Raw genomic sequence first — 57,671 nt, 5'->3', positions numbered from 1 at the left:
CGTTCAACTAACTTTTTAGATTGCTCGCCGCCATGGGAGTTAATCTCTAACAGCTTATCGCGGCCTTGCTCCATCGCTTGCTTAAGTGCTTGGTAACGGCTTTGGGTACCGTTAAGCAGCGCTGTCATTAGCTCTGGGTTGTCATCGTTGAGTACGTTCATTAGCTCATCAGCAAATTCATTGAACAATACATGGCCACTTGGGCAGGTAAGTTCAAATGAGTTTAAGCCTTGATGATACCAATGCATCAGTCTTTCTTGGGCGGTGTCTTCAAGGTATGGCAAATGAATTTGAATATCATTTTGCTGACCAATACGATCTAATCGACCAATACGTTGCTCAAGTAAGTCAGGGTTGAGCGGTAAATCAAATAGCACTAATTGACTCGCAAATTGGAAGTTACGCCCTTCAGAGCCAATTTCAGAACAAATTAACGCCTGAGCGCCGCCTTCTTCTTGGGCAAAGTACGCGCCGGCTTTGTCACGTTCAATAATCGACATCCCTTCATGGAAAACGGTTGCCTGAATACCTTCACGGGTGCGCAGTGCTTCTTCAAGGCTTAATGCCGTTTCTGCTTGGCTAGCAATAATCAGCACTTTTTTACTGCGATTATCTTTTAAGAATTCAATTAACCAATCGACTCGCGGATCAAACTTCCACCAACTGGCACTATCGGTTTCAAAGGCTTGATACAGTTTTTCAGGGCTTAGAGATTGCTTAGCTTGATCTTGAGCTGATTTTTTCGATCCCATCATGGCATTAACGCGCTCAGCCGTGACGTATTCTTGCGGCATAGCCAGTGGATGCGGATTAAAAATACGGGTCGGGAAGCCACTGACAGAGGCGCGGCTGTTACGGTATAAAATGCGGCCAGTACCGTGACGGTCGAGTAAATCTTGTAATAACTCAGCGCGGGCAGCTTGCTGGGCGTCAGCATCGACATCATCTGCTTGGATAAGCTTAATGCTTGCGCTGATGTCTTTCTCGCTGAGTAATTCGGTTAAGCTGACAACAGCACTGTCAGCTAACTTGTCGTTGGCAGCTAATGCTTCGGCGGCCTCGGCAACGCTTTGATAGCTTTTTTCTTCTTCAAGAAACGCGTTGTAGTCGTAGAAGCGATCTGGATCCAGTAATCGTAAACGAGCAAAGTGACTTTCATGGCCTAATTGATCTGGCGTTGCCGTGAGCAATAACACTCCAGGCACTTCTTCACTTAAGGCTTCTACGATTTGATAAGCGCGACTTGGGGCGGTTTCGCTCCACTCAAGGTGATGGGCTTCATCCACTACCATTAAGTCCCAATCGGCATCGACAGCTTGTTCTAAACGGCGCTTTTTACGTAATAGTTCTAATGAACAAATGACTAATTGTTCAGTGTAAAAAGGGTTGTCGTTATCGGCATAGGCTTCAACGCAGCGATCTTCATCGAAAATAGAAAAACGTAAGTTAAAGCGGCGCAGCATTTCAACTAACCACTGATGGCGCAAAGTGTCAGGCACAATCACTAAGATACGTTCAGCACGGCCAGTCAATAATTGTTGATGGATAATAAGGCCAGCTTCAATGGTTTTACCCAAACCTACTTCATCGGCTAAAAGTACTCTAGGGGCATAGCGACGACCGACTTCATGGGCAATCCACTGTTGATGTGGAATTAAACCAACACGTGGGCCTTGTTGCCCAAGCAAATCTGAGGTGGCAAGTTTATGGCGTAGCATTTGGCTTTGGTAACGAATACCAAAGCGCTCTAGACGATCAATTTGACCGGCAAATAATCTGTCTTGTGGTTTATTAAAACGAATGTTGTGGTTTAGTAAGGTTTCACGCAGACGTACCGTTTCGTTGGTCTCACTGTGGATACCAACATAGGTGACTAAACCATCTTTTTCTTCGACTTCACTGATGGTTAGGCTCCAGCCTTCATGGCTTTCTACGGAGTCACCGGGATTAAAAATTACACGAGTTAATGGCGCTTCACTGCGGGAGAACAAACGGTTCTCATCGGCGGCAGGAAACAATACTGTCACCATACGGCCTTCAACAGCAACCACAGTTCCTAAACCAAGTTCTGACTCGGTATCACTAATCCAGCGTTGACCTAAAGAAAACGGCATTTTTTACTCTCATTCGGGACGGATAAACACAAAGGGCGCGTATGTTATACCAAACGCTACTCAATTTAAATTCTAGCAGTGATTTAAATATTCATCTGAAGGAATTTCACTTTTACGCCAGCGAATTTTTGACATCTTAGTGTCATCTTGGTGTCATCTTGGTGTCATCTCAGTGCCAACTTTAACAACTTAAACTCGAACCTTTAATCAATAAAATGATATTGAGACTTGATATAATTACTGGCATAGTAAATTTAAGTTTGGTTGAAAATCAATCATGATGATTCGATTAATCCAGCTTATGAACAGGAGTTTATATTGCTTTAATCCCATAGTTACATTTTGTATTGAGCACTCTGGAGGCGCCATGGAACGAGACGACAGAAAGTTGTTTGTACTGGATACCAATGTGTTACTACATGAACCTTTAGCGATATATTCGTTTAAAGAACATGACGTAATAATTCCCATGACTGTGTTAGAAGAATTAGACAATATAAAGGATAGAAAGCACGATATTAGCCGTGATGCCCGGGTCGCGATTAGGGCATTGGAAGACATACTTGGCGGTAAGACCTCGCCGGAACAAATTCTAAACGGCGTTGCACTCCCAAGCCGCGAAGGACATTTAGACGTATCAGGTAGTTTATCTATTTTCCCCGACCATCAAATCGACTTTATCATTGGCGCTCTGCCAGGCGATAATAACGATAATCGTATTATTAACACCGCACTTCATCTACAAAATCTGCATCAGCCTCGTCAGGTCGTATTAGTCACCAAAGACATTAATATGCGCCTTAAAGCTAAAGGGGCGGGTATTGAGCGAGTTGAAGACTATCGCACCGATCAGTTAATTGATGATATTCGCTTTTTGGCGAAAGGCTTTTATCAGTTTGACGGTGATTTTTGGGACAAGGTGGATAAAGTCTCTACTGATAGAGAAGCTGGCAAAGTCGTCCATCAGGTGGATATCGATGCCGTAGGTAACGAGCCCTTCTACAGTAATCAATACCTTATCGATGAAACCTCTGATTTTTGCGGCAAGGTTGCCAGCAAAACCGCAACACATCTTAATATCATCGATTATGGCCGCGAAAGGCTTAATCATTTGCAAGCTTGGGGTGTTAAACCTAAGAATATTTATCAGGGGATGGCGTTAAATGCTTTGCTAGATCCAGATATTGACTTAGTGATCCTCACCGGCCCCGCCGGTTGTGGTAAAACCTTAATTGCCATGGCGGCTGCGCTTGAGCTGGTGGTTGAGCAAAACCAGTACGAAAAAGTCATTGTAACCCGTAACACCCCTGAAATTGCCGAGTCCATCGGTTTTTTACCTGGCACCGAAGAGGAAAAAATGGCGCCCTGGCTTGCGGCAATTACTGATACCCTTGAGGTGCTGCATAAAAATGATGTTAACCCCACCGGCAGCATGAACTACATCATGGAGAAGGCGAACGTGCAGTTTAAATCGATTAACTTTATGCGTGGCCGCTCGATTCAAAATTCAGTGGTCATTTTAGATGAATGCCAAAACCTGACCGCATCACAAATCAAAACCATGATCACCCGCATGGGCGAGGGCACCAAACTAGTGTGTTGTGGTAACTTGGCGCAAATAGACTCAACCTATTTGACGGCGGTGACATCAGGTTTAACCTATATTGTGGAGCGTTTTAAAGACTTTGACGGCAGTGCCAATATTTACCTTAATGGTGTGGTGCGATCTCGCTTAGCAGAGTTTGCTGAAGAGAACTTATAAGCACTTCTGCTTTAAAGTACCGTTTATGGCTACCTGTTAGGTGGCCATTTTTTATTTTTAAGCAATCTGTTTCAACGAGCTCTTTTAACGCGCCTTTTATGTAAGCGGCCAGTTTACGGGTTATTGCCAAGAATAATGGTCAGATTTTTGCTATGTTTTTAGTGGAATGGAGTGAAAAATAAATTAGTCATGTTTTGTGAACATTTATTCGTGTGATTGCGAATATGTTCCTGATAATATGCATAAATAGACATTGTTAGCGTACCTCCTTTTTTACCTTATTAAATATCTACGCTGCTAAGAAAAGCCAAAGGGTTTTCAATGAAATCGACCGAGCCAGAATTACAATTAAAATCGCTTATTCAAAGAAAGTATAACCGAGCCGTTTTTTATACTTATATTGGTGTAATTGTTATGGCACTTTTATCGGCATGGGTATTGTTTGAGCGTGAAAAAACCCAGCTAATTAAAGAGCGTGAAGAGCAAGTATTGCGTCATGTCTTGCAAATTGATTTACTGCTGGAGTCGAGTATCCGTGCAGTAAAAAGCTTACGTAACGTCGCCGTAGATAACTTACGTTTAGGCGAGTTAGTCCGTAAAGATCGCTTACCTCAATACGAAAAATTCAATGAAGATGGTCAATTTTTTACCTTAGAGCCAAGTTATGCCACTAGTGGTGAGCCCTTTACCAATATGGGGCGCATTACCGGTATGGGTACCCTTGATGGCCGCAGCGACAGGTTTTATCAAGAATTAGAAATGCTATTTGAGCTGTCGTTGTCTTTCCCTGTTGCGAAAGAGGCCGCCCCTAAAGCTTCTTCGATTTATTACATATCCAAACAAAGGATCATGTCGTCATTTCCGTGGACCAATGACGAGTACCGTTTTCGAGAAGAGCTGCTTAATAAAAAACAATTCCAACTTGCTACTCCTGCCATGAATCCGCAGCGCAGTGTTTTTTGGCGTGAAGCTTATGTAGATTTAGCCGATCAAGGTTTGTTAACCACCCTAGGTCTGCCAGTATATCTTGAAGATGAGTTTATTGGTTCAATCAATTTAGACATGACTTTGGCATCGTTAGCTAAGCAAATGCGGATGTATTTTAAAATGCCGGGTACAGTGATTTTGCTGGATCAATATAACAATATATTGTCCCACAGTGATTTTGAAGCCAGCGATATGAACCGGGTTTATCATATCAGTCAGCGCATTCCGTCAGAGCTGCATTCTTTGCCTGAATCTGAAATGTTCGATGCCCATGATGGCATACTGCGCAACGGCTACTATATTCACTCAGTCGCGCTGCAAAACCCGCCATGGCGCTTGCTATATCTGCAAGATGAAGACCTGTTATTCCAAGACGCTTGGGATAAGTTAAAAGTGAGTTTCTTACTGGTGGTTTTCGCCTTGTCAGTGCTGGTGACCATTGTTCACTGGCAAACTCGCCGCTCATTCGTTAACCCTGCCTCACGTTTATTGACCCATTTGGAAGAGTGTTCTCGCGAGCCTAAATCGCCACCTGAAAAAATCACTGAAGGTTGGGAGCCGTGGTTCTTGCTGGTGAGTCGTATTTTTGAAGAGAACAAACAATATACCGGTCATCTAGCCGAGCAAAATAAACGTCTGGATAACTTAGTCGCAAGGCGCACCCAACGTTTGCGCGATACTACTGAGCGCCGAGAACGTGAGTTTGCACTATTACGCTCATTGATTGACTCAATCCCAGAGGCGATTGTTTACAAAGATAAAGAAGGTAAGTATTTAGGCTGTAATAAATCGGCTGAGTACATGCTGGGCTGCAAAGAAAGTGACATGATCGGGCAATTGTCCCTTGATACCAGTTACGATCAAGGCGTGCGTAGCCGCGAAGAAGATCAAAAAGTATTAACCGAACGCTCACTGATGCGTTATCAAGAAAAAGCCGATATTGGTGGTAAAACGGTACTGCTCGATACCTTAAAACTGCCATTTTATAACCGCCGCGGCGAGTTATTAGGGCTTATTTCAGTATGGCGTGATGTCACCCGTGAATATGAATCGGCTGAGCAATTACGATTATCTGAAGAGCGTTACCATTTAGCCATGGATGCAGTAGAAGATGGCTTGTGGGATTGGTATTTAGATTCAGAGCAGCTGATTTGTAACCCCGCATTTTATTCAATGCTAGGTTATAAGCCGAACGAATTTCCAGCGCTTATTTCAGCAACGGATGCACTCATTCACCCAGACGATCGCATGCGAGTCGAAGAGTATCGAAGTGCATATGCGCTAAAGCCCAAAGGAACCTATGAGATTGAATACCGTATGCGCTCTAAATCTGGAAAGTATCATTGGGTGCTGTCTCGGGGCCGAGCAGTGGAGTTTGCTGCCGATGGTCAGTCTAAGCGAATGCTGGGTACGCATAAAGATATTACCCGCCAAAAGAGTAACGAAGTGGCCTTGCTTGAAGCTAAGCAAGATGCTGAGTTAGCCAACATGTATAAGAGTGAATTCTTGGCCAATATGAGCCATGAAATTCGTACACCGATGAATGCCATTATCGGTATGTTGCAATTGGCGCTGCGAACTCAGTTAACCGCTCAGCAAAAAGATTATTTAAATAAAGCGGGATTCTCTGCTCAGTCATTACTGCGCATTATTAATGATATTTTGGATTTCTCTAAAATTGAAGCGGGTAAATTAGAGCTTGAAAGGGTGTCATTCCCACTGGATAAAGTGCTTGATCATGTCATTGATATGAATGCGCAAAAGGCTCAAGAAAAAGGCGTTGAGTTACTACTATATGCCCCGGTTACCGCTGGGCTAATTCTCAGTGGTGACCCTCTGCGTTTAGGGCAAATTTTAGTTAACTTATTATCTAACGCGGTTAAATTTACTCAAAATGGTGAGATTGAACTGGGCTGTGAAGATGTAGGCGAGCGAGATCACCGTATTACCCTTAAGTTTTGGGTACGCGATACCGGTATTGGTATTAGCCAAGAGCAACAAGCGAACTTGTTTGATGCCTTCTCCCAAGCTGATGGTTCTACCACTCGAAAATATGGTGGTACCGGATTAGGCCTGTCTATTAGTAAGCATTTAGTCTCGCTGATGGGCGGCACCATGGCCGTTGAATCAGAGCTCAATCAAGGGAGTACTTTCAGCTTTACCATTAGTTTTGAAATTGCTGAAGAAAATGTGGTTGAGCCATTGGTGGTGCCAAAGCAGTTAAATAACTTAACTACCTTAGTGGTGGATGATAACCCAAGTGCTTTGCAGATATATTCCACCTTGATGCGCGACTTTAGCTTTGGGGTGAAAACCGCGCAAAGTGGTGCACAGGCACTAGATGTTTTAGCCCACAGCCCAATAGATTTATTATTGCTTGATTGGATGATGCCTGAAATGGGCGGCGGCGATGTGATTAATATCATTGATGAAATGGTTGCTGATGGGCGGATTAAAAAGCGTCCGGTGATTATTTTAATGACCGCTTATAGTGCTGAGCCGTTAGAGGCCGAGTTTGATGTCAGTCGTGTGTTTGCTGTTTTGCAAAAGCCTTTTAAAGCATCAGCCTTGTTTGATGAGATTATTGGCGCCTTTGCCGCTGAGCCTCAATTGAATGTAGCGCCTGTGGTTGAAGAGGATTCCGAAGCTGCCAAACAAACCGGATTAGTCTTGCTGGTTGAAGATAACTTTATTAATCAGCAGGTAGCCACCGAGCTACTTAAAAGCGCCGGTTATGAAGTTGAAGTGGCTGATAATGGTCAAATAGCACTAGATATGATCGATACTCGTCCGTTTGATGCCGTATTGATGGATATTCAAATGCCGGTCATGGATGGCTTGACTGCTGCCAGAGAATTACGTAAGCGTTACACTACAGAGCAAATGCCGATTATTGCCATGACGGCCCACGCCATGTCTGGTGACAGAGAGAAAAGTATTCAAGCGGGCATGAATGCCCATATCACCAAGCCGATAGTATTAAATGAATTGTTTGATACCTTAGAGCATTGGATTGACTATAAAAATCAGCAGCAAAAATAACAACAATAATGGCGTCAGTTAAGTCGCCAATAATAACAATTAACCTGAGCACAACAACAAGGGAGAGTGTTGAATGGATCGTAAAAGTATGGCGCTTGCTTCAGTCATGGCATTAACGCCAGTACTCATGGCAACCCCAATTATGACTTACGCTGCGACCTCAGCGGCGCAGAAAGTGATAAAGCAAAGTGACAAAGCCCAAGGGTTTATCAACTTTTATTTCCAAAATAGCTCTGGGGAATTGTTTTTAGAAGCAAACCGACTCAATGAGCCCTTTTTACTGATCAGCAGTTTACCCCATGGCGTTGGTTCTAATGATATAGGCCTAGACCGAGGCCAGCTCGGGCAAACACGCATGGTGCAATTTGAGCGCCACGGTCCTTATATTCTGCTTAAACAGTTAAATACCTTTTATCGGGCATCAAGCGATAACCCAGCGGAACAGCTAGCGGTCAAAGAGGCGTTTGCTGAATCGGTATTATGGCGCGGTAAAGTGGTCGAAGGTAAAACGCCGCTAGTTGCGGTTAATGATCTAATGATTAATGATTTACATGGGGTTTCTCAGCGTTTAGCTGACACTAAGCAAGGCAGTTATACCTTGGATAAATCCCGCTCAGTTATCTTACCCCAAGGAGTTAAGTCATTTGAGCAAAATGCCGATGTCGATGTTTTACTGACTTTCAATAGCGCTAAAGCTGGCGAATTTGTTAAGCAGGTGACTCCAGATGGCAAGTTTGTTTCAGTGCGAATGCGCTACTCTTTTGTGGCCTTGCCAGAAGCGGGTTATCAGCCCCGCGCTTATCAGCCGATGAGTGGTTATTTATCAGATGAGTATTTTGATTACTCTGCGCCTATCGACTCGCCAGTAAGCAAACAATATCTTTTACGTCATCGACTTGAAAAAGTCACCCCAGGTATTGCTCCTAGTGAAGTGGTTAAACCGATTACTTATTATCTTGATCCTGGCGTGCCAGAGCCTATTCGCTCAGCATTACTCGATGGTGGCCGCTGGTGGGAAGAAGCCTTTAATGAAGCAGGCTTTATTAATGGTTTTAAGCTGGAGATATTACCAGAAGATGCCGACCCACAAGATATTCGTTATAACATGATCCAATGGGTGCATCGTGCGACTCGCGGCTGGTCTTATGGCGCGTCAATTAAAGATCCGCGCACCGGTGAGATCATTAAAGGCCATGTCACCCTTGGGAGTTTGCGGGTTAAACAAGACCACCTTATTGCTCGCGGTTTAACCGCAGGTTGGCAAGACCGAGATGCCGCTGCTGAGGCATCAATGGCCTTAGCATTGGCGCGTATACGCCAATTGTCAGCTCACGAGATTGGCCATACCTTGGGGCTAGATCATAACTTTGCCGCCTCAACCAATGACAATGCTTCGGTGATGGATTATCCCCATCCCAACATTACCCTTAAAGGGGATCAAGTTGATATTTCAGCGCCATACGTTGAAGGCATTGGTGAGTGGGACAAGTTTACTATTGCTTACGGCTATGGCGATAAAGCTAATGCTGACGAGCTAGTGAAACAAGCCAGAACAGCAGGATTGCGTTACATTGGTGAAGCAGATTCCCGCTCAGCATCAGCAAGCCATGCCTATGCAAGTTTATGGGATAACGGTAACTCTGCAGCAGCAGAACTAACACGATTAGAGCAAGTGCGCCGCAAGGCAATTGAGCAGTTTAATGCCAATGCCTTACTGCAAGAGCAGCCACTAGGTGAACTTGCCGATGTGTTTGTGCCAATTTACTTACTGACCCGTTTTCAAGTGGATGCCGCAGCGAAGTGGATTGGTGGCAGTGATTATAGCTATCAGCAGCATGGCTCAGCTGAGCGCTGGCATTATTTATCGCCCAAGTTACAAACTGAAGCCTTAAGCTCTTTATTAGCGCTACTATCGGCTGAAAGCTTAGCAGTACCGACTGAAGTCACTGAGTTATTAGTGCCTAAAGCAGGTAATTACCGCAAAACCCGAGAAAGCTTTGATTCTGGCATTGGGGTGTTAACCGACCCCATAGGAATGGCAGAGGTGATGAGCCGCCATGTGGTAAGCCGAATATTAGTTCCAGAAAGATTAAACCGTGTCAATCAAGGCTTTATGGATGATTCAGAGCAGTTATCTGTGGTGAGTCTCATCGATAAGTTATTGGCGAAAACGCTTTTTCAAGATTTACAGCGTGGGCAGTTGTTAGCTGTGCAGATGCGTGTCAATACCGTGGTATTAGATGAGTTACTATCTAGCTACCATAACGACAACACCTCAGCTGAAGTAAAAGCGCAATTGTTAGCGCGCTTAACGTATGCCGAGAAGCAATTAAAGCGCCGTAGCAATCGCGCCAGTAATTATCAAGCTGCCCATTTTGAATGGTTATTGCAAGGTTTAGCCAAAGGGCTTGAGTCAGCGGAGTATCGCTTTATTGCCAAACCTCTAATGATGCCACCGGGTTCGCCAATTTAGTTTTTTGCTATGAACTGCTCGTTATAAGTGCGTGGCTAAAAATGCCCTGTTAAGCCGGTATGCTCGGACTAACAGGGCTTTTTATTGGCAGTAATTTAGCCGATGAGATGACATCTGCAGATAATCACTCTGCTATTTGCTTTGGATTTTTAGGGTAAAAATGATCCGCTTTATGATCAATATGGGAAAACTGACGGGTATTTTTATAAGGCAGTTTCATAAAACCTGAGACCCCATGGCCTTGGATCTTACTGGCATGAAATAAGATTCTATCCAGAGAAGCTCTAAAAGCTGCTTGTTTTCTCGGGTTTAATAAGCGCAAATAACTGTGTATTTTTAGATGGTTAGGTAAGGCTTCAAAAATAATACAGCCGGTATGATGAATTTGGTTTATCCAACCCAGTTCTGTCATGATCTCGGTGGGCAGCTCAAGGTTCTCTTCAGGATCTTTACCATCTTCAAAGTAAGAATGTAGCCGCGAACGGCCTTCTGATGCGGGCACATCACCCACTTCAAAACTTAATTGCGCATCGTTGACCATTTTATATGGCTCAGATGGATTGTTTCGCTCTAAATGTAAGGTGTCTTTAGCGTTAAAAAAGCAGGCTTTAAATACCCCGATACGTCGAATGCCGCGGGCTAAGGTCACCATATTATTGACCGCTTGGATTAACACTTCCTTAGTGTCGGGGTCATAAATAGCAAGGTTAGAGTCGATATAGACGCCGCTTTTACGCCAATGAATGGCAAGGCCTCCCACAATCGGGTATTGGGCTAATTTACCCACTGCGGCAATAAAGCCTTTTTCAGTGTCACCCATGCCCGCAAGAAAATTACGGTAATATTTTTCTAATTGAATATCATCCATCTTCGTAATGGGGTCTTGGGTGTTATGTTCCTTTAAAAATGATTTTCTGGAACTGTAACTCACGGTTTCGACTTGTTTTTGCTTTGGTAAAACCCACAGTGGTATATCTTCAATTAACGGCTGAGCCCCAAGGTGTGGCAAGTGCATACGGTGATTGTGGCGCATGCTCTTTAAAAAATAATCACCGGCTAAATTACGTCTGCTGGGGTCATCGCTAAGCATGCCATCTAAAGTGCGGGCCAGCTCAATGGGTAAACCTAAACTACTGGCGGTGATCACTTTACTGCCAAAGCGGCTAATTTGCCCTGATGCCAGTGCGTATAAGGTGGCTGCCACCCCTTGCTCATCAAATCTTGGACTGGATAACGCCCCATTAAGCTGATCTTCACCGATAAAGTACACATCGCCCATTCTGGCGTTGGTGTGTTGTTGATCGCTCGACATCAAGGACATCACATTGTCTTCAACCGAGTTATTATGCTCATCACGTTGGGCAAACACCGCCGAGCCCCAATCAATGAGTGATAAATGGTCGTTTTCAATGTCATACACTAAATTTGATGGCTTAATATCGCCATGGACTAAGCATTTACCTGTGCGCAGGTAGTACAATAAATTGGCCAATTGCCGTGCAATGCTGATGATCATGGCTATGGGTAACGTCCCCATTCGGTGACAGATTTTATCGAGATCTTCACCCTTGGCTCGCTCCATGACCATAATGCCTTGCTTGCCGACCCGCTCAAATTTGATGGCGTTAGGGACATTAGGGTGCACTAATTGACTGAGCATGAAGGCTTCTTCTTCAAGTCTATCTTGCACGCTTCGTGGCAGGGTAATGCGGGAAAACTTAAACACATGGGATTGGCTAATATCATTGATACCCGCAAACACAAAGCCATAGGCACCTTTGCCGATAAACTCGATATCATGATAACCAAGCTTGCTTAGTTGCTGTTTACATAAACGGATCCAGGCTCGATGCTTACGGGCATCTTCAGCCTTGAGCAGGTAAACTGATTGCTCTTCATTGATATAAAAATGCTGTAACTGCGGTGTTTGCAAAATTAACTTCCTATGTACCAAGGTGCCTGTTGAGTGTATTGGTATTGGCTTATCTCATAAACTCATATTTACACATTGCTGGCAAGCTATTGGATTGATTGAGCCGATTTTTTTTCTGTTTTAGCCTTTATAAAGCAAATTAACCTCACCTAGATCTCAAACCGACCTATCGTAAAAATTAGCTGTTGTAAACTTTGACGTGAGTCAAATTGTTTTGTGCGTTAGGTAGGTAGTATTTAAGTAAGTAAAAATATTCGGTTTAATCAAGGAGTGCTTATGCCTACCATTAACAAAGCGGATTTAATTTCACTATTTCCTTTTCCACGGCAACGTATTTTACAGTCGATGGAAGTTACTCACTGTCCACATGCGGTGTTTTATAATGCCAGTGATGAGCAATGTACTACTTGTCATCAGGGCGAAGAGTGCATTTGGATGAATCATAATGATGAACTGGTGGCCCTTGAGAAAAAATCAGTGGAAGATCTGAAACAACAGTTGTTGATTGCGGTGGACTTTATTGACTCGAATTTGAGCCCACATCATTTATCACGTCGTAATTGTCAATGTGATAACTGCAAGTGGCTTAAAAAAGTTCAGCATGTGCTTCAAGGTAAAGCTGAACAAGAGTAGCAGACATTGCCATTACTGTTGCTTTATAGCTTAGGTTTAGTCAATCAAAGTTGTCGTTTGTCGGGTTCAAACTGTGGTTTACGGGTTTAAGCTTTTTAGTGTTGCATCTCACTTTTAGAGTGATTAGAGTTAGACGCATTATTTACTGACTTGAGTTTATCTACATGGAAGCGAGTTTTTGGCATGAGAAGTGGCAGTTACAACAAATCGGTTTTCATCAGCCGCAAGTGAATCCATTTTTAGTAAAGTATTGGTCTACACTTGCCGTCGATAACAGCGCAGAGGTGTTTGTACCTTTATGTGGCAAGTCATTAGACATGTGTTACCTTGCAGAGCAAGGCCATGATGTTGTTGGCTGTGAGCTAAGCCAAACCGCTGTTGAGGACTTTTTTAGCGACAATAATTTGCCTGTGAGCATGACTTCGCAAGCTGAGCATCAATTTTTTTGTGCTGATCAAGTAACCCTTATTCAAGGTGATATTTTTACCCTACCATTAACGGCGACAAAGTCGATTCAGGCTTTTTACGATCGCGCCGCCTTAATTGCTTGGCCAGAGCAAATGCGCCAGCAATATGCACAACAGCTTGCCAAGTTAATTCCGGCTAAAGTTAAAGGGTTATTGATTACCTTAGATTACCCACAAGCAGAGCTTAATGGCCCGCCATTTGCGGTGAGCCCGCAGTGGATTGAACAATACCTGGCGCCATATTTCGAGATTGAATTACTCGAGTGCGCTGATGTACTAGCGGATAACCCTCGATTTTTAAATAAGAATGTCTCTTGGCTAAATGAAGCTGCATATAAGCTAACCCGCAAAGCCTAAACTTTGGCTGGTTGAAAAAATACAATAAAAAGGCGACCTTGAAGGTCGCCTTAGTTTTTATATTAGCTTTTTATATTCGTTTTTCGATTTAAAAAGAATATTTAGAAATCGTAACGCATACCAACACTGAACACGCTATCATCAGCTAAGTCAGTTTTAGCACCTGCAACTTTATAGTCACCTTCATACATTGCATAGTGGCCAAATACTAAGGTAGATTTAGAAATGCGGTAATCAGCACCAATGGTAAAGTTAGATACATTAATGTCATCTGAAGCTACACCACCTGAATTTTTGTAGTAGTTACCAAAACCGGCTTCATCCATACCGTATTCAGCTTTCAAGTTTACGCCACTAATGTTGTAAACGATATTGACTAAATAAGAGTTACCCTCTTGGATTGAATTGCTTGTGCTTTCAGCATTTTGGAATAAACCGCCAATTTTGACATCACCTACTTTGAATTGACCTACCGCGCGGTATGCGTCAATACCGCCAATTCCTTTGTTGTAAGCGCCTGCTACGTAGTAATTGTGCTTTTTAAAGCCTTTGTCACCAAAAGTAACGTTTACGGCATACTGTGCGTCATCATTACCGTTGTTATCTTCCATTAAATAGGTGGCGTTAATGGCAAAGATGTCAGCCATAACTGGAGAGTAATACCAGAAGCCATCAGCACTACGCACTTGGCCACCTAATAGACGATCCATATCGGCGTTGGTGTTACCAAACGCATCAAATCCACCTTCTGCTGCTTTAAATACAGTGTCGTTACGACCCACTAATATGGTACCACCACTGCCTTTAAGGCCTAAAAACGTGTTACGCGCTTTAAATACATCACCTTTTCCTGAAGTGTTTTCTACTTGGAACTCCATTTGGTAAACTACGTCAACGCCATCAGCAATTTTTTCAGTGCCTTTAACGCCTAAGTTTGAGAAGTTATTTTCAATGTAAGTGCCACTTTCATATATAATTTTGTCATTATCATCCTTTTTAGAATTAGTGCCAGACTGTAGGGTTGAGCCTGTGTCAGTGTTAGTCACCGATAAATCTAAGCGACCGTAAAAATCAGGACCGTCGGCTAGCGCAGCGAACGAAGTGAGGGTTAAAACCGATACAACTGATGCAGATAATAATGTCTTTTTCATCTTTCATACTCCCTTTAGAACATGATGTTCTATCCCCATTTATATGGGATTGTTTTAGTGGTATTTTTCGCAGAACACTCTGCGTAACAAACTTGTTGCAATATTTACAGGTTTATCGTTAAAAAGTTGTGGTCTAGATCAAGTTTTTTGTTTTGAGGTGAAATTGGTGTGTAAAAGATGTGATAAATGCTGTGTATTTGGGTTTTGGTTAACACTTTTATAGCGTTATACCTATTTAGAGAGGTTCACATCTAATTAAAAATGCGCTAGCCCAGTACTTTATGAGATCTACATCAGGTTTAGGGATTGCTTAAGTGGGAGCTTTGAAGTGTTGTTATTGCAGTTTTTTTAGCTATTAGGTCATTAAAATCAACCTCTAATGACTAAAACAAAAAAAACGGCCTAAATAGACCGTTTTTAATCATCATATCGGTAGATAAATTAACGCTTAAAAACGATGATTAAGCCGTTAATAAGTCGCTGTGATGAGTTAGAAATCGTAGCGTAAACCCACAGTCACGATATCGTCATTTAAGCTTTGGCTAGTTTGGTTTAGTACCATGTCGCCATCATACTTAGTGTAGTGACCATATACTAAGGTACTTGGGCTAACGCGGTAATCTGCACCAACACTAAATTGGCTGATTTCAAACTCATTCATGTTTTTAAGGTTGCTATTTTTATCGCTATCAGTACCAACTAAACGGCTAGCGTACTTACCAAGACCTGAATCATCATAACCGTAAGCGGCTTTAAGCTTGAGGTTACCCATTAGGTAAGCTAGGTTTACGTAGTAGCTATCACCTTCAAGATGAGCTAGTTCAGCTTTTTGGCTTTTACTGTTTTGGTATAAACCGCCAACAATAAAGTCACCAAATTTAGCTTGTACTACACCACGGTATGCTTCTACATCGCTGATACCATCTTGGTATGCTGCAGCTGCATAAAAGTTATGTGTTTTAAATGCTTTATCACCAACAGTTGCGCTTAATGCATACATAGAACTGCTAGTTGATTCGTGATTATCATCCATTAAATAAGTCGCATTTAATGTCACTAAATCTGCAATTTTTGGTGAGTAATAGCTAATGCCATCAGCTTCACGGTTTTGACCAACAACTAATAAATCGATATCAGAGTTACTGTTACCAAATAAATCAAATCCACCTTCTGCTGCTTTGAACACAGTGTCGTTACGACCCACTAATGCGGTACCTGCAACTGTTTTAATACCTAAAAAGCTGTTACGAGCAGCAAAAGTGTTACCAGAGTTATCGAAGTTAGAAACGCCAAACTCCATTTGGTATAAGATTTCTACGTTGTCACTGATTTTTTCAGCGCCTTTAACACCCAACCATGAAAAGTTGTTTTCAAGGACAGTGCCATCTTTTTGATTTTGAGTTGCAATACCTTCACTAGAGTTGGTGATTGCAAGATCGGCGCGGCCATAAAAATTTGGGCCATCAGCTAGAGCAGTAAAAGAGGTCATTGCAGTGCAAGATAAAATAGCTGCAGTGATCAGTTTTTTTTTTTTCATCTTAATCTTCCTTTGGTAAGGGCTTGATTTTTATCAGCTATGCTTGCTGATATTGATAGAAAATAACGACTGGGTTATCAACCTTATCGTTATTCATAGTAATTCCTGTTCTGTGGAGGATATTGCCACAAAAAGTTCATACCAAAGCGTGATCTATGTCACTTTAGGTTGGATTTAATTTATATGTATCATTATGATTTACAATGACTTAAATCGTAGTTAACAGTTTTATTGGTGCGGTTAACTGGCTTTCTTTGTTTTTGCTGCATGTTGCGGGTTTAGGTAATAGGTGTTTCAGTGTGTAACTAGGGTTTAACTAAGGTTTAATTGAGGAATACATTCAGATCTGCGTTGATTTCGTATAAAATACCGCCCCCACATTGAGAGTTTAAAGAGCAATACATGTTGTCTGAATCATACTTAAATCGTTTTGGTGGTATAGGTCGACTATACGGTCAAGCGGCATTGGAAAACTTTGCTAATGCACATGTCGTGATCATCGGTATTGGTGGGGTAGGGACTTGGGTCGCCGAATCGCTGGCTCGAAGTGGTATAGGGCAAATAACACTGATTGATTTAGATGACATATGTGTCACTAATACCAATCGTCAATCTCACGCAATTGCATCCACCATCGGCCAGTCCAAAGTTGAAGTAATGGCGCAGCGAATTATTGAAATTAATCCTGAGTGCGTGGTGAATGAAGTCGAAGACTTTATCACTGTCGATAATTTGGCGGAGCATCTGGGTAGTAAAGCCAGTCCGTTAGCGATTGATTATGTGGTTGACTGTATTGATGCCGTCAAACAAAAAGCGGCGTTAATTGCCTGGTGTAAAAGAAATAAGCTGAAAATTGTCACCGTAGGTGGCGCGGGAGGTCAAACCGATCCCACTCAAATTCAGTTAACCGATTTAGCTAAAACTTATCAAGACCCATTATTAGCGAAAGTCAGAAACATTTTGCGTAGAGAATATAACTTTTCAAAAAATGTTGCCCGCAGGTTTGCCGTTGACGCAGTGTTTTCAACGCAACAACTGGTATATCCTCAAAATGATGGTAGCGTCTGCAGTACTAAAAATAGCGCCGATGGCAGTATGAGAATGGATTGTGCGTCAGGCTTTGGCGCAGTGACTATGGTTACTGGCACTTTTGGTTTTATTGCTGCAAGTCGAGTATTAGCCAAATTGGCAGCCAAATAATGTATACAGAATGCCAATATTTTTAAGCTTAACGTTTAGCTTATCAATCTCATTTAACCTATAGCTTAGTTTCGATCTTCATGGCGCATTAAACAGCTTATTTGATGCGCCTAACTGCCGTTGTTTGCTCTTCCCTCTAAATAAGTCATTGCGTTAACTGCTTTTATTCATTTCTCATTTTATTGGCATTGAAATTGCTTTACTAAGTCTAGATTCAAAAATCTGACACTGTGGATAGCATGATGATGAAAATGAAATTAAAGGCTGTAAATTTAGTGAATATCAAACGCGTTTTAGTCAGCACTATGCTGTGGTTAGTGATCGCTTGTGCGGTATTATTAGTTGCACCTCAGCACGTGCTTGAGACGCTTTCTTTGTCGGCTCTGGTGTCAGATTATGGCCATTTTATTGGCTTAGGGCTCATTGTTGGTGCCGCTTTTTTCTTAAGCCAATTATTCACCTTTGTGGTTGACGAGACGATTGGGATTTTAAAAGAAAAACGCGCTGTTGAAACCATAGAAGCCAAAGTTAAGTTACTCGATCCCGCTGAGCGAGCGTTACTGCGAGAGTTCTTTTTACAGGGAGCGACAATTTTGGCGCTACCGCAAAACGAATTGGCAGTTAAAGGTCTAGTGGACAGTAATATTTTAGAGTTAGTGGGTAATGAGCGTCACTATGCGATTCAAGGACCGACTGCTGAGTATAAAATTTCAATGAAAGCGCGTTTGTATTTAAATCGTGAAGTATTGAGATTACCCGCAGGCGAGCCAAGTAAGGAAGAGCTTAATCACCTTATTAAAGCGCGACCACAGTTTGTAAATGGTCTAGTGCAATCTAGAAAGCATGCCGCGTAATCTAAAAATTAGGTTTAATAAACATAAAAATGGGGGCGAAAGCCCCCTAAAGAAACAAATAACAAATAACAAAAATTATAGAAGGAGGGTAGTAACTATTCCTTAGGAGCAGATTTCACAATAAACATCCACATCATGTAAGACATGATCCCCATGGTGCAGAAGATAACAATCATTGACAGCAATCCGATTGCGTTACCAAACATTAAATCTAACCAAAAAGCCATAATCATTATCCTTTCATTGTAAAACTAGCTTTAACATACTATTTTCATTTCTTAACATTTATGATCTTGATCAATAAAGTCAGTGCTTTTTAATGGGGAAGATTTATTAATGTCGATTAGCGCAAATTTACTCTACTTGAATGAGATTTAAGCTATTGAGATTGATTTGATCATTTTGCTTATGAAAGGGCTTGCCATTGTCATTGGCCTAGGTATAATTCCGTCACTCAATTGAGCCAAGCTTGATTGACTACAATATGATGCCAGCGTGATGAAATTGGTATACATGGGGGATTCAAAATCCCCTGTCGAAAGACGTGTCGGTTCGAGTCCGACCGCTGGTACCATCTCCTCTTTGAGGATAAAACCGACGTAAGTCGGTTTTTTTGTGCTTGAAATTTACCAAGCCAGGTTTAATTTCCTAATAGTAATTGTGTTGATTTCGTTCATTTCGTTCATTTCGTTCATTGCGTTCATTGCTTTGTTGTATGAGACACAATTACCCGCTAAAGCGCTAGCTTCGAAAGCTAAATATCATAGTGTTGTAGCCCATAGCTCCATTTTTTTAACGCGGCCTCCAACTCTTTAAGTTTATAAGGTTTGTGTAAAATGTCATTCATGCCTGATTCAACGCACTCAGCGACTTCAGTGGATGTTGTGCCAGCCGTTAGTGCAATTATCGGTTTAGTATAACCCTGTTTACGTAAGTACTTTGTTGTTTGAAATCCATCTAAAATGGGCATACGGCAATCCATTAAAATGATATCAAATTCATTATTTTTTAAGACTTCAAGGGCTAGTTCTCCATTATCAGCGAACTGATAGTTAATGCTAAATTTATCTAGCATCATCCCTAAAATAACTTGATTGGTCTTGATGTCTTCTACGGCTAAAATGCGTAGATGATTGATACTGTGAGTATTCCTGTTTACCTCAATAACACTTTGGTTATTTTCTACGGCAAGTTCAAGGGGAAGCTTAACGGTAAACTCTGTCCCTTTATCAAGGGTACTGACGAAGCTGACCTCACCATTCATCAATTCAATCAACTGCTTACAAATGGATAGCCCTAAACCTGTTCCTTCAAACTTTCTTTGGCTAGAGTTATCGACTTGGGTGAAGGGCTCAAATAAGCTTGCTTGCTTATTTTGGGGGATGCCGCAGCCAGTGTCAGAGATAATAAAAATCAATGACGTGTCTTGCCATGATGTGTGTAGATGAATCGATCCTTGATTGGTAAATTTAACTGAATTGCCGATTAGGTTAATTAGGATTTGTTTAATCCTGTCTGCATCCCCAAGCAGGGTGGTAGGTATTGATTGGTCATTTTCGCAACTGAATGTCAGTCCCTTGGCTTTGATTTTCTCAATAAAAATTTGTTCTATGGTATCAATTAGGGTTTGCGGGCTGAAAGTGGCTAATTTCAACTCAAGCATACCAGCGTTCATTTTGCTGATATCAAGTAAGTCATTAATAATAACTCGAAGCATTTCTCCCGCTTGATGTACGCTCATGAGTAATTTTTTTTGGTAGCTGGTAATAGAGGTGTCCTCCATGAGCTCCGCTGCCCCAAGTAAGCCATTTAAGGGGGTTCTTAATTCATGGTTAATCATTGCCACAAAGTCACGGGTCGACTTTTCAGAGTGTTCCGCTCTTATTTTTTCCTTAATGGTTTTGTTAAGTAATAATTGGCGCTGAAAAGAGGCACTTATCATATCGGCAATTAAACAGTACTGTTTTTCAATCACGCGATGCCAGCTTTCTTGAGGGCTGGTACGGAAAATAAAATGTAATCGGCCCACTTTTTTAGGTCCAAATTGCAGATATACTACTAGCTCGGTTTTATCTTGATTCCATTGGAAGTTATTTTTCGGGGTTGGAAACTCATCAAAGGTGGTTGCTTCACCGGATTGTAAGTGTTCATTTTCTAATATATCCAAGCTGGAAGACAGCCGGATTGCTTTAATACTGGCAGTATCCATCAGATCTTCAAGTAATTGTTGGATCACCTGCTCACTGGGAGGGACTTGTAATAACTGCGAGTTATAATGTGACAGGGTGGATTCTAATTTATTGATGAAGATCAGCAGTTGTTCATCTTGTTCAGCTTGTTTTTTTGCAACAACTAAAGAGTCTTCCACAAGTAATTTTGCGAAATACAGTTCGGTACTTTTTTCTTCCAATAGCGATTCAGCTGCTTTGCGAATTTTAGTTTCTCGTTGAATCTTTTTCTTAAGCAGTTCTATTGTTTTTTCACTATCCATTTATAAAGCCTAAACTTTGGTCAATGTAAAGCGAACCTGAGAACCGTCCGCTTGAATCGGTTTCATTTGGATATCAATTTTTTCATTAAAATATTCAGCGCAGCCTTCAATGAGGCCAAAACAAACATGAGAAAAACAACGGGCAGAAATATAATCTAACACCATGTCATATTCACTGCTTGAAATAAGGTCAAACTTGGGTGGCTTTGCATCGCCGTAAAGCTTTTTAACTTCAAGATGAATATATTCTTCGACTTGGGTAATAAATTGAAAAGTCGAGCTCGAGTTAATTTTAAGCTCTGGCATACTGTCTAGTAAATTAGTGAATACTGATTTACCATATACAGCCTGTAATTCTTCAATACTGATACCTGTTATTTTACTTAAAGAGATAATCAGTTTTACTAAATCCTTATGATCGTAGGTGCCAGCGGAGGTATACACTCCTTCATCTGCATTTTCATCAAGTATTTTTTGGCATACTTCTAAACCAAATGTGGTTTCAACAAGTTCTAAAAACTCAGAAAAAATAATACCCTTCATAATCATCTTTAATTAATGTCTTTGTATTGAGTATAGGCATAAAATGACATTACTCTGCAGTTAATCGCAGTTTTTTTAGATAAACAGGAATGTTGTAAAACTATTCTGATACTCGGGCGAACTGATTTGGTCAGCGATGAAACTTAGCAAGGTTAGTTATTATTGGGGTGATTGCTCAGACAAGCTCTGAGTCTTTAATCCTTTCAATCGTGACCTATGTGGAATGGATGCGATCGCGTAAATAAAGTTGAATAATAGTGTTCTTATTTTCAGCTAATGAAAAAGGATGCCAAGGCATCCTTATTTGTTTCATCGGCTATAGAGACTTTAAATTGGCGTTAAGCTTAGAACTTATAATCAATAGCCAAATACACTTGCTGTGTATCATTTAATGAGTAGCTGGCACTATTCGCCCCATTAGATGCGTTTACATCATAATCTTGTTTTAAATAGCGGTAACCCACTTCAGTAGACCAGCTGTTATTAATGTTATACATCAAACCTGTTTGACCGCCCCATACAAAGGTATTTTTAGAGTCAAAGCCACTGTCTTTAATCCCGTTATGCGTCATACCTGCAGTTGCACCAACAAACCAGTTCATTTTATTACTGTCACCTAAGCCAACAAGGTAATCATATGATAATAAAAAGGTTTGTTGTCTTGCTATATCATCAGAGTTATAGCCGTAGGTGGCGTATATACGGTTGTTATCATTGAGGTAGTTACCCACTCTAAATTGGTAGCTTATATCTTCTTCTATATTTCTCTGATTACTTTCTGCACTAGATTTCATTTTATAGGTATCTTGCTGATAACCTGCTGCGCCACCCACAAACCAATCTGATGCCATAGCAGGAACTGACATTACCGATGAGATTAAACCCGCTAGAACAAGATGCTTCGTTTTCATTTTTTACTCCAAGTGTAAATAATCACTATTAATAATTTCTCACAGTGTTTTTTTGCTGTTGAGGTCACCATAGTGCGAGCTAGCTGAATCGTTACTGAATGAAATCGTTGCTATTTTCATATCGCTTAGAAGAGTTATGTATTTCTTACCTGGGTAGAACTGGTTTTATCACTGGTTTTTTGCTGGCAATGTTTTGGCTTAAATAGGCTCTGGGAAACTGCAATCGAATTAATTTTTGAATCGAGGTGCCATATCACATATGACTTAATTATTGGTAGATCACAAATATGAAAGATAGTTATGGGATTGTATGCGCTTTGTCACTTTATTGTTTTTTAGCCCACTTTTGAGGATGATTTTTCATGTATAACCTTGTATGTGGCTAAGTAAGAAAGATAACTAAAATTTAAGCCATAAATTCAGATAATTGAAACATATTTTGAAATTGTATCGATATGATTTTGTCGATAATTAACGCTGTTGTTGAGTTAGCTAATGGCTTAGTTGTCACAAGTCAGATTCGAAAACGATAGGGTTTTGCTAAGGAGATTGGCTAATGTTTTATGTTCACATGTTGTTATTGCTTGCAGTGATCTTTGTGGGGATCCGTCATGGCGGGGTCGCATTTGGGTTATTAGGAGGCTTAGGGGTTTCCGTATTAGCGTTTGCTTTCGGAGTCGCCCCCGGTTCACCGCCTGTCAGCGTGATGTTAATTATTTTAGCGGTTGTCGCGGCATCAGCGACGGTAGAAGCAACTGGTGGCCTGAAATTATTGGTCAAGTATGCTGAAAAACTATTAAGAAAACACCCCAATCAAATTACCTTTTTAGGGCCATTATGTACTTATTCATTAACTGTGTTAGTGGGTACGGGTCATTCGGTTTATCCATTATTACCGGTTATTTATGACGTGGCCTATAAAAAAGGTATCCGCCCTGAGCGTCCTTTAGCAATGGCTACCGTGGCATCACAAATGGGCATTACAGCCAGCCCAATTGCCGCAGCCGCCGCAGTGGTTATGGCAACGGCAATGGATAATCATCTTGATATTAGCTTAATCAATGTTTTATCTGTCACTATCCCGGCGACTTTAGTGGGCGTATTAGCAGGTTGTGCTTGGAGCTTAAATCGCGGTAAAGATCTTGATAAAGATGAAGACTTTCAAGCGCGTTTAAAAGATGACGAGTTTAAAAACAACTTAATTGACCCAGAAATTGAAACGGATGATCAAGCCCATACCGATACCATAGCGAAAAGAGGCTTAATGCTGTTTTTAGGCGGTATTTTATCTGTGATCATGTTGGCAATGTTCAGCAAAGAATTACTGCCTGAAGGCGTAAAAATGTCGGTAGCCATTCAGTTTATGATGCTATCCGTTGGCGCCATTATTTTACTGGCAACAAAAGTCTCGCCGCAAAAAATCGTTAGCAGCAATGTGTTTACAGCCGGTATGACGGCGGTGGTGATTATCTTTGGTATCGCATGGTTAAGTGACACCATTATTGGCCACCATAAGAGTTACTTAGTGAGCTCATTGAGTGATTTAGTTAGTGCTTACCCTTGGTCGTTTGCCATTGCGATGTTTATGGCATCAATATTCTTAAAAAGTCAGGCAGCCGTGCTAACCATTATGTTTCCGCTGGGCTTTGCATTAGGCATTCCTGCCCCTGTGCTGATTGGGGTTATTCCAGCCTGTTATGCTTATTTCTTTTTCCCGTTTTATCCAAGTGATTTAGCGGCAATCAGTTTTGACCGCTCTGGTACCACTAATATTGGTAAGTACGTCCTAAATCACAGCTTTATTGTGCCTGGATTTATTGGGGTGAGTACCGCAACAGTATTAGGCTACTTCCTATCAACAGTGGTGATAAACCATTAGTCTATCGCCAGATTAACTGACAAAAATGCCCAGCAATTGCTGGGCATTTTTGTATCGACAATTCAGTGCTTAAGGCTTAACACCGCGAACGATAGGATTTTGCAGGCTTATCAAGGTTTCTGTCGATTGAATTTCATCGATTGATTGAATGCGGTTAATTAACACGTGCTGTAAGCCATCGATTGATTGGCACATCACTTTGACAAAAACACTGTAATTACCCGTGGTGTAATAGGCTTCTACCACTTCTTCAAGGGCATTGAGTTTGGAGATCGCGGCAGGGTAATCGCCGGCACTTTTTAAGTTAATCCCAATAAAACAGCAAACGTCATAACCTAGAGCTTTGGGGTCTACTGTAATGCGCGCGCCAGTGATAATGCCGGCTTGCTTCATTTTTTCCACTCGTACATGAATGGTGCCGGCACTTACTGCAAAACGCTTTGCCAGCTCTGCAAATGGGGTTCTGGCCTCTTGCATTAATGCTTCTAGGATTTGGTTATCTAGCTGGTCACGCTGAAATGGAGTTTCCATAGTAAAATGCCTAATTAAATTATAATTAGACATTAATTTACGGATAAATGTGATAATTGGCTATCAAAAAGTTCTCATGATTAGTTTTTTACTAAGCACTTATCGTCAATTGTGACTGATATTATTGTGTATCTAAGGGCGTTATAAACGGCACTTCAGCATTAAAGGTTAATGGCGTTTGATGGTAAGGATGCTTTATGGTTAATTCAGCTGCGTGCAATAACAGCCTGTTTGATAGACTTTTGGCCCAAGGATCAGCATAAAAGCCATCACCTAAAATTGGGTGGCCAATTGCCATCATATGTACTCTAAGTTGATGGGACCGCCCTGTAATAGGCGTTAGCTTAACCAGTGTTGATTTTTTCCCATAGCTTACCACTTCAACATGGGTTAAAGACGGTTTCCCCACAAGGTGGTCGACTTTCTGTTTTGGTCTATTAGGCCAGTCACAAATTAAGGGATAATCAACTTGCTTAACGGCCGGACTGACATGGCCTGCGACTCTGGCATAGTATGTTTTGGCGGTTTCACGATCGCGAAATTGCCGTTTCAGTTCACGCTCAGCGTTACGCCTTAACGCCACTACAATGACCCCTGAGGTAGCCATATCAAGTCGATGGACAATGTGTGAATTAGGAAAGCGTTCAAGCACTCGGCTATAGATGCTGTCATGATATTGGGCTTGGCGGCCAGGAATAGACAGCAATCCAGATGGCTTATTCAAAACGATAATATCTTTATCTTCATGAATAATATCTAACCAAGGATCGGTTGGGGGAGTATAGATAAAGTCTGCCATGTGTTGCGCCTAGCCTTAATAGAGAATGCGCGGCAAAGATACCTATCCCTTGGCGTGAGTGCAAGTCATCTGAGCCTATTTAAGAGGGTTATAGCTTTTATACAAAACTTGAACTAATGGTTTATTAAAAAGCTTTTATGAAAATGCATTGCCGTTAACGTGCATGATGGTGAATGTCCACACCACAAAGGCTAGCGGAATATGGACTAAGGCATAAAAACCTTGATCTAAGCGCGATAACCCTTGGGCATTCCAAATTAAAAACACATGACTGAACACCACTAGCGGAAATAACGCCATTAAAGGGTAGAGTGCAAATGGGCTCGCATCAGCAAAAATACTGTGGCTGAGTAAAGCCCAAAAAACCATAAAACTTGTGGTTAAAGGCGGTGTTGCTAATCGATATTGTTCTGGGTAAGGGAACATTTGTTAACCTTAAGCTTGATGTGTTGTAACCCTAGGTTAACCTTTTATTTCCTTTTTGCCATGTATTACTTTTCTATGAACCACTGAATAATGTCTTAAACCCGCAGGGCCATGGGATACGATGACAGATAATAGGATGATAAAAATAGTAATTTCAGGTTTCCAGTTGGCCATAGGGATAAACAGCAGTAATAGCAGTACTTTAAAAATAGTCAGTACTCCTTTTAGCTGGATAAGCCAGCGCCAATCTCTGATGACTTCCCATGACAATAATGCAAGTCCACTGACCATGGCTAAGATCCAGTAATTGAGCCAAAGTGGTTGCTCTAAGCCAAGCAGAATACCACCGCCAGCGCCGACTACACCAACAATATGTAATGCTCTCAGGCTGGTTTTTCCTAGACGTTGAATCCAAAACTGAACTTCTGAAACTGCTTGCTGCTGCTTTTTTGACATGTCTATACACATATTCCTGTGAGTAATGTCTCAGCTTAACAAGAAGATCTAAAATGTTCAGCGATCTGTAGCAAAAACTCAATTATTGTTATGCTTTAACCAAACGCTCAATTGCACTGACATAGGTAAAGTCGGGCAATCCATTTTTAATGAGCCAAATAAACAACACAGGAGTTAAGGATGAAAATCGGGTTCTTTAGTGCTAAGCACTACGATATTCAGCATTTTGATGCCATGAATACAGGCTTTAACGCAGAGATTGAATATTTCGATTATCGACTTTGTATGCAAACAGTAAAACTGGCTGATGGTTTTGAAGTGGTTTGTGCTTTTGTCAATGACTCCCTATGTGAAGAGGTATTGGTTGAGCTTGCCAATGGCGGTACTAAGATTATCGCCATGCGCTGTGCAGGCTTTAATAATGTTGATTTAGATGCCGCTAAGCGCTTAGGTATCACAGTGGTTAATGTGCCTGCCTATTCGCCAGAGTCTGTGGCTGAACATACCATTGCCTTAATGTTAACCCTAAACCGTAAAATTCATAAAGCTTACCAACGTACTAGAGACGCGAATTTTGCCTTAACTGGCCTGGTGGGCTTTAATATGCAAGGTAAGACCGTTGGAGTGATTGGCACCGGTAAAATTGGTCTTGCTACCATCAAAATATTGCAAGGCTTTGGCTGTAAAGTGGTGGCTTACGATCCGTACCCTAATCCTGCAGTTGAGGCATTAGGCGTTGAGTATATTGACTTAGAAGCACTCTATCCTCAATGTGATGTAATTAGTTTACATTGTCCATTAACACCTGAAAATCATCACCTGTTATCTGCTAAGACATTTGAAAAAATGAAGCCTGGGGTGATGGTGGTTAATACCAGTCGTGGTGGCTTGCTCAATGCCATTGATGCCATGGAAGCGTTAAAAACCGGTAAAATTGGTTCATTGGCGTTAGATGTTTATGAAAATGAAAAAGAGCTGTTTTTCCAAGATAACTCTAATGAAATTATTCAAGATGATGTCTTTAGAAGGCTTTCTGCTTGCCATAATGTTATTTTTACCGGACATCAGGCGTTCTTAACCGTTGAAGCGCTTAATGCGATTGCCCAAACGACCTTGCAAAATGTCACCGACTTGCTTGATGGTCAGCGCTGCGTAAATGAACTCACCAACTAGTGCCGTTGTCGCTCGAGTTTGTAAAGGATTGAGAAAAATCGACTTAACCCAAGCTTAGGTTACTTAACAAGGAATCAGCAATATGATCATTACCAAAGAAGTCCACGATATTGAAACCCCAACAGGTGATATGCGGACTTATGTATATCGCCCAGATGCCCCTGGGCAATTTGCCAGTATCATATTCTACTCTGAGATTTTTCAACAAACTGCGCCTATTGCCAGAAGTGCAGCCATCTTAGCCGGACATGGTTTTGTGGTGTTAGTGCCAGAAGTGTTTCATGAACTGAATCCGCTAGGCACTGTGCTTGAGTATGACGATGTGGGTAAAGATAAGGGCAATGCTGATAAATTTGCTAAGCCCTTAGAGCAACATGATAGCGATACTCAGGCGATTATCGACTTTGCCCGTAGCCAAGCATATTGCAGCTGTAAAGTGGGCGCGATGGGCGTGTGCATAGGTGGCCATTTGGCTTTTCGTGCAGCGTTAAACCCCGATATCAGCGGTGCTTTTTGCTTATATCCCACAGATATCCATTCAAATACCTTGCCCTGTGAGCCAGAGAACGATTCATTAACTCGCTGTGGTGATATTAATGGTGAGCTGGTATTAGTCTTTGGCAAGCAAGATCCTCATGTATCTAAAGCAGGCCGAAAAGCCATTTATCAAAAGTTAGAGCAGCTTGATACCAACTTTAGCTGGTTAGAGGTGAATGCTCAGCATGCCTTTATGCGTGATGAAGGCGAGCGTTATGATGCGGCATTAGCACTGCAAATGTATTTGCAAGCGGTGAGCTTTTTTCAGCGCACCTTAAAGTAAAACCTTGTTAGGAACAGTAAAAAAATAAGCCCTGAGTGATACTCAGGGCTTATTAATTCACGACATAATCGCAAATGAATTATGGCTTAAGCCGCTTGTTGATATTGCGCTAATTCAGCAAGGCTTACTTGAGCCACTAGCATGTCATCAAGATAAAAATCGATATGCTCTTCGCCTTTACTGCCAATCAACTCTTGCTTAGAGCCATCTTCATAAGCCAAGGTCATCACCAGAGTGCGCTCATCCTGTTGACTAATTTGTGCACTTGATAGTTTAACTGGCGCCGTTTTAAAGTCGTCGCTAACGTGCTTATTCATTTTAAAAATAGCATCAGTTGGTAAATCAACTACCGCTTCTTTATCTGTTAATGGGTTAGTCCCGGTCCAGAACTCAATGCTGTTAAATACAAAAAGATCAGCTGTAGCTGCTAAACCATAAACTGGCGACAATAATGCGAATAAACCCGCACGACCATAACGGTTGTCGACAGTATCTAAATTTAACTTAGTGACCATTTGGCTTGTGGCCATTTGTCCCATACAGCCAGATAGTTGGCTACAAGTTACGATCATTGCAGCAGTTGCTAAAAACTTCTTTTTCATTTCATCAATCTCTTATTTTTTTATCAGCTGCGGATTATAGGCATTTCTCCCTTGGAGTATGTGATGGCTGTCACGTCAGTGTGTTGGGTTATTTATGGCTAAGTATCTGAAATGTTGAACTAGTTTGTTTACTGTGTGCAGGTTGGCTAACTGTTGCTATTGCTTGGTTGTTTTTAACGATTGGTGAGCTAAATGTTGGGGTTTTAGGGGCAATAAAAACTGCTTAAAAGATCTATTTATGCGGTATAATTTCGCCGAATATCCTGCCTATAAACCATGAGAACTCCATGTCAGAGTACCAGCAGTTACACCATGTCAGTGACGATATCGGCCCCATCTATGTATTAGATGATGGCGATTTTCGCGTGTTATCTTTTGGTGACAATGACGAGCAGAGTAAAATACTGAAAGCGGCGCCCCATATCCCTCAGCATACCTATGTTCAGGCCATGCTAGCGGTACTGCTATTTAGCAAACCTAAAAGTGCCATCATATTTGGCCTTGGTGGCGGCGGGCTGGTGCATGCACTTAGACGTTTTGATGCCGGGATTAAGCTGACTGCAGTTGAGTTGCGCGCTGATGTGATTGAGATTGCTAAACGCTATTTTCAATTGCCTATTGGCAAAAAGCTTAAAATTGAACTTGATGATGGCGGCACATTTTTAGCCAGAGCTGAACACAAAAAAGTGGATATTATTTTTGCTGATATGTATATCGAGCAAGGGGTTGATGAAAAGCAATTAACCAGCGAGTTCATTGGCACTTGTCATAAAGGCCTTAAAGCGGAAGGTTTTTTAGTGCTTAACTGCTGGAAAGAGCACAGTAAAAGTGAGCTGCTAAAGCAAGTGTTATCAGCGCACTTTGCCAATGTTTATGCCACTTTAACAGGAGGGGGAAATTGGGTGGTTTACGCCAGTAAGCAGCCACATTCTTTTAGCTCAGCTTATAACAAACAGCAGTTGCAGCAATTATCGCAACAGCTTGATTACCCAGTAGGGCGTTCACTGACACGTTTCACTCAATGGGAATAGCTGTTAGCAAATGATAGTGGCACTTGCGGTGCTAGTACTAATAACTAACTAACAAGCAACCGATTAATGACAGCCTTTGCCTCAACAGCCTGGCTATCCAACAAGACGTTCACTGACACGTTTCACTCAATGGGAATAGCTGTTAGCAAATGATAGTGGCACTTGCGGTGCTAGTACTAATAACTAACGAACGAACAAGCAACCGATTAATGACAGCTTTTGCCTCAACAGTTTGGCTATCCTGCTAATTGTTTATTTTTTGCTTTAATTAATAGCCATTGCTCACCTTTACACCAACGAATGCTCGCTTATCGAGCATTTCGATTGCCAAGGTTTATTTAGTGTTCACTTTCTAAAAAATCGATTAGGGTGATAGTTTTTACCCGTTATATTTAATTCTAACTTGTCGCTATTATCTATTCCATCAAACAGATACAGCTACACACTAAATTAGAATTTACTTTAAATATAACGGAGCACACCCATGACTCAATCAATTATTAATTCAACTATCAAGCCATTTTCTGCAACTGCTTTTCACAATGGTGACTTTGTTTCAGTAACTGAACAAGATTTACTGGGCAAATGGTCAGTAGTATTTTTCTATCCAGCTGATTTTACTTTTGTATGTCCTACTGAATTAGGCGACATGGCAGACCATTACGCTAAGTTACAAGAAATGGGTGTTGAAGTTTACTCAGTATCAACAGATACCCACTTCACTCATAAAGCATGGCACTCAAGTTCAGACACTATCGGTAAAATTAACTACCCAATGATTGGTGACCCAACTGGCGCAATTACTCGCAACTTCGGTGTGATGATTGAAGAAGACGGTTTAGCACTTCGTGGTACGTTCGTAATGAACCCGGAAGGCGAAGTCAAAGTTGCTGAAATTCATGACCTAGGTATTGGCCGTAGCGCAGCTGAATTAGTTCGTAAAATTCAAGCAGCACAATATGTTGCATCACATGACGGCGAAGTATGTCCAGCAGCATGGCTGCCAGGTGAAGACACATTAGCACCATCAATTGACCTAGTAGGTAAAATCTAAACCACTGGCGTTAATTCTCTCCAATAGCTGAGTCGCCTCATCCACGGTTCAGCTAAGTTTCATCACACTCCAATCTGCCTGGTTCTTTGTTAATGCTAAATGGGTTTAGCATTTATGAATTAGGCTTTTTTTTGGCTCAACTTCAATACTAGGAGCACACGTATGTTAGATGCGAATATTAAAAATCAACTGAAGACTTATCTGCAAAACCTTAAACGACCAGTTGAACTTGTCGTGTCAGCAGACGATAGCCCGAAAGCAAAAGAATTGAGCTCTTTAGCCAATGATATTGTTGGCTTATCAAACCTTGTAAGCCTTAAAGAGCAGCAAGGGATCCGAACCCCATCAATGAGTATCATTAACCCAGAACTTGGTAGCAACATTAGCTTTGCTGGTTTACCTATGGGCCATGAATTTACCTCGTTAGTGTTGGCACTACTGCACTCAGGTGGCCACCCAATTAAATTAACCGATGAGGTTATTGGGCAAATTAAAGATCTGCCCGGTGAGTTTAAGTTTGAAACCTACGTATCACTAAGCTGTCAGACATGTCCTGAAGTGGTACAAGCACTGAATATGATGGCAGCGATTAACCCCAATATTACTAACGTGATGATTGATGGTGCATTATTCCAAGATGAGATTAATGACCGTAATATCATGTCAGTACCGACGGTATATATGAATGGCGAGCCATTTTCTGTTGGCGCCATTAGCGTAGTAGAAATTTTAAATAAGTTAGACGTCAATGCTGTAGCACGACAAGCAGAACAACTAAATAATAAACAAAGCTTTGATGTATTAGTGGTTGGTGGTGGCCCTGCAGGCGCATCTGCTGCCATTTACGCGGCGCGTAAAGGCCTGCGCACTGGCATAGTGGCTGATAAGTTTGGCGGTCAAGTGGCAGAAACTGTCGGCATTGAAAACTTTATCTCAGTGTCAAAAACCGAAGGGCCAAAATTAGTTGCCAATCTTGAAGCTCACGTGAAAGATTACGATGTTGATGTCATGGACAACCAACTGGCGCTATCCCTTAAATCGGATGAGCGTTTTGAAATCGAACTTGAAAGCGGCGCGATTTTATCAAGTAAGACCATATTGTTAGCAACCGGCGCGCGCTGGCGTGAAATGAACGTCCCTGGTGAGCAAGAATACCGCGGCAGCGGCGTAGCCTATTGCCCACATTGTGATGGGCCGTTATTTAAAGGTAAGCGCGTCGCTGTGATTGGCGGCGGTAATTCTGGTATTGAAGCGGCTATCGATTTAGCGAATATCGTTGAGCACGTTACTGTACTTGAGTTTGATACTAGCCTTCGCGCTGATGAAGTTTTGCAGCGCAAAGCCAACTCAATGGGTAATATCACCATCATCACTGAAGCGATGACCACAGAAGTGCTAGGTGATGGCAAACGCGTTACCGGGCTCACTTATACCGATCGCAGTACTAACGAATCGCATAATGTCGCGCTTGAAGGGATTTTCGTTCAAATTGGTTTAGTGCCAAATACTGAATGGTTAAAAGACACTGTAGAGTTAACTAATCGTGGTGAAATTATTGTTGATGGCAAAGGCCAAACTTCCATACCAGGGGTATTTGCCGCAGGTGATGTCACTAACTCAGCCTATAAACAAATCATTATTGCCATGGGTAGCGGCGCGACTGCCTCACTCGGTGCCTTTGATTATCTGATTAGACACAGTGAAGCTGACATGTCAGCGGCTGAGCAAGTTGAGCTTGAGTCTGAAAAAACTGAGACAGAAGCGGCTTAATTAGTCGCAATGACAGTGTTGTAACGAAAACCAATCACTTTGTTCGTGCTCTTAATCGAAAAGCGCTGATAGAAAAGCGTTTATAAAGTGCTTAACGCATTATTGAATTTTGACAAAAAGCCAGCTTATTTAAATAAGCTGGCTTTTTTTGTGTTTAGCGCTGTTAAAAATAACGCACTGGAATGGTTATTAAAGGGGGCTCCTGAATCAGTGAAAAGGGGGGGGAGCTGCTGACTAATAGTGAAATTTTATTTGGTTATATTCATTTTTAACGCCATCGCAAAGGTGGTTTTTTTATCTCTGAATCAGCTTATCCGCCTTAGCCTCGCATAAAACCTAAGTGATATCCCACAACTTCATGCTGGTAAAAACAATATACTGGCCGTTTGCTGCTTTGTTAGGCGAGTAAAGCAGCCTTTATCGGTTATTATTTCACGCTTTGTTATCAGCTAAATTGCTTCATTCAGCGCTTTGATTTAACTTATAGCTCATTAAAATAAATTCCCTAAAATCTTGTTTTTAGCCGTTGCGGAAAGTACGCAAAAGGATGCCAATGCCAAGCTTGATCAGAATAGTGTTAATTAATACTCACCTTCCTGGTGTGGTGGAACTGCAGCTAGATGGACACACCAACATTTGTGGTACCAATGCTTCAGGTAAAACCACACTGCAGCGATTAGTCCCAGTGTTTTATGGTGAGTACCCTAGCCGAGTCGTGCCTTCAACCCGTGATAGTTTTGAGCGTTGGTATCTTCCCCATGATTCAAGTTACATCATCTATGAATATCAAAAGAGTGACGGCCAGCTTTATCAAGCGCTAATGGCATCCGCCGGTGACGGTAAAGGGGTGAATTACCGCTTTATTGCCAAAGGTTTCGAGCTTGATGATTACGTTAAAAACCGTAATGGCGATACCATCATTTGTCATACCATGGCGGAGTTAGGCCGTGAAATGAAGCGCCAGTCGGTGCCGCATACTAACTTGCTGAATACCCGAGAATACCGCGCGATTATTCAACATGATCGCAGTTTATTGTCCACCGGCGGCAATAAAAGCGAGCTACGTAATTACGCCCATCAGTTCTCATTGTGTGATAGCGAATACTCGCTACGTCATATCGAAAAATTGGCCAAAGCGGTGCATTCTAAAGAAGGCAAAATGGAAACCGTTAAGTCAATGGTGGCCGCTATTTTAGAAGAGGATGGTGTTAACCCGCCAACCTCACGCTTAAATCCACAGCGAGTAGAAAGCTGGATCCGTGAAAGTCAGTTAGTTCAAGGTTTTGAGCAAATTCGCCCTGAATTTGAAAAGCTAGAACAAGAGTTTAATCAGTTACTGAGCGCCGAGCTTCGACTAGGCAGTTTAGCTAAAGGCTATCGCGCCGATGAAACCTTTGAAGCACAGCGCCAAGAGCGCAGTGAAAATCAGTCTAAAGAGACCAGTTTACAACTGCGCATTCTGGACGAAGAATGGAAAGAAGCCCGCGATGAGATCAGCCAAGAATTGTCATTCGCCCAAGGTGATATCCGCAAATATGAAGCTGAGCTTGATGGCATTGAAGATCAATATGAAGGCTTTTTAAATGCCAATATTGAACAAGCTAAAGCCGACTTAGACAGTTTAGATAATTGGCGCAGTGATTTAGAAAACTTATCAGAGCGTCATAAGTTACAAACTGAAAAGCACCAAGACATTGAAGCGGCTTACAGTACCCGCCGTAGTAAAATTGCTGAGCAGTTACACCGAGAGCTTGAGTCACTGCATCAAGAGCAAGATAGCATTCGTGAAACCCGTGATGCCCAGCGTGAATCTGCTAACGATGATTTAACTCAACTCGACAGCTTATGGCGTGAAAAAACCGATGCCGGTAAAGCGCAGTTTGCTGAACAAGAATTTAAACTCAAGCTCAGCCAAGGTGAGCTGAAACATCAAATCGACGGTGTCAGCTACACCGAAGAAGAGAAAATGAGCTTAGCAGTGTTTGATGAGCGCATTAGCCGCGCTGATGAAGAACAAGAAAGCTGTAATCAAAAAGTCGATCGCTTATCAATAGAAGAAAGAAAACTGCGCGCCAAACGCGATCAAGTCTCTGAGGCACTTCGAATCGCCAGTGTGAGAGTGAATGAGCGCTTAGCTGATGTTGATGATGTCAAAGGGGTGTTATTTCCACAATCACACACTCTATTAGAGTTTTTGCGTAAAGAGTCCTCAGGTTGGGAGCAAAGCTTTGGTAAGGTTATTGCCCCTGAACTATTACACCGCACCGATCTCCATCCCCATGTTGCAGACAGTAATGGCGAGGTATTATTTGGTATTGGCTTAGATCTTAAAGCCATTGATGTGCCTGATTATGCTGCCTCAGAGCAAGATTTACGCCTGCGCTTAGCTAAAGCTGAAGAAGCCTTAGCTCAAGCTGAAGAGTTAAAGTCGGAAAACGAAGATCAACTGGTAGCCATTAACGATCAATTAGACACGCTTAATAAAGAGCTGACTTTTGCTCGCACTGCTTATAAAAATAGCCGTGAAGATGTGCGGCGTTTATTTGATGAAAAGCGCAGCTCACAAGAGCAAATCAATCAAGCGTTATCCGAGCGTAAAGCCCATGCCAGCAAGCGTCTGATTCAATTAGAAAACGAGCTCAAGCAGCAGCACAATAAGCACCTAGAGTGGCTTAGTGAGCAAAAAGAGCAAGCCCTTGAAGCCCGCATGGAAAAAAATGCCTATTGGCAAGATGTGGTCGGTGCGCTAGATAATCAGCTAGGGCAAATTAAAGCCAATATCGACACTCGCCGTAGTAATGCTAAGCAAGAGCAAAAAGCCTGTGAATCATGGTACAAAAACGAGCTTAAATCTCGCGGGGTTGATGAAGCGGCTATCGTGGCATTAAAAGGGCAAATTCGGGATCTTGAAACCCAAATCAGTAATGCGGAAAAGCGTCGCAGTGATGTATTGCGTTATGAACATTGGTATCAAAATGCCTGGCTAATTGCCAAGCCGAAATTGCAAACCGATTTATCCAAAGTTAAGCAAGCAGCCCTTGAGTTAGAACAGCAGCTTGCCAATAAAACCACTGACGTTAAGCAGCGTAAACAACACTTTGAAAGCTTGAAAAAAGCCTCGGATGCTGCGCAAGTTGAGGCTTCTGAAAACCTCACCAAGCTGCGGGCTGTGATGCGAAAACTGGCTGAGCTTAAATTGCCGCCAACTAAAGATGAAGCCGCTGGTGGCATTGGTGAGCGCTTAAGACAAGGTGAAGAATTATTACTACAGCGTGATTATTTACTGGGCTCAGTAAAACAATACGTTGAGCATTTTGATTCGGTTATTGCCAGTAAGTCAGGCTCGAGCTTAGCTGAGTTTTGGGAACGTGCCCGAGATGAATCAAGCTTTAGCAATGATAAAGGTATCCGCCTACTGGATTATCGCAAGTTGGTTCCACAACTTGAACAGTTATTGAATGTGATGGTGCCGCAATCCTTGATGGCCATTCGCGAGCAAGGGCGTATTTTTGGTATCGACTTAACCGCTTATTACGATGTATTAGCAGACATCGACAGACGTATCGCCTCCCAAAGCGCGCGTATTACTCGCGAAGTGGGTGAAGAGTTGTTTCTTGATGGGGTATCTGAATCCGCGGTTAAGATTCGTTCTCGCATTAGCGAACTTGAGTTTTGGCCTGAGCTTGAAGTGTTTGTTAAAGCCTTTAAACAGTGGAAAGCAGATGGCTTTAGTGAGCTGCCTGATGAGCATTACACCTCAAGTATGCGCCGCGCCTTAGATATTATTGGTCGCTCGGCGTTAAGTGGCGGCATTGCTAAACTGCTGGAAATTGAGCTGCGCTTAAAAGAAGGCAACAGCGACTTAATTATTCGCACCGATAGACAGCTTAATGAATCTTCAAGTCATGGTATGGCTTATCTGATTTTATGTAAGTTCTTACTGGCCTTTACTCGCCTATTACGGGGTAAAGCCGATGTCACTATTCATTGGCCTATTGATGAGTTGGGCACCTTGCACCACACCAACGTGAAGAAGATATTTGATGCCTGCGTTAATAACAATATCAGCGTATTAGGGGCGTTTCCTAACCCAGAATCTGAAGTGCTGAACTTGTTTGCTAATCGCTACATTATCAATAAGCAAACCCGTAAATTACAAGTGGTGAAACCTAAAGCCAACCCATTGGCTGCACGCTTAAGTCAACATGCCAATAAGGAGGCTATTTAATGTCTGAGGTTACGGTAAGTACCGAAACAACACTGGTTGGCACTGGCATGCTGATTGAGCAACTGCTTCGTGGTGAGTTTATTTGTCGCACCACCAATGAAGATGGCTGGCGCGCCCTGAAAAGCAGTGCCACCTTTGATAAAGTGGAGCAGTATTTAAATCAAATCAACCGCACGATTTCTTCTGCAGCAGAAGGTGATGTGTTCTTTTGCGGCTACCAGCAACTTGGCGAGCAAGAACGTAAAGTGATTTCTAGCCAGTTTAAAGATATTTGCTCGGCGCTTATTCCGCTGGTGGAATGGTTGGTGCTAGTACAAGAAAGTAGCGGCCAAGATGCGCCTTTAAGTGAAGGTGCGCCAATACGCTTAACTGAGCTGCAAGCGCGTATTGAAGATACGCCAGCGTTTATGGAGCAGCTCGCTAAGTTGAGCCAATATCGCTTATTTGGCTCAACCAGTAGCAATGCCGACAACCAAATTAAATTGGTGTTTAAGCGCTTAGTGGAGTTGGGGTATTTGGTAAAACCTAATAGCGAGAAACAAATTTATATTGCCACCGGCAAGCTTGATTATTTGTACGAAGTGATTCGCTTTATTGATGAAACTGAAGGGTTAAGCCTTGAAGCGCAAGCTGAAACGGCTACCCAAAAGGATTTATTATGAGCAATAATTTACATCAAGCGGGGGTTAAGCTACTAAAACAGCTGAGTCGCCATTCTGATGTGGTTATGGATGCCTATCTTGCTGGCTCAGTGAATGAGCAAACCCATGACGCAGCAGTGATTGAGAAACTCAGAAAAAGTGGCATTTTATGGCGCCCAGAGCCGGATGAAGAACTGCGCTTAAAACGCTCGGTACGGGCGTTACTTGAAGAAGCTTTAAGTGATGAGCGTAATCGGCAAATTGATGCCAATGTCGGCTCGGCGTTTAGCACCATTAAAACACTGGCTGATCATTACAAAGAAGCAAGGCACAATATTGATTATGGCGCAGCAGAGGCGTATTTAGCTGACTTAAACGAGCACGTTTACAGCTTTACCGACAGCCTGCGCTACTCCATTCGGGTATTGTGGGGCCGTATTAATAATGAGTTTGGTTATGTTGGTAGTATTAGTGCCAAAATTCGTGAAAATGAATTAGCCCAAAGTCAGGTGTCTGAATTACTCAACGGCTTAGAAATGTTCCAGTTTAGTGAGCTTAGTGATACCGCCGGTGATATTCGCGAGCTAAGACGCTTACTGGTGACCAATCTGCAAGAAACCTTAAGTCAGTGCATTCAAGAAATTAGTGCAGTGCAAGGGCGCTTGCTAGAGCTACTGGGGCGTTTTCGTCAAATTCAGGGGCGTACTCGATTATTAAAAGGCTTTTTACTGCACACAGATTTGCATCCTGATTATCAACCTGATGATCATGTGGCGCATAAGTTTGTGCCGAAATTGTTTAACTGCGCTGAAGCCATCATTAAGCCTGCCAGTGTCGACGTTAATAACGCCAGCCATGAGCTTATCTTGCTCGATACGGTGGCGAGAATTAAAACCATTAGCCGCGACTTATTGCCGGCAAAAGTGCGTGAGCACGATGTGTCCATGACCATGACTGCGGTGGAGGATTTTGATATTCCTGATAATCCACTAAAGCTAGCGGTAGATGAATACTTCTGCGCCGTGATTGATTCAGGAGTTCGTCAATCAGCACTGGAATACTTAGAAGAGCATAAGTTGCACTGGGCATCTGAGAATTGGCTTTATCAAGTGATTGGCGGCTACGAAGGTTTGCCCGATGAGCACAAAGCTTATTTTGAACTTGAGCCCATAGGCCATCCTGATCCTGTTTATAACGGTAACTTTATGATCCATGATGTGGAGTTATGGCTGGCTTAAACTTGATAAGTGAATCATCCCAGAACTGATTTACAAAAAAGCTGTTTGGTGCCAACCAAGCAGCTTTTTTATGTCATTTCATTAGCGCTACAGCCCGAGCTTCAAAGCTGCATTAACCGATAATAGAATAAGCTGTAATGTTGTGGTAATTAAGCGTCTTGTTTGCATTAATGTTGTCTTTGTTGGGCACTGGTTAATGCTGCCAGCATGGGATAAATAGAAGCAAATGTTGCGCTTTTATAAAACGCTAGTTATTAGCTTAAATTGTCGTCAGAGTTGTAGTGTTCTCAACTCATTAGTACTCTTACGGTAGTGTATAATACTGTTAGCGTTGTGTTTTTTAGTCTTGAATCCTGCTAAAAATATTTATAATTCAACTGTTTTAGTTTAAGTTGTTTTAATTCAACAGTTTGGTGGTAGTTGTAAATGCTGCTGCTCAGTGGCCGCTCAAACTAATTGATCGATAGCATTGAATTAAATTGCTTCTTGTCCCAGTATCCTTGTCGTTAAAAATAATTAAAACAAATTTTCAGTCGAATTAACCTCAGTATTGAGCCTGTGTAAGTCGTTACAACAGCGAAATCAGCGTTAATTTGACTTTTATTAGGAACGTTCGCGATATGACCAAATCATTATCAAGCCGCATTTTTATCGGATTATTCTTTGGACTAATATTGGGCAGTATTGTCCAATTTGCCCTCAATGATGTCAGCTTCTTCTCAGGCACCTTAGTCAATGCTGCCAGCGGTATTGGTACCATGTTCGTTAATATGATCATGATGCTAGTGGTGCCACTGGTATTTGTCAGTATTGTTTGCGGCGTGTGTGAACTGCAAGATTTAAAGAGCTTTGGCCGTTTGGGCGGTAAAACCTTTAGCTTTTATATTATTAATACCTTGGTGGCTATCACAGCGGCATTTTTAGTCGCCATGTTACTGGAGCCAGGTAAAGGCGTTGATATGTCTAGCGATGGCGGCGTGAGCATTACTGCAACTGAGTTACCTAACTTAATGCAGCTGATTGTTAGCATAGTGCCTAATAACCCATTTGCCGCATTTACTTCAGGTAATATGCTGCAAGTTATTTTCATGGCCTTGCTGTTAGGCGGCGTGATTAAATCAATGGGTGAGAGCGTTAGCGGCGCAGTGCAAGGTTTTCAAACAGCCAATAAAATCATGATGCGCTTAATCACTGTGGTAATGAGCCTTGCGCCAATTGGTGTGTTTGCCTTGATGTTTAAATTAGCGGCAACCCTTGAGCCGGCTATTTTTGTCAGCGTGGTTGAATACCTGGTTATCATCTTAGCATTGCTGTTGTTATGGATTTTTGTGGTTTACCCTACAGCAGTGTCGATTTTCACCCCGGTATCAGCCTCGAGCTTTCGTGAAAAAACCAAAGAGCAGATTTTATTCTCGCTTTCTACCGCCAGTTCAAATGCGACCATCCCTGTGACCATGCGTACCTTAACCGATAAGTTAGCTGTTAGCCGCGCTGTCGCTGGATTCGGGGTGCCACTCGGGGCAACGATGAACATGGGCGGAGTGTCAATTTACATTACTATCGCGATTTTCTTTGTGGCCAATGCTTTTGGTATGCCAATTACAGCAGAGCAAATTCCAGCATTGTTATTTAGTGTGTTTTTATTGTCAGTGGGCGCTGGTGGCGTACCCGGCGGCGGCATGGTGATGATTGGTGTGCTTATCTACCAATTAGGTTTACCAGTCGAAGCCTTTGCCATTGTGGCAGCACTTGATCGTATTATTGATATGGTACTGACATCTTGTAACGTAGTGGGTGATACTGCGGTATTAACTATAGTGGATGAAACGGAAAAACCACATCAGCTTAATGCTGAGGCATAAGCTCGCTATTTAATCGTAGCTAAAGCGCTAACATTACATAGCCTGCAATTGCAGGCCATGTTGTTTTTAAAACTTAGTTATCTATTAGCTCAATCATTACTAATCACTAATAGCTAGCAAGATCAAAAAAACCGCCAGCAGGCGGTTTTTTAATAGTAGCTAAAAGCGCAATTAATCAATTGTCGGCTCTTGGCTGTAATCAACATCATGGTAGCTTAAGCAAGTATCCACTTCGTTGGCGCTACCAAGAATAACAGCAACACGTTGATGGATAGCTGTTGGTTCGATATCTAGGATATCACCATAGCCTGTAGATGCTTTACCACCGGCTTGTTCAACCAATAAAGCCATAGGGTTGGCTTCATACATTAAACGCAGCTTGTACGGCTTTTCAGGGTTCTTATTATCGGTTGGGTAAGCAAAGATACCGCCACGACATAATACGCGGTGAACATCACCCACCATTGCAGCAATCCAGCGCATATTGAATGACTTTTCACGGGGCCCAATAGTGCCTAATACTAAGTCAGCAATGTAAGTTTGCATTGGTGCTTCCCAAAAGCGCTGATTGGACATATTGATCGCAAATTCAGCGGTATCTTTACTGATACTCACTTCTGCTGTGGTGAGCAGGAACTCGTTAGTGTCAGGATCTAAGGTATAAAGTTGAGTACCTTGACCTGTGGTGAGCGCCATCATGGTTGATGGGCCGTAAAGCACATAACCTGCGGCAACTTGTTTGCGGCCACTTTGTAAAAAGCTTTGCTCGTTAAACTCGCCTTCGCCAGCAGGTAGCACTGAGAAAATCGTCCCTACCAGTGAGTTGATATCGATATTTGATGAACCGTCTAGAGGATCAAAACAAACTAAGTATTCGCCGTCTTGATTGACTTCAACAACATAATCTTCTTCTTCAGATGCAAGACCGCGAACATTGCCTTCAGCTTTAAGTGCATCTTTGAGCATGTCATTGGTAATCACGTCGAGTTTCTTTTGGGTTTCGCCTTGAACATTTTCTTGTTCAGTAGCGCCCAAAACACCAGCTAATGCACCATGTTGCACTGCTTTACTAATTGCTTTTGAGCAATCGGCAAGGCTAAGTACTAATTGTGAAAGCGAAGCTGATACTGCTTGGTTGGTCAGGGTTTGTGTCAAAGTTTGCATGCTTGTTCCTAAGACAGTAGAGGTTAAGGTCGGTAACCAGTGGTTAATGTTTTATTTTATTATCAAGGATAATACCTCAGATTTGTCCATATTACAGCGTGAAAAAGATGAGCAATATATGACTTGCAGTAGATTTGTTATAAACTCGCTGGTAAATAATGCTTTCAGTTGATTTTTGGTTAAATTAATATTGGCAGCGAAAATAATAATAACGATAAATATAAATTTATGGCTTCCCAAGGATTGATAATGACTAAAAAATGGAAATCGACCGCGGCGTTGATGCTGTCGGCAATTCCGCTAGTGTTTACTGGCGCTCTTATTTCAGATCATGCAATGGCCTCTACCATGAAAATATCCGGCAATACCACTCCACTGACCATAGAAAGAATTCATGCATCACCAGCCTTGGCCGGCGCTAGCCCTCGGGGATTAAAACTGTCTCCCGATGGTAGCCGAGTGACGTATCTTGCTAGCCGTGAAGATAACCAGCATTTTTATGACTTATGGCAAATGGATATCAGCACTGCAAAGCGCAGTATGTTGCTTAATGCCGATAAGCTGGCTGGGGGCGAATTATCTGATGAAGAAAAAGCCCGCCGCGAACGTCAACGTATTTATGGTCAAGGGATCATGGAGTACTTTTGGGCTGATGATGGCCAAGCGTTATTAATTCCAGCTGCAGGCAAGCTGTATTTTTATACCTTGGCGGATCAAAAGGCGCAGGCATTAAATACCGGTGAAGGCTTTGTCACTGATGCGCGTTTGTCCCCTAAAGGCCGTTATGTGTCATTTGTGCGCGAGCAAAATATTTTTGTACTGGAGCTGGCAACAGAAAAGCTAACTCAGCTGACGTTTGATGGTAAAGGGCCGATTAAAAACGGCATGGCAGAGTTTGTCGCCCAAGAAGAAATGGGCCGAATGACAGGTTACTGGTGGTCGCCAGATGAATCAGCTATCGCCTTTACTCGTATTGATGAGTCAGGTGTTGAATTAGTCACCCGTAATGAGATTTATGCTGACGGTATAAAACTGACTGAGCAGCGTTATCCTTATGCGGGTAAAGCCAATGTTGAGATTGAACTTGGCGTGATTGAGCTGGCGAGTAAAGCAGTGCAGTGGATTGATTTAGGTAAAGAGAAGGATATGTATTTACCGCGAGTAAAATGGCTGCCAGATAGCAAGCAGTTATCATTTCAATGGCAAAGCCGCGATCAGCAGGCATTGGACTTACGCATCATTAACCTTGGTTCAAAACCTGGTTCAGACTTTAAAGCTAACACGGTTGTCAAAGAGCGCAGCCAAGCATGGGTAAACCTTAACGATGACTTACATTTCTTAAAGCAACAACAAGCGTTTATTTGGGCCTCAGAGCGTGATGGTTTTAAGCACCTTTATTTATTTGACCTGTCGGGTAAACAAATAAAGCAATTAACCACAGGGCTGTGGGCGGTTGATGATCTTGAGTTTGTGGATGAGCAGGCGGGCTGGGTGTATTTTTCAGGCCGAAAAGACACAGTTGTTGAACGCCATTTATATAGAGTGTCATTAACCAGTGACAAGATTGAAAAACTATCAACTAAAGCCGGGATGCACTCAGCAGTCTTTGCTGATAAAAAACCAATTTATTTAGATTACTTCAATAGTTTAATTCAGCCGCCACAGGTGAGTTTGCACAATGACACTGGCGAGCATTTAATGTGGGTAGAACAAAATGAAATTAACCAAACCCATCCTTTGTATGACGTTGCGGGTTTATGGCAAATACCAGATTTTGGCCAATTAAAGGCTGAAGATGGCCAAAATCTGCAGTACCGATTATTTAAACCCACTGATTTTGATGCCAGCAAAAAATACCCAGTAGTTGTTCGAGTATACGGTGGGCCACATGCGCAATTAGTGGTTAATAGCTGGAGTGAAGCGGATTACTTTACCCAATATCTATTACAACAAGGCTTTGCTGTATTTCAATTAGACAACCGCGGCTCAGCCCATCGTGGTACTAAGTTTGAATACGTTATTTACCAGAATATGGGTGATGCAGAAGTTAACGATCAAAAAGTGGGCGTAGATTACTTAAGAAGTCTGCCATTTATTGATGGCGATAATATCGCTATTTATGGTCATAGTTATGGCGGCTATATGGCGTTAATGAGCCAGTTTAAAGCCCCTGATTATTTCAAAGCGGCAATTTCAGGTGCGCCCGTGACCGATTGGCGTTTGTATGACACCCATTATACCGAGCGCTATATGGGTCACCCTGCTAAGAATAAACAAGGTTACGATGCCAGCAGCATTACCCCTTATGTGGAAAATTATCAGTCTGGTTTGCTGATGTATCACGGTATGGCTGACGATAATGTGTTGTTTGAAAATAGCACCCGCGTATATAAAGCGCTGCAAGATGAAGGCAAGTTATTTCAAATGATAGACTACCCTGGCTCAAAGCATTCTATGCGCGGTGAAAAGGTGAGGAATCATTTGTATAAATCCTTAGCTGCCTTTTTAGAACGCGAGCTTAAGTAGCGCTGTTTATAGCAAATGGGTAATAGGTAATGGGTTGGCAATAATAGCCCATTAGTTATAGATCACTTGTTATCGTCCATGAGGGATAGTTCATTTTTAATAGCCCATAAAAAAGCCAAGTCACTGACTTGGCTTTTATTTTCATTTGCTACCCAATGAGCTTAATCAAATAAGCACATTAATTGCAGACGAAATTAATCTTCTAAGTTACCACAAAAACGGTAACCTTCACCGTGGATAGTTGCGATGATTTCTGGCGTGTCTGGTAAACTTTCGAAGTGCTTACGGATACGACGGATAGTCACGTCAACAGTACGGTCATGTGGCTTAAGCTCACGGCCAGTCATTTTCATTAACAAGTCTGCACGAGTTAAGATTTTGCCTGGGTTTTCTACAAAGTGAAGCATCGCACGGAATTCACTGCGAGGTAATTTGTAAGACTCACCTTGTGGGCTAACTAAAGAACGGCTGTTGATTTCTAAGCTCCAACCGTTGAAACGGTAAAACTCAACTGAACCTTTTTCTTCGGTTTCAGCGCCAGCGCTGTTTACACGAGTTAATAGGTTACGAGCACGGATAGTTAATTCACGTGGGTTAAATGGCTTAGTGATGTAGTCATCAGCGCCAATTTCTAAACCAAGGATCTTATCAACTTCGTTATCACGGCCAGTAAGGAAAATAAGGCCAATGTTATTAATTTCACGAAGTTCACGGGCTAATAATAAACCGTTTTTACCAGGAAGGTTGATATCCATAACAACAAGATTAATCTTATTATCCTGCATGGCTTTATGCATTTCTGCGCCATCGTTTGCTTCAGTTACTACATACCCTTCGGCTTCAAAAATACTACGTAGAGTATTACGGGTTACAGCTTCATCTTCAACAATAAGAATGTGTGGGTTTTGCATGTCATTTACCTAAATTAAAAACAATTCGATTCTAGTCATGTTGCACTAGGGCTGTGGCGTTATATAGCTAAGAAAACGCCGATAATTTATAAATTCACGATAGGTGTTTATCTATGTCTGCCCTGAACAAAACACGCTTCATGACTAACTACATTATATAAACCAGTTTAAGGCACTAATATTTATCGCACATCTATAAAAGAGTTATACGTGACGTAAATTTTGATCATAAAAAATCAATATTCAGATCGTATGCTGAGCTTGAGTAAGCTCACAACCTGTCAAAATATCTGTAAAACCGATGATTCATATAAACTAAGAGATTAAATTGCTGATTAAAGTTCCTTCGCAACCTAATTTTGTCCTACATTTATATTCAGTCTTTTAAAATGTAGAACACATTTTAAAAGCTTGAACACTTTACCAAGATTTAATTTCAGTAAATGTAGTCGCTTGTGTCACAACTTAGCGTTATGTAGCAAAATCTAGCTAGTGTGAGATATTGTACTCGTTTTAGGCATTTGTTAACAAATGAAATGTTAACAAATTTACGGGGAAGATTTGTTACAAAAATGCTTTTTGGTGTAAGCTTATGATTTTTAAGTCAAATATAATTATTGTTCTTGTGACTTACATCACACAGGGTGTTGGTCCAAGTCTTGGTTTGCTACACTGAATTGGTCTTAATTGAGAAAAATAAATGATGAATAATTCAATAGATAACCTTTGGTTTAAGTATCAAGGGACCCAATTTCTACTTACTCAGCGCCTTTCTTACGCTGTCCCCTTCGCCATTGTCACCGCCCATAATCCCTTAGGCAGCCAATTGAATCCGTGTCAAAACCGTTTGTTAGATAGGCGACTTCAACGGAAAATTCAGCAATTTAATAGCCCCTATCGTTGCTTAATTGGCGCGGCGCCAGACTTATCTCATATGGAAAAAAGTTGGGCAGTCTTTATAGAAAAAGACCAAGCGTTAGCGTTAGGCCGAGAGTTTAAACAGCTCGCTATTTACTATGTTGATAATGGGGTGTTGTCATTACTTGCCTGTGGTGAAGCACCTGACAAGGAAGTGTTAATTGGCGAGTTTGGCCCACGAACGGTTTTAGTTAATGAATTACCTGATTTGCACGATGAATAACATGATCGGCGATTAAGTGACATTTGTATCAGTTATCGAGGATGTTTAATATCAGTAACTCCTTCTATAGGTACTTAGTTAAGTGCCTTTTTTTATTGTTATTTTTATATTTTTATTAGGGCAATGGCTATTTATATACTGTTGAAACTTGATTGTTAATATTGAAGCTTAATTGTGCAGTTTAGTTGAAGGTTTTAACTCAATAACCTCGAGTTTACATTGAGGTTATTACTTTTTATTTTTTAATCACTATTGTTTTATATCACTTTTTTGTTTCAAATTATAAATAACAGCTTACATGATACTATTTTGAGCTCAGTGTCTCTATTTACGTATTGTGTTATTTGACGACTTTATGGCATATCCCAATTGACTTGAGTTGTTATTTATTGGTATTTTCATGCTCTTCCTGTGGGAAGAAACAGAAGAGGAGCGTTAGCTAGGTAGTAAGTTCGAGGAAAACCAATTCCTATGACAGCTTATGAGGGAGATTAGCGCCGAGGTACTGGTATGTTTGGTTGGCATTCGGTATCGGTCGTTTAGGTTGAATCCTAGCGATTGTCACCTATTTTTTGGTGGAGAGCTTCTGGTGAAAGATTGCTGTTTCCCTTCTTTAAGGGTGCGTTATCACTGCACCAGGCTCTTCGAACGAAGTAAGTTCGGAGTGTAATCATGTTTTTACGTATTAAATTTCAAGTTGTTCCAATACTGTGTACTCAGTTTATGTCTACTCAGTCCATGTCTACTGAAAGTATGTTTAGTCAAAGTTTGTCTGCTAAAACTTTGTCTACTAAAACTTTGTCTAGTAAAAGTTCGTCTGCGAATGTCGTGGAGGTATCAGCATGAGTTTAGTTGTTGCTAAGTTCGGTGGCACCTCAGTTGCTGATTTTGACGCCATGAACCGCTGTGCGGACATTATTTTAGCCAATGCCAATACCCGCGTCGTTGTTGTTAGTGCTTCTAGCGGTGTCACTAATTTACTGGTTGAGTTAACTCAAGCCAATGTGAACGACCAACGCCGCTTAAGTTTAGTCACTCAAATTGCTAAAATTCAATATGACATTGTTGATAAGCTGGCGCGTCCACAAGATGTAGCTGCTACGATTGATAAGCTATTAAGCAGAATGGCAGTGCTTAGTGATAAGTTAGTGCTCGATAGAAGCAAAGCCATCATTGATGAGCTGTTATCCATGGGTGAGCAATGTTCATCATTGTTGTTCTCTGCGGTTATTCGCCAAAAAGGCACGCCATCAAGTTCATTTGATGTGCGCCAAGTATTAAGAACCGATAGCCATTTTGGTAAAGCAGAGCCGCAAATTGAGCAAATTGCGCTCCTAGGCGCGGAGCATTTACAGCCGTTATTGGCTCAGCAAGTGATCGTGACTCAAGGTTTTATTGGCGCTGATGAAGCAGGCAACACCACCACCTTAGGCCGTGGCGGCAGTGATTATTCAGCTGCGTTATTAGCTGAAGCCTTAAAAGCAGATGCGGTAGAGATTTGGACTGATGTGGCCGGAATTTATACCACTGACCCACGTTTAGCGCCTAATGCGAGACCTATCGCTGAAATTAGCTTTAATGAAGCGGCTGAGATGGCTACCTTTGGCGCTAAAGTATTACACCCTGCGACGATTTTACCGGCCGTGCGTCAACAAATTCAGGTGTTTGTTGGTTCCAGTAAAGCACCTGAACAAGGTGGAACTTGGATCCGTCATCAAGTAGAAGATGCCCCGGTTTATCGAGCTGTGGCTCTAAGACGCGATCAAACTTTATTAAACCTGCATAGCTTACAAATGCTCCATGCTCAGGGCTTTTTAGCGCACACCTTTGCCACGCTTGCTAAGCATAAAATTTCAGTTGATTTGATTACCACCTCAGAAGTTAATGTGTCACTAACGCTTGATAAAACCGGTTCTGACTCCAGCGGGCAGGGGTTATTAAGCGAGTCATTACTGCAAGAACTATCACAAAATTGCCGTGTAAGAGTGGAAGATAAATTAGCTTTAGTGGCGATTATTGGTAATCAAATAGCGTCAACAGCAGGTATTTGCAGCCGAGTTTTTGGGGTACTTGAACAGCATAATGTGCGCATGATTTGCCAAGGGGCTAGCCCACATAACTTATGTGTTCTCGTCGCTGAATCTGAAGCCGCAGATGTGGTTAACTCTCTGCACCAAAACTTATTTGAATAATTGCTAACGTGGCAGGTATGACATCAGTGAATTCAATTACAGAACAGGCTAACGATTATTCAGCCACCATGTCTCGGGTTGAAGTGGGAGAGCTTGCCACAGGCCAAGCGTTAACGGCGCCACTGTTTAGCTTTAAAGGCTCAGATGACGCCGCGCCCAGTGTTTATATTCAGGCCAATGTTCATGGGGCTGAAGTGCAGGGTAATGCGGTGATACATCAGCTGATGACTTTACTGCAAGACTACACTGTATTAGGCGATATTCACTGCGTGCCATTAGCCAACCCTTTAGGCATTAATCAAAAAAGTGGCGAGTTTACCTTAGGGCGATTTGATCCTATCACTGGGGTGAATTGGAACCGAGAGTATTATGATCAGTCACTTGATATTGCGAGCTGGTTCACTGAGCATCAACACTTTGCCGACAAGGACTTGTTTAGTGCTTTTAGGCAAACCTTAGTCAATAATTGCCAGCAACGTTTAGCCAACCTTTGGGGTATTAGTACCGGGCATCGCTTAGCGGTGACATTACAACATATGGCCCATGGCGCTGATATCGTGCTTGATTTACATACCGGGCCTAAATCTGCAAAGCACCTTTATTGCCCTGAGTATGATGCAGCCGCAGCCGCGTTTTTCTCGATCCCCTTATCGTTAATTATCCCCAATGAATTTGGCGGCGCCATGGATGAAGCGGTTTTTTGTCCATGGTGGCAATTAACTGAATATGCAGCGTTAAAAGGGCGCATATTCGATGTGCCTGTGGCGGCTTTTACCTTAGAGCTAGCAAGCCAAGAACGTATTGATATGGCAGATGCTAAAAATGATGCCCTAGGTATTTTGGCCTATTTGAGCCATCGGGGAGTGATCAAAGAGCATGTTGCTCCTGCCAGCATGAAACGCTGGGGCTGTTACTTAAAGGATTATAAAAAGTTTCATGCCCCTAAAGCGGGTTTAGTGGAATACTGCGCAGCGGTTGGTGAGCCGTTAGCTGCTGGCGAGCCTTTAGTGACCTTATTAAGGTTAGATCAGTACGGCAGTGATAATGCCGTCACTTCGGTGAGTTTGCCGATAGATTGCGTGCCAGTGCTGCATTTTGCTTCAGCTTCAGTCCATCAAGGCACTGAGCTGTATAAAGTCATGACTAAGGTATTTGAAATTCCATAAGCTAAATAGATAAGTTAATTTCGTTTTTTCAGCAAGTTAAGCCCGTAGCTAGTTCTTACGGGCTTAGTTTTTACGGACTTAGTTCTCTCAGGCTTAGTTCTTGCTAGCTTAGTTGATGTTAAGCACTGCTATTTATTTGACTAGCTTCTTAATATTTCTAATGGCATCGACAGCATTTCATCGCCAGATGCAGCAAAATACCAAATAATAGCAATCAGTAAGCCAACCGTAATGAAGTACCACAAGGTCGAGAAGATTTGCCCATAACGGTCAAGGGGCAATAAATGACTTTGATGACGGCTTTTCCATTCAAATACAATCTCAAGACTGCCAATTAATAATAAGAAGCCCAGTAATGCCAGTCCAAGGCTGTAGCTAATGAATACCCCAGCGGCTGCGCCTGCGATACAGGCGATTAGACCCACCATGCTATTCATCGAAAAGGTGATACTTTTTAAAATATGACCACCATCTAAAGGCAGTATCGGCAATAAATTAAAGAGGTTTAATAGGGCGTTAAAGCTGGCCAGTCCGGCAAAAAAGATATTACCCGTCAGCCAATAAGCCAGCATACAGCCGATGGACATAAACAGGCCAAAAGTCGGCCCCATAATAGAGATCACCACGTTCTGCCAACGGGTATTAATACGCTCGTCACTAACAGCAAGGCCGCCCATAAATGGGATCAAATAAATCCCTTTGGTTTTCATGCCAAAGTGTTTCATTGCTTTGATATGACCATATTCATGGATAACCAAACAGGCAATCAAGGCTAATGCAAACTCAATTGAAAATAGCCAAGAGTAGGCCGCCACACTGGCTGCAGCGAGCATGGCTTTAATCACTTTGGCGCTTTTAAGTAACTTAAAACCTAGAGAGGCTAAGCCAACAAAACTGAATTTTTGTTGTTTAACTGGGGCCACTTCAGGGGTTTGTCGTTCTATGTCCTTGCTGTTACGCTGGCCATCGGCAATGGTGTTATTGTCCACCAAAACCGTATAGTTGATGATAAATGGTTGCCACTGCACATCAGACTCTAAGCGCACTTTCATGACTTGGCGGTTGGTTTGGGTGATGACATCATCATGACTGGGTTCTGCTAGTGAACTCGGTCTAGACAACTCAAATTCGTGGATAGTAAAGCTTTGATTATCAGCAGAAGCCGACTTTTGCGAAACCAGTTGATTATCCCAATAGAGCTGTTGCCAGCCAGCCATGGAGCCCTCTAATCGTAGGCGTTTTCCTAGGCATTCTATGTTTAACAGTTCCATGCTTGATACTCGTATTACGGGATAAAATGTGGAACAGCATTTTGCCTGAGTCGTGAGGCTGACTCAAGAAAATTCAGACTCAAGAAATTCAACCGTTTCAATTCCTTGTCTAATAGTACTGAAAATAAGCTTTGCGCTGCAGCAATGACCATTTAGCTGGGCATGTTGGCGTACATAATGAATGAAAGTCATTAAGTCGATAGCCTGAGTGCTTAATGCTAATTGAGGCAATGCGGCTACGGTTATAGGTTGGCTGGTATCTGTTGCTGAGTTGATGGAAATATCGAAAGTATTGCCTTCACTGTCGAGTAACTTATCGCAGGTACCTGCAATATGAGGAGTTAAGCAGCAAAACTCTAGCCAGTCTCTATCACTAGCTAGATAAATAAGCTCGTCACAGCTTTGCTGCTTGATGACTGCGGGCCAACAAATACTTTGCATGATAAAACCTGTAGGCGGTGACACTGAGTAACCATTGATAAACTCAATGATTTAAGGCCACACTATTGCCGCTTGAAGTATGTACCCGTTACATAGTGCAACTATCGGTTGCCATAATCAAAACTAATTTCATTTTGCTTATTCATGACGAGGCAAGGGCCGTGCTCCCGTTGGGTTGTATTTTTAGACGGGCCAATATTAATTTTAACGTTGGTAAAGATATGCTTTTTGGCCTGAATAAAATGCTTATTATAGTAGCCATCGGCATCTTGCTGTAATTGCTTGAACTGCGCTTCTAACTGCGCACGATTGCTGGCGAGTTGTTTCTTTTCATCCAGCATCATTTTTACTTGCTCTATCATGCCTGCATCGGTTTGCCATTCGCTTTTAGGTGGCAGCTTGCGTAATCTAGCTTCAATATCAAGGCCTGCAATGACAAGCTGTTTGATTTTATCATGGGTAGTTTTGACTTCTGCGCGAATTTGAGCTTGATCCATGGCGCAAAATAATGCGGTTTTAGTGCCTGCTGTAGCGCCAATTGCCACCGCATGAATGCCTTTGCTAGCGCTCGCCTTGCCACCAACCAGATCGCCTCGTCTGCCGCTAGGATCACTCACTGTGATGACACCGTTTGAACATGCGTGACTATGAAGTAATTGCTTGGTCACTAAGATATCATTGTCAGCATTAAGGCTTGAGTATTGCACGAATTGTGCGCAAATTTGTCCTTGGGCATTAATTGTGGTGCTAAGTTGATGCTCTTTAATTTGGCGACCAATGATGCCTTTACTGACAATGATATCGCCTTTGGCATCCAGTGTTGCTGAGTCCACAAACCCCATGACGGTAATATCGCCGCTACTTTTCACTTGCATGCCTTCATGGACATCACCGCTAATTAACACGCTGCCTTCAAAGTTCACATGGCCAAAATTGACATCAACGTCTTTAATTTGTAGTACATCATCCACTTGCATGCCAAGGCGGGTTTCAACTGGCTGACCTGAAACTGTCGCAATTAATAAGTTAGGATCATTGACGGCCAGTTGAGTGCCATTACCTGGCTGCATAATCATGTCTTTGCCGGGGATTTGCGGCAAAACATCACCATTGACGTTATAACCTGCAACACCATCTGTAGCAGGGGTTTTAATCATTAATACATCGTTTGGTTTTACCATGATCATGGCGCCCAAATCGCGCATATCCACCGATCCATCTTCTCGCTCTTGGGGTTGCAATAAGCGCTCGCGGGCTAATGGCACTTGCCTTGCTAGGCTGGCATTGGTGCCATTTTGGGGCTGTTTACCGTGGGCGATCAGCGAGCGACATTGCTCACCTGGCGGTAAGGTGTCTAATTGTTGTAGTAGCGATAGGATGTTGGGTTTGCTTAAGCCCATTTTAACCTTATGGAATTTAAGCGCATTTAAAATGGTTGGCAGTGTTGGGTCTTGGCCGCCATAGGCAGACACCAAGCTCATTGAGGCTGACATTTTATCTTCGCTGATCTCGATGATGACTTTACCATCAAGGCGCTCAGCAATAATAAAAAATAATTCGTGTTTACCGCTATCGACACTGCAGTGACTATTTACTTCAGCGGTCGCCTTAGCAATGTTTTGCTCTAAGGGCCGCAGCATGGCAAATTCAGGCTGATTAAGTAACTGGGTTATATCATCTTCAGTGATGGGGCCGTGACGGCTAGGCGTAACGCGAAGCTCAACTTGAGTTTGATCAACATTAAAAACCGCTAAATCTGATGCTAGCATAAAATCCCTTATTTTTACGTTCTACATTTGAGCTTATTAGGCTGCCCAATGGGTAGAACGATACGCCTTAGATGACGTTTATTATTAGCTAACAAAATGTAGCGTTTTTTAGGGATAAAAACTAGTCAGTAATTGGTTGTTTTATAACTAAATCAAATAATTTGTGAACTCCATAGCCGTGGAGCCATTTTTGTTATTTATTAAATTGATATAATTTATATTTATTGTTTTCTGCTGGCACATTTACTTGGCCAAATTCAGCGGCTATGGTGTCGGCATACGGCAAGTTTCGGTTAGCGACAATTTGCCAGACGCCGCCTTTGGCAAGGCTTGATGCACTTGATTTAACAAAGTCTTTGGCAATTTGGGTGGTTGCGGCTAAGCCATCATGAAATGGTGGGTTAGCAATGATGCCATTAAATTGACCGCTAATTTGGTTAAAGCCATCAGAGGGATACACTTTTGCTTGCATACCATTTGCGGCAAGGGTGAGTTCACAGGCTTTTAAAGCCATGGCATTAATATCAATACACTCAACGGATAAACTTGGGTTTGCTTTTAGTAAGGCCGCGCTAATAACCCCAGCACCACAGCCAAAGTCCAATACGCGTTTTTCTAATGTCGGCAAATGCGATAGCAATAATTCTGTACCTTGATCGAGACGCTTTTCGCTAAACACGCCCACAAGATTACAAATGGTGATCTCCCCTTGAGGGGTTGATAATGAGTATTGGCTGACCCAATTATTAAGGTCAAATACAGGTGCTTGGGCGATTAACTCACTGACAAATAATAAACAATGGCGGGCATTATCGCGCTTACTTGGGGTTGAGAAATACTCAGGTAGTAACTTTGCTAACGATTTAACCCCACCTTTATTTTCTCCTACGACAATTAGGTGTCCGCCCTGCTTTAAATGCTTGGCGGCGAGGTTAAATAAATAAGGCGCTAGGGGCTTAGCTTTTGGGAAATAGATAATAGCGACATCAAAGCGTTTTTCTGCATCGGTAGTTGGCAGCTGATGACCAAAGTGACTGCTTAAGCCTTTTTGTTGTTTTTGCGGCAATAATAAATAATGGTTAAAGTCTAATGCTAAGCTCGTCACAGATGCAGCGCTGTTAAGCAACTCAGCCGCCAAGGTATCAGCTTCATGATTTAGAATTAAAACATCTTGGTTTTCAATGAATTCAGCATTTCTTAAAATGACTTGAGAAGCGTTAGTAAGCACGAGATTAACCTTTGAAAAAATAATCTGTCGATTATAGCAAATACCGGCAATAAAAAGGGTGACAAAATTGTCACCCTTTAAGCTTTCTTCATCAGTAATTAATTACTGATAATAACAGTTTGGCTTTGGGGTAATAAACTCATCATCTTAGTGGCAATATCAGTGTTGTTTTGATGGCCACTGAACAGTCTTTCTCCTGGACCTGCGGCAAAAACCTGCACGTCTAATCCAGTGTGACCCAGTGTGGTCCAGCCGGTATTAGTGCGGGCATCAATGATTGTTAATATAGTGGCAGTAAGCTGCTTTTCACCCTGCATACGGGCGTTACTTAATTGAGTCAATTCTTCTTGGCTGGCGTCAAAGCCAATCAGTTGATTAAACTTAGTTTGCCAGTCATCAGTAGCAATTAACTGCTGAGCAATATTCGTTGGTGAGGCATTGATGGCGTGAATGAGTTGTGGCTGCCACTCATACTCTCCATTAGTACCAATAGAAAGTCCGCCGGTGTTGTGATCGGCGGTAACCACCATCAAGGTGTCTTTACGTTGACGAACAAATTGCTCAACCACTTCAATGGCATTGGCAAATTCATCCATTTCGCCCATCACTGAGGCGATATCATTATCATGTCCAGCCCAATCTATCAGGCTGCCTTCAACCAGTAACACAAAGCCTTGGTCGTTTTGAGCTAATAGCTCTAAGGCCTTTTTCGTTAAGCTGCTAAGTTTATGGCCTTGCTTATCATCAATGACCCATGGCAGTTGCACTGGGGCAAATAAACCCAGTACTTTTGGCTCAGTGATACTATCAAGTTGCTCAAACTCGGTAATGTGTTGATAGCCTTTGTCTTTAAATTGCAGCAACAGTTCAGCTGAAAAATACTGTTGGCCGCCGCCTAAAATGACATCAGCATCGGTGTTTAAATATGATTGTGCGATGGCTTTATAGTTTTTGCGGTGCTCATTGTGCGTTAAAAACGCCGCAGGAGTAGCGTGGTTCACCTGACTTGATACCGCGACACCCGTGGATAAGCCTGCCGCTTTGGCAAGTTCCATAATGGTGGTCAGTGGGCGTTTATTTTCATCGACTGAAATCGCGCCATTATAGGTTTTAAATCCTGTGGCTAACGCGGTTGCCGAGGCGGCAGAGTCAGTCACATAACCGCTACTGCGAGCAGGGTAGGTACTTGCCATGCCCACTAACAGCCGATCGAATACGGTTTGCTCGATTTCTTGGGTATTGGGGTTGTCTTTAAAGTAGCGGTAGGCGCTGGTGTAAGCTGGGCCCATGCCATCTCCCACCATGATGACCATGTTTTTAGGTTTAGCTGCTGTAGTTGAAGCTTTGTTAGTGCTTTTTAGTGCTGTAATTGGCGCGACGATTACGGGGTCATCAATTACAACCTGTTCAATTGCTGCTTTTTCCGAAATGGCTTCGGAAGTAACAGCAGCTTCAGCTTGAGTTTGGCTAGCAGTATCAGTATTAATGGCGGCTTCAGCGATAAGTTCATTGGCAACAGTGGTATTAGAAAACCACAGGGTTAAGCTAAGCAGTAAGCCTAGCGTACGTCTTAAATGCATGTGTAGTCCCAAATGTGTTCGACAATATCAGCAGCAATGATCTCCACTGCTGCTATCCTTTTGATTTATGCTTTTTTATTGATACGCGCTTCAATTGAGTCCATCAACATCCCAGTAATATCCACATCAAATGCGGCTTCAATTTCTTTGATACAAGTTGGGCTGGTGACGTTAATTTCAGTTAGCTTGTCGCCAATCACGTCAAGACCAACAAAGATAAGCCCACGCTTTTTAAGCTCAGGTCCGATAGTGTTAGCAATATGCCAATCAGATTCCGATAACGGCTGCGCCACACCACGGCCGCCAGCGGCTAAATTGCCACGGGTTTCGCCTTTTTGTGGAATGCGTGCCAGTGAGAAGGGCACTGGCTGGCCATCGACCACTAAAATGCGCTTATCACCAGAAGTAATATCTGGAATAAAGGCTTGTGCCATGGCGTATTGCTGACCTTCATTGGTTAAGGTTTCAATAATAACGCCTAAGTTAGGATCATCTTTCTTAACGCGGAAAATTGAACTGCCACCCATACCATCAAGTGGTTTTAAAATGATATCGCCTTTGGCTTTATGGAAAGCGCGGATGCGTTGCTCATCTCTGGTGACTATGGTTTCTGGGGTGAATTCTGAGAACCACGCAGTAAACAGCTTTTCATTGGCATCACGTAAACTTTGTGGCTTATTAACGATCAGTGTACCTTGCTCTTCAGCGCGCTCAAGCATATAAGTTGCATAGATAAACTCAGTATCAAATGGTGGGTCTTTACGCATTAAGATGACATCAAGGTCAGCCAGTGGCGTATCAATACTGTCGCCTAATTCAAACCATTTTTCAGAATTTGCTGCAACAGTCAATGAACGCATGGTGGCAGTAGCCTCGCCATTAACCATAGCAAGATCATTCATTTCCATATAAAACAACTGATAACCGCGAGCTTGCGCTGCCATTAACATGGCGAAACTAGAATCTTTTTTAATGTTAATCTCACTAATTGGATCCATTACTATGCCGAGCTTAATCATACTTTTATCCTTATATTCTCAATGCATGCATCATTGATTAACCAATATCACCAAACCTAAGTTGCAAGGCGGTGATAGCCGTTAGCGAAGCGGTTTCTGTTCGTAATACTCTTGGACCGAGCAATACATCGGTAAATTGTTGGGTTTCTGTCATGGCGATCTCTTCTTCTGATAAACCGCCTTCAGGACCAATTAGCAAACGAACTTTATGGCTATCTTTACTCTCATCCAATGACAGACCATTAATACCATGTGCCGCTCTTGGGTGTAGGTTCAACTTTAGCGCATCGGTTTGCTC

Annotated in this window: 43 protein-coding genes, 1 tRNA gene and 1 riboswitch (2 of these 45 cut by a window edge); of the genes, 22 read left to right on the top strand and 22 right to left on the bottom strand. The window is 42.2% G+C overall.

Annotated elements, in window-relative coordinates; translation table 11 throughout:
* A protein-coding gene (gene rapA / locus AB4160_RS08590; RefSeq protein WP_102436664.1) for an RNA polymerase-associated protein RapA crosses the window boundary here: on the bottom strand, positions 1-2,114 show its 5' portion. Its footprint begins 793 nt before the window's first position; only the first 2,114 of its 2,907 coding nucleotides appear in the window; its start codon is at positions 2,112-2,114; its stop codon lies beyond the left edge, outside the window.
* Positions 2,115-2,481: 367 nt separating this feature from the next.
* On the opposite strand from rapA, the gene AB4160_RS08585 reads away from it, so the two are divergent.
* The 3 genes from AB4160_RS08585 (at position 2,482) to AB4160_RS08575 (ending at position 10,378) form a co-directional block, all read left to right on the top strand.
* Positions 2,482-3,876, top strand: a complete 1,395-nt coding sequence (locus tag AB4160_RS08585) for a PhoH family protein (RefSeq protein ID WP_102436666.1) — start codon at positions 2,482-2,484, stop codon at positions 3,874-3,876.
* Positions 3,877-4,197: 321 nt separating this feature from the next.
* Positions 4,198-7,905, top strand: coding sequence for a response regulator (locus tag AB4160_RS08580; protein WP_102531221.1), 3,708 nt, complete (start codon positions 4,198-4,200; stop codon positions 7,903-7,905).
* Positions 7,906-7,978: 73 nt separating this feature from the next.
* Positions 7,979-10,378 (top strand): zinc-dependent metalloprotease, encoded by a 2,400-nt coding sequence (locus AB4160_RS08575; protein ID WP_102475357.1) that lies wholly within the window; start codon positions 7,979-7,981, stop codon positions 10,376-10,378.
* A gap of 124 nt (positions 10,379-10,502) precedes the next feature.
* On the opposite strand, the gene AB4160_RS08570 is transcribed toward AB4160_RS08575, so the two are convergent.
* Positions 10,503-12,311: a protein kinase domain-containing protein gene (locus AB4160_RS08570; protein ID WP_102436672.1), complete on the bottom strand. Its 1,809-nt coding sequence runs from the start codon at positions 12,309-12,311 to the stop codon at positions 10,503-10,505.
* A gap of 276 nt (positions 12,312-12,587) precedes the next feature.
* Between AB4160_RS08570 and AB4160_RS08565 the strand changes: the two genes are divergently transcribed.
* Positions 12,588-12,944: a hypothetical protein gene (locus AB4160_RS08565; protein WP_076540594.1), complete on the top strand. Its 357-nt coding sequence runs from the start codon at positions 12,588-12,590 to the stop codon at positions 12,942-12,944.
* Between the two features lie 164 nt (positions 12,945-13,108).
* Entirely contained in the window at positions 13,109-13,768 is a 660-nt protein-coding gene (locus tag AB4160_RS08560) for a thiopurine S-methyltransferase (RefSeq protein ID WP_372004222.1), read from the top strand.
* A 101-nt stretch (positions 13,769-13,869) separates the two neighbouring features.
* On the opposite strand, the gene AB4160_RS08555 is transcribed toward AB4160_RS08560, so the two are convergent.
* Positions 13,870-14,919, bottom strand: coding sequence for a porin (locus AB4160_RS08555; protein WP_372004220.1), 1,050 nt, complete (start codon positions 14,917-14,919; stop codon positions 13,870-13,872).
* Between the two features lie 490 nt (positions 14,920-15,409).
* A complete protein-coding gene (locus AB4160_RS08550; RefSeq protein ID WP_372004218.1) occupies positions 15,410-16,456 on the bottom strand; it encodes a porin in 1,047 nt (348 codons plus the stop codon).
* 405 nt (positions 16,457-16,861) lie between these two features.
* Between AB4160_RS08550 and tcdA the strand changes: the two genes are divergently transcribed.
* On the top strand, positions 16,862-17,656 hold the full coding sequence (gene tcdA / locus AB4160_RS08545) for a tRNA cyclic N6-threonylcarbamoyladenosine(37) synthase TcdA (RefSeq protein WP_102436769.1): 795 nt from the start codon (positions 16,862-16,864) through the stop codon (positions 17,654-17,656).
* A 242-nt stretch (positions 17,657-17,898) separates the two neighbouring features.
* Positions 17,899-18,510 carry a superinfection exclusion B family protein gene (locus tag AB4160_RS08540; protein WP_372004216.1) on the top strand — a complete coding sequence of 204 codons (612 nt, stop codon included), beginning with the start codon at positions 17,899-17,901 and terminating at the stop codon, positions 18,508-18,510.
* A 95-nt stretch (positions 18,511-18,605) separates the two neighbouring features.
* Here AB4160_RS08540 and AB4160_RS08535 read toward each other — a convergent pair whose 3' ends face one another.
* Entirely contained in the window at positions 18,606-18,737 is a 132-nt protein-coding gene (locus tag AB4160_RS08535) for a DUF3149 domain-containing protein (protein ID WP_076540587.1), read from the bottom strand.
* A gap of 262 nt (positions 18,738-18,999) precedes the next feature.
* Here AB4160_RS08535 and AB4160_RS08530 point away from each other — a divergent pair.
* A tRNA-Leu gene (locus tag AB4160_RS08530) sits at positions 19,000-19,084 on the top strand.
* A gap of 180 nt (positions 19,085-19,264) precedes the next feature.
* Here the strand turns inward: AB4160_RS08530 and AB4160_RS08525 are convergent.
* From AB4160_RS08525 to AB4160_RS08515, 3 genes are all read right to left on the bottom strand, one after another.
* The gene (locus AB4160_RS08525) at positions 19,265-21,001 is read right to left on the bottom strand and encodes an ATP-binding protein (protein ID WP_372004214.1); all 1,737 of its coding nucleotides are present in this window, start codon (positions 20,999-21,001) and stop codon (positions 19,265-19,267) included.
* 9 nt (positions 21,002-21,010) lie between these two features.
* Complete coding sequence (locus tag AB4160_RS08520; RefSeq protein WP_102520908.1) at positions 21,011-21,544, bottom strand: heme NO-binding domain-containing protein; 534 nt, start codon at positions 21,542-21,544, stop codon at positions 21,011-21,013.
* 344 nt (positions 21,545-21,888) lie between these two features.
* Positions 21,889-22,455: an outer membrane beta-barrel protein gene (locus AB4160_RS08515; protein ID WP_102520907.1), complete on the bottom strand. Its 567-nt coding sequence runs from the start codon at positions 22,453-22,455 to the stop codon at positions 21,889-21,891.
* Positions 22,456-23,011: 556 nt separating this feature from the next.
* Here AB4160_RS08515 and AB4160_RS08510 point away from each other — a divergent pair.
* Positions 23,012-24,334: an anaerobic C4-dicarboxylate transporter gene (locus AB4160_RS08510; protein WP_372004211.1), complete on the top strand. Its 1,323-nt coding sequence runs from the start codon at positions 23,012-23,014 to the stop codon at positions 24,332-24,334.
* Positions 24,335-24,403: 69 nt separating this feature from the next.
* Here the strand turns inward: AB4160_RS08510 and asnC are convergent, their stop codons facing one another.
* The 4 genes from asnC to AB4160_RS08490 all read right to left on the bottom strand — a co-directional run bounded on the left by asnC (position 24,404) and on the right by AB4160_RS08490 (position 26,546).
* Positions 24,404-24,865 carry a transcriptional regulator AsnC gene (gene asnC, locus AB4160_RS08505; protein WP_076540553.1) on the bottom strand — a complete coding sequence of 154 codons (462 nt, stop codon included), beginning with the start codon at positions 24,863-24,865 and terminating at the stop codon, positions 24,404-24,406.
* Between the two features lie 121 nt (positions 24,866-24,986).
* On the bottom strand, positions 24,987-25,664 hold the full coding sequence (gene rluA / locus AB4160_RS08500) for a bifunctional tRNA pseudouridine(32) synthase/23S rRNA pseudouridine(746) synthase RluA (protein ID WP_102436688.1): 678 nt from the start codon (positions 25,662-25,664) through the stop codon (positions 24,987-24,989).
* Positions 25,665-25,799: 135 nt separating this feature from the next.
* On the bottom strand, positions 25,800-26,090 hold the full coding sequence (locus tag AB4160_RS08495) for a hypothetical protein (protein WP_102436690.1): 291 nt from the start codon (positions 26,088-26,090) through the stop codon (positions 25,800-25,802).
* 36 nt (positions 26,091-26,126) lie between these two features.
* On the bottom strand, positions 26,127-26,546 hold the full coding sequence (locus AB4160_RS08490; protein WP_102436692.1) for a hypothetical protein: 420 nt from the start codon (positions 26,544-26,546) through the stop codon (positions 26,127-26,129).
* 180 nt (positions 26,547-26,726) lie between these two features.
* On the opposite strand from AB4160_RS08490, the gene AB4160_RS08485 reads away from it, so the two are divergent.
* Complete coding sequence (locus AB4160_RS08485; protein WP_102436694.1) at positions 26,727-27,719, top strand: 2-hydroxyacid dehydrogenase; 993 nt, start codon at positions 26,727-26,729, stop codon at positions 27,717-27,719.
* 82 nt (positions 27,720-27,801) lie between these two features.
* Complete coding sequence (locus AB4160_RS08480; protein ID WP_102436696.1) at positions 27,802-28,539, top strand: dienelactone hydrolase family protein; 738 nt, start codon at positions 27,802-27,804, stop codon at positions 28,537-28,539.
* A gap of 86 nt (positions 28,540-28,625) precedes the next feature.
* On the opposite strand, the gene AB4160_RS08475 is transcribed toward AB4160_RS08480, so the two are convergent.
* Positions 28,626-29,141, bottom strand: coding sequence for a DUF3332 domain-containing protein (locus AB4160_RS08475; protein ID WP_102436698.1), 516 nt, complete (start codon positions 29,139-29,141; stop codon positions 28,626-28,628).
* A gap of 287 nt (positions 29,142-29,428) precedes the next feature.
* Between AB4160_RS08475 and AB4160_RS08470 the strand changes: the two genes are divergently transcribed.
* From AB4160_RS08470 to AB4160_RS08440, 7 genes are all read left to right on the top strand, one after another.
* A complete protein-coding gene (locus AB4160_RS08470) occupies positions 29,429-30,172 on the top strand; it encodes a spermidine synthase (protein ID WP_102436700.1) in 744 nt (247 codons plus the stop codon).
* Between the two features lie 484 nt (positions 30,173-30,656).
* On the top strand, positions 30,657-31,226 hold the full coding sequence (ahpC, locus tag AB4160_RS08465; protein ID WP_372004209.1) for an alkyl hydroperoxide reductase subunit C: 570 nt from the start codon (positions 30,657-30,659) through the stop codon (positions 31,224-31,226).
* A 162-nt stretch (positions 31,227-31,388) separates the two neighbouring features.
* A complete protein-coding gene (gene ahpF, locus AB4160_RS08460; protein WP_372004207.1) occupies positions 31,389-32,996 on the top strand; it encodes an alkyl hydroperoxide reductase subunit F in 1,608 nt (535 codons plus the stop codon).
* A gap of 553 nt (positions 32,997-33,549) precedes the next feature.
* A complete protein-coding gene (locus AB4160_RS08455; protein WP_372004206.1) occupies positions 33,550-37,224 on the top strand; it encodes an ATP-binding protein in 3,675 nt (1,224 codons plus the stop codon).
* A complete protein-coding gene (locus AB4160_RS08450) occupies positions 37,224-37,886 on the top strand; it encodes a condensin complex protein MksE (RefSeq protein ID WP_372004204.1) in 663 nt (220 codons plus the stop codon). The genes AB4160_RS08455 and AB4160_RS08450 overlap by 1 nt, the downstream gene beginning before the upstream one ends.
* Positions 37,883-39,103: a phosphoenolpyruvate carboxylase gene (locus AB4160_RS08445; RefSeq protein ID WP_102436706.1), complete on the top strand. Its 1,221-nt coding sequence runs from the start codon at positions 37,883-37,885 to the stop codon at positions 39,101-39,103. The genes AB4160_RS08450 and AB4160_RS08445 overlap by 4 nt, the downstream gene beginning before the upstream one ends.
* 620 nt (positions 39,104-39,723) lie before the next feature.
* On the top strand, positions 39,724-40,965 hold the full coding sequence (locus AB4160_RS08440; RefSeq protein ID WP_372004202.1) for a dicarboxylate/amino acid:cation symporter: 1,242 nt from the start codon (positions 39,724-39,726) through the stop codon (positions 40,963-40,965).
* 171 nt (positions 40,966-41,136) lie between these two features.
* On the opposite strand, the gene AB4160_RS08435 is transcribed toward AB4160_RS08440, so the two are convergent.
* Complete coding sequence (locus tag AB4160_RS08435) at positions 41,137-42,129, bottom strand: class 1 fructose-bisphosphatase (RefSeq protein ID WP_102436710.1); 993 nt, start codon at positions 42,127-42,129, stop codon at positions 41,137-41,139.
* 249 nt (positions 42,130-42,378) lie between these two features.
* Between AB4160_RS08435 and AB4160_RS08430 the strand changes: the two genes are divergently transcribed.
* Positions 42,379-44,655 (top strand): S9 family peptidase, encoded by a 2,277-nt coding sequence (locus AB4160_RS08430; protein ID WP_372004200.1) that lies wholly within the window; start codon positions 42,379-42,381, stop codon positions 44,653-44,655.
* A gap of 194 nt (positions 44,656-44,849) precedes the next feature.
* On the opposite strand, the gene arcA is transcribed toward AB4160_RS08430, so the two are convergent.
* Entirely contained in the window at positions 44,850-45,566 is a 717-nt protein-coding gene (gene arcA / locus AB4160_RS08425) for a two-component system response regulator ArcA (protein ID WP_076540527.1), read from the bottom strand.
* Between the two features lie 703 nt (positions 45,567-46,269).
* Here arcA and AB4160_RS08420 point away from each other — a divergent pair.
* The 3 genes from AB4160_RS08420 (at position 46,270) to AB4160_RS08410 (ending at position 50,065) form a co-directional block, all read left to right on the top strand.
* On the top strand, positions 46,270-46,707 hold the full coding sequence (locus AB4160_RS08420; protein WP_102436771.1) for a DUF3293 domain-containing protein: 438 nt from the start codon (positions 46,270-46,272) through the stop codon (positions 46,705-46,707).
* A 417-nt stretch (positions 46,708-47,124) separates the two neighbouring features.
* A riboswitch (Lysine riboswitch) is annotated at positions 47,125-47,301 on the top strand.
* Between the two features lie 248 nt (positions 47,302-47,549).
* A complete protein-coding gene (gene lysC, locus AB4160_RS08415) occupies positions 47,550-48,899 on the top strand; it encodes a lysine-sensitive aspartokinase 3 (RefSeq protein WP_102436714.1) in 1,350 nt (449 codons plus the stop codon).
* A 17-nt stretch (positions 48,900-48,916) separates the two neighbouring features.
* Positions 48,917-50,065, top strand: coding sequence for a succinylglutamate desuccinylase/aspartoacylase family protein (locus AB4160_RS08410; protein WP_102436716.1), 1,149 nt, complete (start codon positions 48,917-48,919; stop codon positions 50,063-50,065).
* A gap of 140 nt (positions 50,066-50,205) precedes the next feature.
* Here AB4160_RS08410 and AB4160_RS08405 read toward each other — a convergent pair whose 3' ends face one another.
* From AB4160_RS08405 to rsmE, 7 genes are all read right to left on the bottom strand, one after another.
* A complete protein-coding gene (locus tag AB4160_RS08405; RefSeq protein WP_102436718.1) occupies positions 50,206-51,336 on the bottom strand; it encodes a site-2 protease family protein in 1,131 nt (376 codons plus the stop codon).
* Positions 51,337-51,399: 63 nt separating this feature from the next.
* Entirely contained in the window at positions 51,400-51,777 is a 378-nt protein-coding gene (locus AB4160_RS08400) for a DUF4144 family protein (RefSeq protein ID WP_102436720.1), read from the bottom strand.
* Positions 51,778-51,878: 101 nt separating this feature from the next.
* The gene (locus tag AB4160_RS08395; protein WP_372004198.1) at positions 51,879-53,546 is read right to left on the bottom strand and encodes a DUF342 domain-containing protein; all 1,668 of its coding nucleotides are present in this window, start codon (positions 53,544-53,546) and stop codon (positions 51,879-51,881) included.
* Between the two features lie 193 nt (positions 53,547-53,739).
* Positions 53,740-54,774 carry a methyltransferase gene (locus AB4160_RS08390; protein ID WP_102436724.1) on the bottom strand — a complete coding sequence of 345 codons (1,035 nt, stop codon included), beginning with the start codon at positions 54,772-54,774 and terminating at the stop codon, positions 53,740-53,742.
* Positions 54,775-54,872: 98 nt separating this feature from the next.
* Positions 54,873-56,354, bottom strand: a complete 1,482-nt coding sequence (locus AB4160_RS08385; RefSeq protein ID WP_241901135.1) for an alkaline phosphatase — start codon at positions 56,352-56,354, stop codon at positions 54,873-54,875.
* Between the two features lie 65 nt (positions 56,355-56,419).
* Positions 56,420-57,373 carry a glutathione synthase gene (gshB, locus tag AB4160_RS08380; protein WP_102436726.1) on the bottom strand — a complete coding sequence of 318 codons (954 nt, stop codon included), beginning with the start codon at positions 57,371-57,373 and terminating at the stop codon, positions 56,420-56,422.
* Between the two features lie 37 nt (positions 57,374-57,410).
* Positions 57,411-57,671, bottom strand: partial view of a 16S rRNA (uracil(1498)-N(3))-methyltransferase gene (gene rsmE / locus AB4160_RS08375; protein ID WP_102475341.1) — the 3' portion only. Its footprint extends 486 nt past the window's final position; 261 of the gene's 747 nt are visible here — the last part of the coding sequence; its start codon lies off the right edge, out of view; it ends in the stop codon at positions 57,411-57,413.

The sequence above is a fragment of the Shewanella sp. 10N.286.51.B8 genome (genome assembly GCF_041469325.1).
Taxonomy (GTDB): domain Bacteria; phylum Pseudomonadota; class Gammaproteobacteria; order Enterobacterales; family Shewanellaceae; genus Shewanella.
This window is presented reverse-complemented; position numbering and strand designations above follow the sequence as displayed.

What these genes read in the sequence shown, in the direction of transcription:
- AB4160_RS08585 (WP_102436666.1), top strand. Translation starts at nt 2,482, where the DNA reads ATGGAACGAGACGACAGAAAGTTGTTTGTACTGGATACCAATGTGTTA.
- AB4160_RS08580 (WP_102531221.1), top strand. Translation starts at nt 4,198, where the DNA reads ATGAAATCGACCGAGCCAGAATTACAATTAAAATCGCTTATTCAAAGA.
- AB4160_RS08575 (WP_102475357.1), top strand. Translation starts at nt 7,979, where the DNA reads ATGGATCGTAAAAGTATGGCGCTTGCTTCAGTCATGGCATTAACGCCA.
- AB4160_RS08565 (WP_076540594.1), top strand. Translation starts at nt 12,588, where the DNA reads ATGCCTACCATTAACAAAGCGGATTTAATTTCACTATTTCCTTTTCCA.
- AB4160_RS08560 (WP_372004222.1), top strand. Translation starts at nt 13,109, where the DNA reads ATGGAAGCGAGTTTTTGGCATGAGAAGTGGCAGTTACAACAAATCGGT.
- AB4160_RS08555 (WP_372004220.1), bottom strand. Translation starts at nt 14,919, where the DNA reads ATGAAAAAGACATTATTATCTGCATCAGTTGTATCGGTTTTAACCCTC.
- AB4160_RS08550 (WP_372004218.1), bottom strand. Translation starts at nt 16,456, where the DNA reads ATGAAAAAAAAAAAACTGATCACTGCAGCTATTTTATCTTGCACTGCA.
- AB4160_RS08540 (WP_372004216.1), top strand. Translation starts at nt 17,899, where the DNA reads ATGATGAAAATGAAATTAAAGGCTGTAAATTTAGTGAATATCAAACGC.
- AB4160_RS08535 (WP_076540587.1), bottom strand. Translation starts at nt 18,737, where the DNA reads ATGGCTTTTTGGTTAGATTTAATGTTTGGTAACGCAATCGGATTGCTG.
- AB4160_RS08525 (WP_372004214.1), bottom strand. Translation starts at nt 21,001, where the DNA reads ATGGATAGTGAAAAAACAATAGAACTGCTTAAGAAAAAGATTCAACGA.
- AB4160_RS08520 (WP_102520908.1), bottom strand. Translation starts at nt 21,544, where the DNA reads ATGAAGGGTATTATTTTTTCTGAGTTTTTAGAACTTGTTGAAACCACA.
- AB4160_RS08515 (WP_102520907.1), bottom strand. Translation starts at nt 22,455, where the DNA reads ATGAAAACGAAGCATCTTGTTCTAGCGGGTTTAATCTCATCGGTAATG.
- AB4160_RS08510 (WP_372004211.1), top strand. Translation starts at nt 23,012, where the DNA reads ATGTTTTATGTTCACATGTTGTTATTGCTTGCAGTGATCTTTGTGGGG.
- asnC (WP_076540553.1), bottom strand. Translation starts at nt 24,865, where the DNA reads ATGGAAACTCCATTTCAGCGTGACCAGCTAGATAACCAAATCCTAGAA.
- rluA (WP_102436688.1), bottom strand. Translation starts at nt 25,664, where the DNA reads ATGGCAGACTTTATCTATACTCCCCCAACCGATCCTTGGTTAGATATT.
- AB4160_RS08495 (WP_102436690.1), bottom strand. Translation starts at nt 26,090, where the DNA reads ATGTTCCCTTACCCAGAACAATATCGATTAGCAACACCGCCTTTAACC.
- AB4160_RS08490 (WP_102436692.1), bottom strand. Translation starts at nt 26,546, where the DNA reads ATGTCAAAAAAGCAGCAGCAAGCAGTTTCAGAAGTTCAGTTTTGGATT.
- AB4160_RS08485 (WP_102436694.1), top strand. Translation starts at nt 26,727, where the DNA reads ATGAAAATCGGGTTCTTTAGTGCTAAGCACTACGATATTCAGCATTTT.
- AB4160_RS08480 (WP_102436696.1), top strand. Translation starts at nt 27,802, where the DNA reads ATGATCATTACCAAAGAAGTCCACGATATTGAAACCCCAACAGGTGAT.
- AB4160_RS08475 (WP_102436698.1), bottom strand. Translation starts at nt 29,141, where the DNA reads ATGAAAAAGAAGTTTTTAGCAACTGCTGCAATGATCGTAACTTGTAGC.
- AB4160_RS08470 (WP_102436700.1), top strand. Translation starts at nt 29,429, where the DNA reads ATGTCAGAGTACCAGCAGTTACACCATGTCAGTGACGATATCGGCCCC.
- ahpC (WP_372004209.1), top strand. Translation starts at nt 30,657, where the DNA reads ATGACTCAATCAATTATTAATTCAACTATCAAGCCATTTTCTGCAACT.
- ahpF (WP_372004207.1), top strand. Translation starts at nt 31,389, where the DNA reads ATGTTAGATGCGAATATTAAAAATCAACTGAAGACTTATCTGCAAAAC.
- AB4160_RS08455 (WP_372004206.1), top strand. Translation starts at nt 33,550, where the DNA reads ATGCCAAGCTTGATCAGAATAGTGTTAATTAATACTCACCTTCCTGGT.
- AB4160_RS08450 (WP_372004204.1), top strand. Translation starts at nt 37,224, where the DNA reads ATGTCTGAGGTTACGGTAAGTACCGAAACAACACTGGTTGGCACTGGC.
- AB4160_RS08445 (WP_102436706.1), top strand. Translation starts at nt 37,883, where the DNA reads ATGAGCAATAATTTACATCAAGCGGGGGTTAAGCTACTAAAACAGCTG.
- AB4160_RS08440 (WP_372004202.1), top strand. Translation starts at nt 39,724, where the DNA reads ATGACCAAATCATTATCAAGCCGCATTTTTATCGGATTATTCTTTGGA.
- AB4160_RS08435 (WP_102436710.1), bottom strand. Translation starts at nt 42,129, where the DNA reads ATGCAAACTTTGACACAAACCCTGACCAACCAAGCAGTATCAGCTTCG.
- AB4160_RS08430 (WP_372004200.1), top strand. Translation starts at nt 42,379, where the DNA reads ATGACTAAAAAATGGAAATCGACCGCGGCGTTGATGCTGTCGGCAATT.
- arcA (WP_076540527.1), bottom strand. Translation starts at nt 45,566, where the DNA reads ATGCAAAACCCACACATTCTTATTGTTGAAGATGAAGCTGTAACCCGT.
- AB4160_RS08420 (WP_102436771.1), top strand. Translation starts at nt 46,270, where the DNA reads ATGAATAATTCAATAGATAACCTTTGGTTTAAGTATCAAGGGACCCAA.
- lysC (WP_102436714.1), top strand. Translation starts at nt 47,550, where the DNA reads ATGAGTTTAGTTGTTGCTAAGTTCGGTGGCACCTCAGTTGCTGATTTT.
- AB4160_RS08410 (WP_102436716.1), top strand. Translation starts at nt 48,917, where the DNA reads ATGACATCAGTGAATTCAATTACAGAACAGGCTAACGATTATTCAGCC.
- AB4160_RS08405 (WP_102436718.1), bottom strand. Translation starts at nt 51,336, where the DNA reads ATGGAACTGTTAAACATAGAATGCCTAGGAAAACGCCTACGATTAGAG.
- AB4160_RS08400 (WP_102436720.1), bottom strand. Translation starts at nt 51,777, where the DNA reads ATGCAAAGTATTTGTTGGCCCGCAGTCATCAAGCAGCAAAGCTGTGAC.
- AB4160_RS08395 (WP_372004198.1), bottom strand. Translation starts at nt 53,546, where the DNA reads ATGCTAGCATCAGATTTAGCGGTTTTTAATGTTGATCAAACTCAAGTT.
- AB4160_RS08385 (WP_241901135.1), bottom strand. Translation starts at nt 56,354, where the DNA reads ATGCATTTAAGACGTACGCTAGGCTTACTGCTTAGCTTAACCCTGTGG.
- gshB (WP_102436726.1), bottom strand. Translation starts at nt 57,373, where the DNA reads ATGATTAAGCTCGGCATAGTAATGGATCCAATTAGTGAGATTAACATT.